At 40.8% G+C, this 57,671-nt stretch carries 50 protein-coding genes (2 of these 50 cut by a window edge); 28 read left to right on the top strand and 22 right to left on the bottom strand.

Translation table 11 applies throughout. The annotated features are described in order from the left end of the window. The 5 genes in view from A11Q_RS11880 to mltG are tightly spaced (at most 13 nt apart) and all read left to right on the top strand, a layout consistent with a single transcriptional unit that may run on beyond the window. A protein-coding gene (locus A11Q_RS11880) for an aminotransferase class III-fold pyridoxal phosphate-dependent enzyme (protein ID WP_015471067.1) crosses the window boundary here: on the top strand, positions 1-1,399 show its 3' portion. 23 nt of this gene lie to the left of the window's left edge; only the last 1,399 of its 1,422 coding nucleotides appear in the window; its start codon lies beyond the left edge, outside the window; the stop codon is at positions 1,397-1,399. Between the two features lies 1 nt (position 1,400). Beyond that, positions 1,401-2,750 (top strand): M20 family metallopeptidase, encoded by a 1,350-nt coding sequence (locus A11Q_RS11875; protein WP_015471066.1) that lies wholly within the window; start codon positions 1,401-1,403, stop codon positions 2,748-2,750. After that, entirely contained in the window at positions 2,747-3,790 is a 1,044-nt protein-coding gene (locus A11Q_RS11870) for an arginine N-succinyltransferase (RefSeq protein WP_015471065.1), read from the top strand. The genes A11Q_RS11875 and A11Q_RS11870 overlap by 4 nt, the downstream gene beginning before the upstream one ends. Beyond that, positions 3,787-5,292: a succinylglutamate-semialdehyde dehydrogenase gene (locus A11Q_RS11865; RefSeq protein WP_015471064.1), complete on the top strand. Its 1,506-nt coding sequence runs from the start codon at positions 3,787-3,789 to the stop codon at positions 5,290-5,292. Before A11Q_RS11870 ends, A11Q_RS11865 begins: the two co-directional genes overlap by 4 nt. Positions 5,293-5,305: 13 nt before the next feature. Next, a complete protein-coding gene (gene mltG, locus A11Q_RS11860) occupies positions 5,306-6,382 on the top strand; it encodes an endolytic transglycosylase MltG (RefSeq protein WP_015471063.1) in 1,077 nt (358 codons plus the stop codon). A gap of 19 nt (positions 6,383-6,401) precedes the next feature. On the opposite strand, the gene A11Q_RS11855 is transcribed toward mltG, so the two are convergent. Further along, positions 6,402-6,890, bottom strand: coding sequence for a hypothetical protein (locus A11Q_RS11855; RefSeq protein WP_015471062.1), 489 nt, complete (start codon positions 6,888-6,890; stop codon positions 6,402-6,404). 28 nt (positions 6,891-6,918) lie between these two features. Here A11Q_RS11855 and A11Q_RS11850 point away from each other — a divergent pair, with 28 nt between their 5' ends. After that, positions 6,919-7,527, top strand: coding sequence for a nitroreductase family protein (locus A11Q_RS11850; protein WP_015471061.1), 609 nt, complete (start codon positions 6,919-6,921; stop codon positions 7,525-7,527). A gap of 69 nt (positions 7,528-7,596) precedes the next feature. Here the strand turns inward: A11Q_RS11850 and A11Q_RS11845 are convergent, their stop codons facing one another. Beyond that, positions 7,597-8,529 (bottom strand): hypothetical protein, encoded by a 933-nt coding sequence (locus tag A11Q_RS11845; protein ID WP_148284998.1) that lies wholly within the window; start codon positions 8,527-8,529, stop codon positions 7,597-7,599. A 93-nt stretch (positions 8,530-8,622) separates the two neighbouring features. Between A11Q_RS11845 and A11Q_RS11840 the strand changes: the two genes are divergently transcribed. After that, positions 8,623-9,306: a hypothetical protein gene (locus tag A11Q_RS11840; RefSeq protein ID WP_041575273.1), complete on the top strand. Its 684-nt coding sequence runs from the start codon at positions 8,623-8,625 to the stop codon at positions 9,304-9,306. A gap of 4 nt (positions 9,307-9,310) precedes the next feature. Here the strand turns inward: A11Q_RS11840 and A11Q_RS11835 are convergent, their stop codons facing one another. After that, positions 9,311-10,087 (bottom strand): glycosyltransferase family 2 protein, encoded by a 777-nt coding sequence (locus A11Q_RS11835; RefSeq protein ID WP_015471058.1) that lies wholly within the window; start codon positions 10,085-10,087, stop codon positions 9,311-9,313. A gap of 125 nt (positions 10,088-10,212) precedes the next feature. On the opposite strand from A11Q_RS11835, the gene A11Q_RS13640 reads away from it, so the two are divergent. Then, positions 10,213-12,363, top strand: coding sequence for a twitch domain-containing radical SAM protein (locus tag A11Q_RS13640; RefSeq protein ID WP_015471057.1), 2,151 nt, complete (start codon positions 10,213-10,215; stop codon positions 12,361-12,363). 1 nt (position 12,364) lies between these two features. Further along, positions 12,365-13,561 (top strand): radical SAM protein, encoded by a 1,197-nt coding sequence (locus A11Q_RS13635; RefSeq protein ID WP_015471056.1) that lies wholly within the window; start codon positions 12,365-12,367, stop codon positions 13,559-13,561. 28 nt (positions 13,562-13,589) lie between these two features. Here A11Q_RS13635 and A11Q_RS11820 read toward each other — a convergent pair whose 3' ends face one another. From A11Q_RS11820 to A11Q_RS11810, 3 genes are all read right to left on the bottom strand, one after another. Next, positions 13,590-14,936: a twitch domain-containing radical SAM protein gene (locus A11Q_RS11820; protein WP_015471055.1), complete on the bottom strand. Its 1,347-nt coding sequence runs from the start codon at positions 14,934-14,936 to the stop codon at positions 13,590-13,592. Then, positions 14,933-16,396, bottom strand: coding sequence for a twitch domain-containing radical SAM protein (locus tag A11Q_RS11815; protein WP_015471054.1), 1,464 nt, complete (start codon positions 16,394-16,396; stop codon positions 14,933-14,935). Before A11Q_RS11815 ends, A11Q_RS11820 begins: the two co-directional genes overlap by 4 nt. Before the next feature lie 83 nt (positions 16,397-16,479). Beyond that, positions 16,480-17,709, bottom strand: a complete 1,230-nt coding sequence (locus A11Q_RS11810) for a twitch domain-containing radical SAM protein (RefSeq protein WP_015471053.1) — start codon at positions 17,707-17,709, stop codon at positions 16,480-16,482. A 96-nt stretch (positions 17,710-17,805) separates the two neighbouring features. Here A11Q_RS11810 and A11Q_RS11805 point away from each other — a divergent pair, with 96 nt between their 5' ends. After that, complete coding sequence (locus A11Q_RS11805) at positions 17,806-19,179, top strand: twitch domain-containing radical SAM protein (RefSeq protein ID WP_015471052.1); 1,374 nt, start codon at positions 17,806-17,808, stop codon at positions 19,177-19,179. 9 nt (positions 19,180-19,188) lie between these two features. Here the strand turns inward: A11Q_RS11805 and A11Q_RS11800 are convergent, their stop codons facing one another. After that, positions 19,189-20,355: a radical SAM/SPASM domain-containing protein gene (locus A11Q_RS11800; protein WP_015471051.1), complete on the bottom strand. Its 1,167-nt coding sequence runs from the start codon at positions 20,353-20,355 to the stop codon at positions 19,189-19,191. A 138-nt stretch (positions 20,356-20,493) separates the two neighbouring features. Here A11Q_RS11800 and A11Q_RS11795 point away from each other — a divergent pair, with 138 nt between their 5' ends. The 4 genes from A11Q_RS11795 to A11Q_RS11780 all read left to right on the top strand — a co-directional run bounded on the left by A11Q_RS11795 (position 20,494) and on the right by A11Q_RS11780 (position 25,519). After that, complete coding sequence (locus A11Q_RS11795; protein ID WP_015471050.1) at positions 20,494-21,597, top strand: SGNH/GDSL hydrolase family protein; 1,104 nt, start codon at positions 20,494-20,496, stop codon at positions 21,595-21,597. After that, complete coding sequence (locus A11Q_RS11790; protein WP_015471049.1) at positions 21,594-22,391, top strand: NTP transferase domain-containing protein; 798 nt, start codon at positions 21,594-21,596, stop codon at positions 22,389-22,391. The genes A11Q_RS11795 and A11Q_RS11790 overlap by 4 nt, the downstream gene beginning before the upstream one ends. 202 nt (positions 22,392-22,593) lie before the next feature. Next, positions 22,594-23,886 (top strand): hypothetical protein, encoded by a 1,293-nt coding sequence (locus A11Q_RS11785; protein WP_148284997.1) that lies wholly within the window; start codon positions 22,594-22,596, stop codon positions 23,884-23,886. Further along, positions 23,876-25,519, top strand: coding sequence for an SGNH/GDSL hydrolase family protein (locus A11Q_RS11780; protein ID WP_015471047.1), 1,644 nt, complete (start codon positions 23,876-23,878; stop codon positions 25,517-25,519). Before A11Q_RS11785 ends, A11Q_RS11780 begins: the two co-directional genes overlap by 11 nt. Before the next feature lie 6 nt (positions 25,520-25,525). Here A11Q_RS11780 and A11Q_RS11775 read toward each other — a convergent pair whose 3' ends face one another. Next, positions 25,526-26,698 carry an SGNH/GDSL hydrolase family protein gene (locus tag A11Q_RS11775; RefSeq protein ID WP_015471046.1) on the bottom strand — a complete coding sequence of 391 codons (1,173 nt, stop codon included), beginning with the start codon at positions 26,696-26,698 and terminating at the stop codon, positions 25,526-25,528. A 199-nt stretch (positions 26,699-26,897) separates the two neighbouring features. Between A11Q_RS11775 and A11Q_RS11770 the strand changes: the two genes are divergently transcribed. Continuing rightward, positions 26,898-28,337 carry an aminoglycoside phosphotransferase family protein gene (locus A11Q_RS11770; protein WP_015471045.1) on the top strand — a complete coding sequence of 480 codons (1,440 nt, stop codon included), beginning with the start codon at positions 26,898-26,900 and terminating at the stop codon, positions 28,335-28,337. 4 nt (positions 28,338-28,341) lie between these two features. After that, positions 28,342-29,571, top strand: a complete 1,230-nt coding sequence (locus A11Q_RS11765) for a radical SAM protein (protein ID WP_015471044.1) — start codon at positions 28,342-28,344, stop codon at positions 29,569-29,571. Here A11Q_RS11765 and A11Q_RS11760 read toward each other — a convergent pair. Next, positions 29,564-31,096, bottom strand: a complete 1,533-nt coding sequence (locus A11Q_RS11760; protein ID WP_015471043.1) for a twitch domain-containing radical SAM protein — start codon at positions 31,094-31,096, stop codon at positions 29,564-29,566. The two genes, A11Q_RS11765 and A11Q_RS11760, sit on opposite strands and share 8 nt — an antisense overlap. 101 nt (positions 31,097-31,197) lie before the next feature. On the opposite strand from A11Q_RS11760, the gene A11Q_RS11755 reads away from it, so the two are divergent. The 3 genes from A11Q_RS11755 (at position 31,198) to typA (ending at position 35,568) form a co-directional block, all read left to right on the top strand. Next, entirely contained in the window at positions 31,198-32,481 is a 1,284-nt protein-coding gene (locus A11Q_RS11755; RefSeq protein WP_015471042.1) for a radical SAM protein, read from the top strand. A 71-nt stretch (positions 32,482-32,552) separates the two neighbouring features. Then, positions 32,553-33,596: a tRNA dihydrouridine synthase DusB gene (gene dusB / locus A11Q_RS11750; protein ID WP_015471041.1), complete on the top strand. Its 1,044-nt coding sequence runs from the start codon at positions 32,553-32,555 to the stop codon at positions 33,594-33,596. A 154-nt stretch (positions 33,597-33,750) separates the two neighbouring features. Further along, entirely contained in the window at positions 33,751-35,568 is a 1,818-nt protein-coding gene (typA, locus tag A11Q_RS11745) for a translational GTPase TypA (RefSeq protein WP_015471040.1), read from the top strand. A gap of 390 nt (positions 35,569-35,958) precedes the next feature. On the opposite strand, the gene mtgA is transcribed toward typA, so the two are convergent. The 5 genes from mtgA to A11Q_RS11715 all read right to left on the bottom strand — a co-directional run bounded on the left by mtgA (position 35,959) and on the right by A11Q_RS11715 (position 42,246). Beyond that, positions 35,959-36,927, bottom strand: a complete 969-nt coding sequence (mtgA, locus tag A11Q_RS11735) for a monofunctional biosynthetic peptidoglycan transglycosylase (RefSeq protein WP_015471039.1) — start codon at positions 36,925-36,927, stop codon at positions 35,959-35,961. Then, entirely contained in the window at positions 36,924-37,907 is a 984-nt protein-coding gene (locus A11Q_RS11730; protein WP_015471038.1) for an NAD-dependent epimerase/dehydratase family protein, read from the bottom strand. Before A11Q_RS11730 ends, mtgA begins: the two co-directional genes overlap by 4 nt. Continuing rightward, positions 37,904-38,476, bottom strand: coding sequence for a phosphatase PAP2 family protein (locus tag A11Q_RS11725; RefSeq protein ID WP_015471037.1), 573 nt, complete (start codon positions 38,474-38,476; stop codon positions 37,904-37,906). Before A11Q_RS11725 ends, A11Q_RS11730 begins: the two co-directional genes overlap by 4 nt. A 39-nt stretch (positions 38,477-38,515) precedes the next feature. Next, a complete protein-coding gene (locus tag A11Q_RS11720) occupies positions 38,516-39,136 on the bottom strand; it encodes a hypothetical protein (RefSeq protein ID WP_015471036.1) in 621 nt (206 codons plus the stop codon). Positions 39,137-39,291: 155 nt separating this feature from the next. Further along, positions 39,292-42,246 (bottom strand): hypothetical protein, encoded by a 2,955-nt coding sequence (locus A11Q_RS11715; RefSeq protein ID WP_015471034.1) that lies wholly within the window; start codon positions 42,244-42,246, stop codon positions 39,292-39,294. Between the two features lie 188 nt (positions 42,247-42,434). On the opposite strand from A11Q_RS11715, the gene A11Q_RS11710 reads away from it, so the two are divergent. Then, complete coding sequence (locus A11Q_RS11710; protein WP_015471033.1) at positions 42,435-43,715, top strand: acetyl-CoA C-acetyltransferase; 1,281 nt, start codon at positions 42,435-42,437, stop codon at positions 43,713-43,715. A gap of 106 nt (positions 43,716-43,821) precedes the next feature. Here A11Q_RS11710 and A11Q_RS11705 read toward each other — a convergent pair whose 3' ends face one another. From A11Q_RS11705 to A11Q_RS11680, 6 genes are all read right to left on the bottom strand, one after another. Beyond that, a complete protein-coding gene (locus A11Q_RS11705) occupies positions 43,822-44,328 on the bottom strand; it encodes a peptidylprolyl isomerase (RefSeq protein ID WP_015471032.1) in 507 nt (168 codons plus the stop codon). A gap of 2 nt (positions 44,329-44,330) precedes the next feature. Beyond that, complete coding sequence (locus A11Q_RS11700; RefSeq protein ID WP_015471031.1) at positions 44,331-45,002, bottom strand: peptidylprolyl isomerase; 672 nt, start codon at positions 45,000-45,002, stop codon at positions 44,331-44,333. Between the two features lie 63 nt (positions 45,003-45,065). Next, positions 45,066-46,460 (bottom strand): PD40 domain-containing protein, encoded by a 1,395-nt coding sequence (locus A11Q_RS11695; RefSeq protein ID WP_015471030.1) that lies wholly within the window; start codon positions 46,458-46,460, stop codon positions 45,066-45,068. Positions 46,461-46,486: 26 nt separating this feature from the next. Continuing rightward, entirely contained in the window at positions 46,487-47,350 is an 864-nt protein-coding gene (locus tag A11Q_RS11690; protein ID WP_235044613.1) for a TonB family protein, read from the bottom strand. Between the two features lie 12 nt (positions 47,351-47,362). Then, positions 47,363-47,773, bottom strand: coding sequence for an ExbD/TolR family protein (locus A11Q_RS11685; protein WP_235044612.1), 411 nt, complete (start codon positions 47,771-47,773; stop codon positions 47,363-47,365). Between the two features lie 11 nt (positions 47,774-47,784). Next, positions 47,785-48,576, bottom strand: a complete 792-nt coding sequence (locus A11Q_RS11680; RefSeq protein ID WP_015471027.1) for a MotA/TolQ/ExbB proton channel family protein — start codon at positions 48,574-48,576, stop codon at positions 47,785-47,787. Here A11Q_RS11680 and A11Q_RS11675 point away from each other — a divergent pair. Both A11Q_RS11675 and A11Q_RS11670 read left to right on the top strand, forming a co-directional pair. Next, on the top strand, positions 48,566-49,702 hold the full coding sequence (locus A11Q_RS11675) for a lysozyme family protein (RefSeq protein ID WP_041575262.1): 1,137 nt from the start codon (positions 48,566-48,568) through the stop codon (positions 49,700-49,702). The two genes, A11Q_RS11680 and A11Q_RS11675, sit on opposite strands and share 11 nt — an antisense overlap. Before the next feature lie 23 nt (positions 49,703-49,725). Then, on the top strand, positions 49,726-50,481 hold the full coding sequence (locus A11Q_RS11670; protein ID WP_015471025.1) for a PI-PLC domain-containing protein: 756 nt from the start codon (positions 49,726-49,728) through the stop codon (positions 50,479-50,481). Here the strand turns inward: A11Q_RS11670 and A11Q_RS13630 are convergent. Then, entirely contained in the window at positions 50,468-51,181 is a 714-nt protein-coding gene (locus A11Q_RS13630) for a hypothetical protein (RefSeq protein WP_015471024.1), read from the bottom strand. The genes A11Q_RS11670 and A11Q_RS13630 overlap by 14 nt on opposite strands. Before the next feature lie 516 nt (positions 51,182-51,697). On the opposite strand from A11Q_RS13630, the gene A11Q_RS11660 reads away from it, so the two are divergent. The 6 genes from A11Q_RS11660 to A11Q_RS11635 are packed head-to-tail and all read left to right on the top strand — an operon-like array spanning position 51,698 to position 57,346. After that, positions 51,698-52,102: an RrF2 family transcriptional regulator gene (locus A11Q_RS11660; protein WP_015471023.1), complete on the top strand. Its 405-nt coding sequence runs from the start codon at positions 51,698-51,700 to the stop codon at positions 52,100-52,102. Then, positions 52,095-53,519 carry a Fe-S cluster assembly protein SufB gene (gene sufB, locus A11Q_RS11655; RefSeq protein WP_015471022.1) on the top strand — a complete coding sequence of 475 codons (1,425 nt, stop codon included), beginning with the start codon at positions 52,095-52,097 and terminating at the stop codon, positions 53,517-53,519. The genes A11Q_RS11660 and sufB overlap by 8 nt, the downstream gene beginning before the upstream one ends. A 13-nt stretch (positions 53,520-53,532) precedes the next feature. Continuing rightward, positions 53,533-54,285 carry a Fe-S cluster assembly ATPase SufC gene (gene sufC / locus A11Q_RS11650; RefSeq protein ID WP_015471021.1) on the top strand — a complete coding sequence of 251 codons (753 nt, stop codon included), beginning with the start codon at positions 53,533-53,535 and terminating at the stop codon, positions 54,283-54,285. Between the two features lies 1 nt (position 54,286). Further along, the gene (gene sufD / locus A11Q_RS11645; protein ID WP_015471020.1) at positions 54,287-55,561 is read left to right on the top strand and encodes a Fe-S cluster assembly protein SufD; all 1,275 of its coding nucleotides are present in this window, start codon (positions 54,287-54,289) and stop codon (positions 55,559-55,561) included. Beyond that, positions 55,554-56,786 carry an aminotransferase class V-fold PLP-dependent enzyme gene (locus A11Q_RS11640; protein ID WP_015471019.1) on the top strand — a complete coding sequence of 411 codons (1,233 nt, stop codon included), beginning with the start codon at positions 55,554-55,556 and terminating at the stop codon, positions 56,784-56,786. The genes sufD and A11Q_RS11640 overlap by 8 nt, the downstream gene beginning before the upstream one ends. Beyond that, complete coding sequence (locus A11Q_RS11635; RefSeq protein ID WP_015471018.1) at positions 56,783-57,346, top strand: NifU family protein; 564 nt, start codon at positions 56,783-56,785, stop codon at positions 57,344-57,346. The genes A11Q_RS11640 and A11Q_RS11635 overlap by 4 nt, the downstream gene beginning before the upstream one ends. 61 nt (positions 57,347-57,407) lie before the next feature. On the opposite strand, the gene A11Q_RS11630 is transcribed toward A11Q_RS11635, so the two are convergent. After that, a protein-coding gene (locus A11Q_RS11630; protein WP_015471017.1) for a hypothetical protein crosses the window boundary here: on the bottom strand, positions 57,408-57,671 show its final stretch. It continues 339 nt past the right edge of the window; only the last 264 of its 603 coding nucleotides appear in the window; its start codon lies beyond the right edge, outside the window — the gene reads right to left on this strand; the stop codon is at positions 57,408-57,410.

Raw genomic sequence — 57,671 nt, 5'->3', positions numbered from 1 at the left:
TCTTAATCATGTCGCAGCTTCGGATGAAACTTTAGTTGGAAGACGTATTGATCGTGATCCCGCAGTTGAAAGTCTTGTGCGTGATTTAGTGGATGAAGTGAGTGCACATAATAATTCCATTGATACGGTTCGTGGTCCTAATGAATCTTTAAAAGTACAAGCGCAAAAGAAAGCAGAAGAGATCGCTAAATTACGTGGTCGTCCTCTGTACCATAACTATATCGGCACAGGTGCAGGACGTGGTCCTTTTGTTGAACTTGAAGATGGCAGTATCAAGTTGGATTTGATCAATGGTATCGGAATTCACTTAATGGGGCACAGTCATCCACGAGTGATGCAGGCTTCTGTGCGTGGAGCTTTGTCTGATATTATTATGCAAGGAAACTTACAGCCAAATAATGAGTACTTACATTTAACAGAAAAATTAGTACGCATTGCTGGCCGCCGTAGTAACTTGAAGCACGCATGGTTTTCAACATGTGGAACAATGGCGAATGAAAATGCTTTGAAGATGGCTCGCCAAAAAAATTCTCCAGCGCGATTTGTATTTGCTATGAAAAATGCTTTTGCCGGACGTTCAACGATGATGGCCGAAGTGACAGACAATGCGGCTTACAAGCAGGGCTTGCCTGAGTACAATGAAGTTTTAAGAATTCCAAATTACGATAAGCGTGATCCACAAAGTATTGAAAAAGCTTTGCGCGCGATGAAAGAACAGTACGCTCAACATGAAAAAGATGTGTCGTGTTTTGTATTTGAACCGATGCTGGGCGAAGGTGGCTTTGTGCCAACTCCACGTGAGTTTTACATCCCGATGTTAGAGTTCTGTAAACAAAACAAGATCGCCGTGTGGGCAGACGAAGTGCAAACATTTGCTCGTACGGGTGAATTCTTTGCTTTTGAAACGATGGATTTAGGACAGTACATGGATATCGTCACTATTGCGAAGACAGTGCAGTTGGGAGCCACTCTTTACACGGAAGAGTACAACCCAAAACCAGGTTTAATCGCAGGGACATTCTCGGGCGGGACGTCATCAATGGCAGCCGGATTGGAAATTCTGAATATGTTAGAGGAAGGCTATTTGGGACCAAATGGTCGCATTCAACAAATTCACCAACGTTTTATCGACGGATTAAATAAGCTAAATGAAACCACATGCAAAGATTTAACACGAGATGCAGGTGGCATGGGATTGATGATTGCGTTCACTCCGTTCGATGGAAAAAAAGAACAGGTTGAAGCGCTAGTCAAAAAACTTTTTGCTAATGGCTTGATTGCATTCAGTTGCGGAAAAGACCCTGTGCGTATTCGCTTCTTAGTGCCAGCGATTATCCAAGATTCAGAAATTGATTTAGCATTACAAATTGTAGAAAAGACAATTTTAGAAGGGCTCTAGTTTGAGTCTTGTCGAAGTTTGTCGCAAGCTGATCTCCATCGACAGTTGTCCGACCAGTTCAACTGTCGAATTGGTAGATTACTTGGCGCAATTAGCAGAGCAAGCTGGCCTGCAAGCGGAAGTGATGCATGAAGTGCAAAACGGCATTACGCAGGCGAATATCATTGTGCGGACTCCCGATCACAAAGTGGGGGATCGAGAATTCCTGCTGCAAACGCATTTGGATACAGTCGATCCAGGAAATTTTGCTCTTTGGAAAAAAAATGATTTTAATCCCTATGATGCCGTCATTGAGGATGGAAAAATTTATGGGTTAGGTGCTGCTGAAGTAAAGCTGGATTTTATTTGTAAATTGAATGCTCTAGCAAAAATGAAAGACAAACCTTTCAATGCCTTAAAACCAGTTCTTGTCGGCACTTTCGGCGAAGAAACAGGAATGCAAGGGGCTTTAAAGTTAGTACGCAAAAATAAAATCAACGCCAAGTATGCTTTAATTGGTGAAACGAGCGATTTAAAAATTATTAATGCGGCTAAAGGCTTCGCCGTAGTGGAAGTGCGTATTCCCATTAGCGAAGAAGAAGTGGCCTACAAACAATCGCGTGAATTAGCAGAATCGACAACAACACAGACAAAAGTTTTTTCTGGAAGGTCAGCACATTCTTCAACTCCGCATCTAGGTGATAATGCTATTCAGAAGATGTTAGACTTCTTACAAAAGATGCCCGAGAACATGGTGCTCATCGAAGTCGATGGTGGCACACGTTTCAACATGATTCCAAGTCAGGCTATGGTGGAACTTGAAATGGTTTCCCATATTAAAAATCCGACGCTGCAAAAATTGAACAAAATTTATAAAGTTATTCAAGAGGTCGATGTCGATATGCGCCTTCTGGTGGATGAAGAGTTTGAGCCGTCCCATTCGACGTGGAGTGCCGGAATTATCAGAACACAGACGGATAGTATTCTTTTAGGGGGATCGTGCCGCATCTTGCCGAATGTCACACAAGAGCAATACGAACTGTGGATGAAGAAGATTCAACAGGTATGTGAAGAGTGCGGAGCCCAATTCCGTATAACCGATTATAAGCGTCCTTATCGCACGAATGATAGCTCAGTTCTTATTAAATCAGCGCAGAGTATTCTAGAGAAAATGGGTTTGGAACCCCGTTGTGTGAGCTTGGCTTCGACCAATGAGGCGAGTTTGTTTACTCGGCTTGATATCGAATGTATTTGCTTTGGTGCGGGGGTACGAGAAGGCAATGTGCATACTCCCGAAGAACATGTTAAGATAGAGGACCTCGAAAAGGCGACCGCCTTTTACGAGCAAATGATCGAAAGGTTTTGTTTATGAGTTTTTTAATCAGGTCTGTAAGAAGTGATGATCTTCAGCAACTGACCGATTTGGCGAAGCAATTTAATTTGCTGAACCTGCCGGGCAACCGCAAGATTTTAGCTGAAAAAATTGCCCGCAGTGAGGCTTCATTTGCTGGCGAATTGCCAAAAGATAAGTCGGAATATGTTTTTGTTGTGGAAGATACAGAAGAGAACTTAGTGGTGGGAAGCTCCTTGATTATCGCGAAACACGGTAATGAAGAAGTTCCGCATTGCTACTTTAAAATCCTCAAGCGCGACCATTTTTCTCAGGATTTAGGCTTGGGATTTATTCATCAGGTCTTACGTTTTCAAACGGATTCTGATGGGCCGACAGAAATTGGTGGACTCTTGGTAGATAAGACCTATCGTCGTCGCCCTGAGCGTTTAGGAAAACAAATTTCATTAAGTCGTTTTGTCTACATGGGATTAAACCCTGAGCGTTTTGAAGAGCGAGTGCTGTGTGAACTGACTCCGCCACTGACAGAAGAAGGGCGCAGTGAGTTTTGGGAAGCCTTAGGTCGTCGCTTCACAGGATTACCTTATCAAGAAGCGGATATGCTTTCGCAAACAAATAAAGAATTTATCGAAGCTCTTTTCCCAGAGGAAGATATTTATCTGAGCCTACTGGATTCTAAAGCGCGTTTGGTATTGGGACGTGTTGGTGAGGCGACCAAGCCAGCTCAACATTTACTTGAGAGTATCGGTTTTGAATATCTGGATGAAGTGGACCCTTTTGATGGAGGCCCTCATTACGGAGCTAAAACGTCTGAAATCTTACCTATTAAAACAGGAAAGAAAGTCACAGTAGGGGAATTGAAAGAGGCGACATTTAAGAGCCAAGGTTTAATTGGTGTCGGTTCTGACAGTTTCCGCTGTGTGATGAGCAGTTACGAGATTCGTGATGGCATTGTGGCTTTGCCAGCACGTGCACGTGAGCTGTTACAAGTGGAATCAGATCAACAAGTTTTTGTCAGCCCACTGGGAACTACTGGCGAAGGTGGAAGAAGGTCATCATGAGTTTAAAAAATATAACATTTGCCGGAGATTTCATTGCAGGCAAGTTTATTAAAAATGAAAAATCAGACGGACAGTTCAAAGATATTAGTCCCGCGGACTTAAAAGATCATGTTTTAACGATAGATTATCAGTTAGATCATGTGGATAGAGCGTGTAAAGCGGCAAAAGAGGCTTACATGCCATGGGCGAAATTGTCTTTAGACGAAAGAAAGAATTATCTTTTAAAACTGAAAGATGTCTTTATCGCGCGCGAAGCTGAAATGGCTGAATTGATCGCACGTGATACAGGTAAGTCACTTTGGGATGCGACAAGCGAAGCTAAAGCGCTGTCTGCTAAAATTGATATCACGGTGAAAGAGTCTGTGAAGCTGATCGCTGAAGAGCGTATCACCAATGCTTTACCACAAGTGGATGGGGTGATTCGCTATCGCTCACGTGGGGTGATGGCTGTTATTGGACCTTTTAACTTTCCGGCGCATTTGCCTAATGGCCATATCGTTCCCGCATTACTTGCGGGAAATACAGTTGTTTTTAAACCATCTGAACAGACTCCGGCTGTAGGACAATTGTATGCACAGATGATTGAAAAAGCAGAGTTCCCAGCAGGCGTATTTAATTTAATCCATGGTGAAGGCGAAACAGGACGTCGCCTTGTGGCCCATGAACTTGTGGATGGCGTATTGTTTACGGGTTCGTATGAGGTGGGATTAAAAATCAAACAGGAAACTTTGAATCACTACTGGAAAATCACCGCGCTGGAAATGGGCGGAAAAAATGCGACAGTGGTTTGGGAAGATGCGGATTTAGATAAAGCTGTTTATGAAACGCTTGTTGGTGCCTACATGTCGACAGGTCAAAGATGTTCAGGTACATCGCGAGTTATCTTACATGATAAAATTGCGGATGAGTTTACTGAGCGTTTTTATCAGGCTTCTAAGAAATTGACGATTGGTCACTGGTCAAAGAACCCATTTATGGGACCATTGATTAACGGAGCCGCTGTCGAAAAGTATATTCGTTTTCAAGAGATGGCGAATCGCGAAAATTGTGAAAGCTTAATGCGTGGTAAGGCTCTTGAGTTAGAACACAAAGGTCACTATGTGACTCCGAGTATTCATTTAGTTAAAAACTTCGATCCAAAATCTGTCTATCAAAAAACAGAAATTTTTGGCCCGAATGTCGCTATTTATCGTTCAAGCGATTTTGATAAGACAATGGAAATTGTCAACTCAACAGGATATGGCCTAGTCATGGCTCTGTTCAGTAAAAATAAAGAACTTTATGAATCGGCATTATTACAAGCGCGCGTGGGTTTACTTAATTGGAACCGCACAACGAATGGAGCCAGCTCAAGACTGCCATTTGGTGGAATGGGTAAATCAGGTAATGATCGCCCTTCGGCTCACTTTGCAATTCAGTATTGCACAGTTCCTGTGGCCAGCTTAGAAGATCCGACTTCATTGGATAAGACAAAGCTTTTACCTGGGGTTAGCCTTGACTAACAAGGTTCTAAAATTGAGTTTTATCAGCAGTGTATGCATCGCGGTCGCTCTTGTAGCGGCCGTTGGCTTTTTTGCTTATCAAACCGTGATGACTCCAGCGGGTAAGGGAACTGCTGAAGTTTTATTTGATATTGAGCCGGGTGATACACTTCCGCGCATTTCGGCAGCGTTGGAAGAGCAACAGCTTATTCGGAGTGCACGCCTTTTTCAGTACTATGTAAAATTCAAAGGTTTGGGGGGACAGCTTAAGGTGGGTGAGTACGCTTTAACTCAGTCTATGACTCCTGATCAAATTATTTCGGTTCTGATTTCTGGTCGCAGTGTGGCTCGTAAGATCACCTTCGCCGAAGGTTTAAATGTTTTTGATCTTGTTCAGATTTTTGAAAAAAATGAAATTGGGACTCGCGAAGAATTTTTTAAATTGGTCTATGATAAAGAGTTCATTAGATCTTTACTTGGCGAAGAGCTTCCTAGTTTGGAAGGCTATCTTTATCCAGAGACCTATCAGATCACTAAGTTTGAAAGTACACGTGCTTTGTTAACTCAGATGGTGCGTCGATTTCTACAGGTTTGGCAGTTAGAAATTGAACCTGTGGCTAAAAACTCAGGGTGGACACGAAACCAAATTGTGACTTTCGCCAGTATCGTAGAAAAAGAAACAGGTGCCGCTTTTGAACGACCACTTGTCTCTTCGGTGTTTCACAATCGCATTCACAAAAAAATGCGATTACAAACAGACCCTACCGTTCTGTATGGCATGGCCATGAAGCAAGGAAAGATGCCAAACAATATCACACGTAATGATTTGTTAACTCCAACGCCGTATAACAGTTACACCAATGCGGGCTTGCCTCCAACTCCTATTGCAAATCCGGGAAAAGATGCGCTTTTAGCAACATTAAGACCAGCGAAGACGAATTATATTTTCTTTGTTAGTAAGAATGATGGAACTCATGTGTTTTCTGAGACCTTGCAGCAGCACAATCAAGCCGTACGTGATTTTCAATTGAATCCAAAAGCTCGGGAAAACCGCTCATGGCGGGATTTAAATCAGCAGCCGCACCAATTGAATAATAAAATCAATAAGTAGTCGTGAGTGGTAACAGAAGTTAGTAAGAGTGATCTTCCGTCATCGGTTCGAAGATATGAAGATCACTGTTGTAACGGAAGGTATTCAGTCTTAGGTTCCCGTTACGATCAACAGAGGGCGCCAAGATATCCATGTGTCCATCTTGGTCTACATCTGACAAAGCCAGATTGGTCGCATTTTTATCAATGGTGATATGCACATCAGAGTCATGTAAAAGATCGAATTTTTGACGAAAAATCTGCTGTCCTGCTTCGGATTGCTCTTGGTAGATTTCAACAGAAATTCCGTGGGAATTCTTTACTTTCAAAATCAAAAATTGAGTTTGTTCAGGCCCATAAAAAGCTTCGATTTTGGCTAACAGTTGACGTTCGTCAGTTGCAAATAATGACTGCAGACGAGTTTGTACTGTAGGTAAAGATGACAGAATGGCAGCAGTCAAAGCGACTAAAAGTAAAATACCAATGATGATATTTTTTTTAGATGAAGAGGTATTATCTGCTGTATTCATGCTTCTCTATATTGTTATAATAGGGGGCATGGGTCAAATAAACAGAGATGATTTTTACAATTTAATAGCTTCTCGTAAGTCCATTCGTAAATTTAAAAAACAAGAGGTGCCCCATGAAGTTCTGGAAAGAATTTTAGCAGCGGCTATGCAAGCACCTTCTGGAAAGAATCGTCAAAATTGGAGGTTCTTTGTTGTTCAAGGGACTAAACGAGACGAATATTTGCAATATTCGCAAAAGTCATGGCTGGGTATTAAAGATGTTTTGCAAAAAAGATTAAAGCCATCTTTGTATGATTTCACAGAAAGATTTTTTTTCACATTAGGCGATGCGCCTGTTTTGATTTTTGCTTATTCCCATAACTCAACAGACGAACGCTATCACACGAGCATTGGCAGTGTTTATATGGCCGTGGAAAACTTGAATTTGGCGTGCCAGATTGAAGGCTTGGGTTGCTGCACGATGGGAGCTCCGCTCGAGATTAAAGATGAAGTGGATAAGTTCTTAGGTGTAGATCAGCTTGAAGAATACAAAAAAGGCGAGCTAGAACTTTTGTGTGGAGTCGTCTTGGGCTACCCTGATCACGAGCCCCCTAAAGCTCCGAGACAAACTGAAGGCCGTATCACATGGCTCAAGTGAGCCATTCGTCTGAGCCATTTTTCTCAGTGGTGCTCAGACGAAAATTATTAGGGTGAATAGGGCGAAGACTTAAAAATAGACTGTGAATTGAAAAGTTAAACCAGCACGTCCTCGGAATTCGTCATCCTGTCTGAAATCCAAGTGGGGAATTATCTGGTAATCTAAAATTTTATTATAAATGAGCTGATACCATGAAAGGGATAAGTTGTATCCGTTCAGGTGATAATTATCACGATTATCAGCATAGGTTAATAAGCTGTAGCTCATAGACGTGGTTTCGCTCAGTTGTTGCCCTAAGGTTAAACCTGTCGTGACCGAATATTTGTGGGCGTTGGCTTCGTAATCACCTTCGTTAATCCATGTTAGGGAATAGATATCACTTAAATAAAAATTGAAGTTCATCGAGTGAAATGTGCCAGGGCCTTTCGAGGCGCTAGCATAGAACTCGAGCTTGGGATTTGCTTTAAATGTTTGAAAGTCCCAGACGCTTTCAAAACCCAAAGAATGTGAAACTTGTAATGGGTCTTGTAGCTCAATACGCGGTTGAAAGGCCACACGAACAGCTCCTAAGCGACGGAAAAGTCCAACAGTCGCACCATAGTTTTGTTCGCGCGGGGTTTGACGAAGGAAACCACGACGCACACCACGTCCATCTTCTAATTCATCGTAAGTCGAAAACTTCAGATTCCAGTATTTTTCCAGATTATGAAAGCGAGGACTGACACTTAAAGCCGTTCTATTGATGTAGCCTTCACCCTCTTTAATGTAACTGCCATTGATCAAGCGAGCGTTGATCTTGCTCGGCTCATCTGTGATTTTTTTATTAACGAAGAAAAGGTCAATTCCCTCGGCGACGCTGTCAAACCAGTTTGAAATCACAACATTGCTATCTATGAAAAGTCGTTCAAAGGCCTGTGCCGCAGTTTCTTCAGGTTCCTCTTCAGTCTGTTCTAAGGGCCCAGTTTCATTTTGGGCAAAGCTCTGTGAAGTTAATAAACTCATAGCTAGAAACAGAATGGCGAAAAACTGACGCAAGCAAGTAAGGCCATAAAATTTTGATTGAATTTTATAAAGTCTCACCCGTATGCTTCCCTTGTGGCCCATATTAAAATGCTCAACATCAAAATGTTAATTTGTTTTTTTTTATTAGGCTATTCAAATTCCCTTTGGGCCTACACTCCGTCAGAGGGGAATATTTCTACGTATTTGGGGCCCTATTTTCACAAGAGCAATTTTGAAACCACAGCGTCTGGAACGACTTCTCCAATCCTAACGGGATGGGGGTTAGTGGTTCTAGGTGATGTGAATGAACGTGGAAGCTTAGAAGTGGGCATTCACTATCTGAATAAATACTATTACTCAGAACAAAATGGCATTGAGACTGTTGAAAAAAATGGTCTGTACCATGTGACGATGGGATATCGTTGGTGGTTTAAAGAGTACTTATCTGCTTCGTTGAGTTTCTTTTCCGCCTATTCATCCGGAGACCCTGTTGTGCTTTACACTAATGCTCCTGTGGGGTCTGAAGTCAAAACTTCGGCCCATGATACGGTTGAGTATGGGGTAGACTTGGCGGTGCAATTTGAACTGTGGAACCAAGGACTTTGGGGAGCAGTTTTAGATACACGCTATTCTTACTCGGTCACACCGAAGCCTGGTGAAAAAGCCGATCACTATGCCGTGATGTTAGGTCTGCGCTATACAGTACAAGAAAAGTTTCCAGAATCATCTTCGCAAGTAAGTGAAGACCAAATTAAGCCAGAACAAGCAAAGCCATAATAAATTAAGTCGTTAGCTCGCGAGTTTCTTTGTGAGAATTATTCCTATTGTTATAACCCACACGCCATTTGAAAAGTTTTACTAAAGTTTTAAATCCCACTTGCAGTGCTTTGGCATTAGAGATTTGATCTGTCGTGGACCAACGAATAGGTGAATACAAAAATGAAGTGTTGGTGCGTACAAGATGAAGCAGTAGGTCCATATTGAACGTAAAGCCATTGTCAAAATTCTGATAGGATCCATCTGCTAAATGACTATCAAAATCACTTAGGCGAAACAGATTAAGTCCCGAACCTAAATCTGAAATTTTTCTGAAAGTAAAAAGACTATAGAGCATATTTAAAGCGATGTTTCCGTATGTTCGTGTCAGGCTGTAGCCCGAAAGCAAAGATGTATCTGAAAAGCGTGACCCCAAGACCGTGATGCCATTATGTTTTTTAGATAGAGCAATCAGTTGAGGAATATCATAGGCCGTGGCTTGGTGGTCTCCGTGTAAGATCAGAAGATGGGTTGCTCCTGCGCTTTTAGCAAGAGTGAACGCCACTTTATGAGTCCCCCCAAGGCCGATGTTCGTGGAGTTTTGAAATACTTTAAAGCCCAAGAGTTCATTTTTTTTGATGAAGTCCAAAGCCACTTGCGGAGTGTTATCCTGACTGATGTTGTCGATGAGGAACACAGTTTCAATTTGAGCCTCTGTTTTGATAACCTCTTGCAGCTCTGAGATAACTCGTAAGATTTGAGGTTCACAGTTGTAACAAGGGATAGCCAGAGCAATTTTCATGAGTAAATCATAGGATAAGTTTGTGCGTAGCGCAATGAGATGGTGGTGACAAAAAAATAGATTCAAAAGTTAACTGTGTTAAGATGAGAATCTAAGAGTTCATTACATTCATACAGAGAAAGAATTTGAAACAGGCGATAATAGATATCCAAGAAAATTTATTATCTTTTTCTGAAATAGAGAAAAAGCTAGCGAGCGACTTCGAATCTCGGGATTCGCAAGAGTATCTTATAAACTTGCCATTAGGGGTGCTCTTAAACTCGGATTTAAAATCAGCCTCGCAACTGGTCAAGCTTTTAAGAAATAAGCCTCAAATACAAATTAAAACCAAGATCCCTCCTTCACAGGCGTATTTAGATTTTTTTGCTATTGGTGGGAATGAAGAAAGGTTTTGGCAGGTCCTTTCTGTCTTTCTAGAAGGACATGAGCAATTAACATGGAATTTGGATTACGAACTGGATTTAATTTCGATTTATAATTTTTCATTTAACTTAGAAAAAATTTTAGATTTGAATGGGCGTTTTAAACGCTCGGGCTTTAGTGACCATAATAGGGTGTTACCTATTTGCATTAACTTTGTTGAGAAAACGCAGGCTCCGTGGATGCTTCTAAAAGAAGGAACGGAAGAGGTTCTGGGACAACTGCAAATTTTAAAAGATTTTTTGTCACAAAGGCTTTCTTCAGAGCGCGCTCACTTAACTGGCTACCAGAGTTCAGATGTTGATCATGTGGAGGCCATTCATCACCAGTCTTTAAATGGCATCAGCTTGCCAGAAAAACGTAAACTCAATATTAATACTTGTCTGGCACTTTTAAAAAAAGAACAAGAAGACGGGAAAAGCTTTTTATATAGTTTTCCATTCTTGAAAGATTTTTGGGATTACTGTGCTCAATTTGACCCTCAGATAACTGAAAAAACTTTGGTGGCGACAAAAAATCAGTTGAACAAAGTTAGTCCGACCTTTTGCTTGGCTAAATGGACGACAACAACTCTTCATCTAGAAAGTGGAACTACCCATTCTTGTCACCATCCTCCAGTGCATAAGATACCGACACAAAAATTAGATGAGAACTTCTCTTCTTTGCACAATACAGATTATAAAATCAAGCAACGCAAAATGATGATACAGGGCAAGCGTCCTTCTGAGTGCGATTATTGTTGGAATATTGAGGACTTAAAAAGTAATGAAGTTAGCGATAGAATTATTAAGTCGGCGGCACCATATTCATTAAATCAGTTTGAAACTATCGTTAAGAATCCATATTCAGAAAAAATTAACCCTCGATATATTGAGATCAGTTTTAGTAATAAGTGCCAGTTCAAGTGCAGCTATTGTTCTGCTGATTATTCTTCGACATGGGCTGAAGAACTGAATAAGTTTGGAAACTATCAAACAATGTCAGGGGCCAGCACTAAGGAAATTATAAAAGAAGAAGATAATAAGTATGTTCAAACTTTTTGGAAATGGTGGCCACACTTAAAAGACGATATTCATACTTTGCGCATTACGGGTGGCGAGCCATTACTTTCGCCAAGTACATTCAAGGTTTTAGAAAGCTTAGTAGAAGAGCCTATCCCAAACATGAGTCTTTCTATTAATACAAATTTGGGTGCTCCTCCTGTACTAGTCGACAAGTTTATTGATTTATGTCGTGAGGTATATGAAAAAAAATCAGTAAAAACAGTCGAAGTCTTTACGAGTATTGATGCTTTTGGTCCACGTGCTGAATATATACGTCACGGATTAAAGAATGAATACTTTTGGCAGAATTTAGAAAAGCTTCTTCAAAGTGTGCCGCAGATGAAAGTTTATATTATGTGTACGTTCAACGCTTTGAGCATAACTTCATTTAAAGATCTTCTTAAAAAAGTTATGGAAGTTAACCTCAGACAACGTCATGCTCGTCGAATTTTTCCGTTAGATATTGATTTTGCGTATTTAAGACATCCTGAGTATCAAACAGTTAAAGTTTTACCATCTGAATATCAAGGCTACTTAGAAGATATAGTTCACTATATCGAGGAAAACCATTGGCTCAATTCAGGAAGTACAGAAATGGGCTTTTTGGATCACCATGTAATTAAAATGAAGCGTATACAAGAATGGATGCGCCAGCCGGTCTCAGATAGTTTTCTACATACTCAAAGATCGCGGTTCTATCAGTTTTTTTCAGAACACGATCGCCGTCGCCAGACCAATTTTGTTCAGACATTCCCAGAAATGAAAGAATTCTGGGAGTTATGTCAAAGACATCACGAAAGAGGGCTGATCTAGTATGGCGATATTAGATAACATTCCTTCTTATTCTGAGGCTGAACTTTTAGAAATTTGGAAACGCAAAGTTCAAAATATCAGATTATCTTGGTCTGAATATGAGCAAGGAAAGATTCAGCCAGAAAGTTTGCCATTCAAGGCCATAGTCGAACTGACCCAGAACTGTAACTTTAAATGTGTTATGTGCCCACAGTCATGGGAAAAGAAGTTCCAAAAGTACGATACTAACTTGAACATGCCTATCGAGACTTTTAAAAAGCTCGCAGATCAGCTATTTCCCTTGGCGACGTTTGTGGACTTACGCGGTTTTGGTGAAACTACGATTTTGTCTTATTGGGATGAAGCACTAGAGTATCTAGAAAAATTCCCATATGTCGATTGGCATTTAGTAACTAATCTGGGGGTGCCTAAGCCTCAGATGTGGGATCGTTTAATGAAGATGGGGTTTTCATTAGGGTTTTCCTGTGATGGTGGAACGGCCGAGACGTTTGAAAAGATCCGTGTACGCAGTAAGTTTTCTATTATTCAAAAGAACTTAGAGGCGATAAAAGAGGCGCGCCGGAAATATGGTAAAGGGTTTATTTATTTTATTTCGACGATCCAAAAAGACAATATTCATGAAATGAAGGCGATTGTAGAGCTGGCCCATCGCTACGAAGTGCCAGAAGTACAGTTTAAGATTGTACAAGGCTGGCATTTTCAAACCGATATTGAAGCTTATAATAAATCAGCTATTCAAAAATTTAGTTTAGAAGCTCTAGAAGCGGGTAAAGCTCTTGGTGTTAGCGTGATTTTTAATAATCATCTATTTACAGAAAAAATCAATCCAGAGCTTATTCGTGAAGTGAGCCGTTATGTGTATCCTCAGAATCCTAACTTCGGTGTTCTAGATGAAAAATACTGGAATGAAAATAACATGCAAGAAATCGACAGGGCGATTATTGATACACGTCGTGTTTCTGTACATCAAAAGTGTTTTAAACCGATGAGCTTTATCTATGTTGATTATGAGGCGAAAGTGGGCACCTGTAATCATATGATGTATCCTGACATGTTGGTTATGGGAAATTTAAAATCACAGGATTTAGGATCTATTTGGAATTCACCTAAATATTTGGACTTCAGAAAACAATTACTAACCCGATCTCCGCGGGACCCCCGTTGTCAGTGGTGTTTCAAACATCGCTTAGACGATTAAATTTTTTAAAAGCAGTAATCGCTTCTATTTATACGGACTGATACCAGTCGACGAATTCTTTTGGGAATGTCTGGGTAATATCTTTATTACGTCTTTTGTCATACTGTTGATAGAAAGATTTCATGTCTTTCCAAAGGCGTTCTTTCTCTTGAAAGTTTTCGTAAGGAGTTTTAACCACTTCTAAGTAGTCAATAAGACGCTGAATAGAGTCTCTTTCAATTTCAGCTAAAAACTGAGAGTCTTTGTTTTTTTCAAACCATCCTTTTATTTGTCTATGACGAGCATCGCGTAATTCATCTGGCAAGGCTAATGGACTCATAAAACCAGGGTGGCGTAAAATATTCAAAGTGACATAACCACAGGCGCTACCATATTGAGACTTCAGTCCCATCACGATTTCGATAAAATCGGTTATGGAGTATAAACATAAAGAGTTGATCGTCATCATAAAATGCAACGAGCGTATTTTTGCATTTTCTAATAGGTAGTGGACATTGGATAAGTAATGATTGAAATCCATTCCGTCACGGATATATTCGGCCTGTCCGAATGTGGACTCACAGCTCGTGTACACATCCATCTTATTTAAGAAATGACTCTTTTGAGCTAGTTTTTCTATCAGTGCTCTTGGGCTACCCAAATTTGAATTCATCGAAAAGAGCATATCTGAAGGGTTTTTTTCGAAGAAATCAAAAAATTTCCAGACATCAGCTGACATCAGAGGTTCCCCGCCTGTGATGCGAATTTCCTGTAAGCTTTGGGAGAGTTCTGGCCACCATTTCCAGAAAGCTTCAATATAGGGATTTTGCTCAGTGGATTTGAAAGGTGCGGCCCATGGGCTATCCGAAGTGTACTCAACGCCTTCTTTTGTTAAGAAGTTTTTATATGGTCCTTGTTGGCGAATATCTTGGACCCATTTTGTGCTGTAGGTTGGACTACAATAGGAACAGGCGAAGTTGCAGGTCCGATCAAAGGCGATTTCCAATGTTTTTAAATTTACATCTTGATCAGCAGGTAGAGTTGCGATTTTTTGCAGATCTTCCTCTGAGTAAATCATGGTCTTGAAGACTCGATCGCTAATATTGTCACGATGGATATCTTCAATTCTCCAGCAATACTCACATTCGCTAGGACGTTCACCTTTTTGCATTTGTGCACGGCACTTTTTTTTCACAGGAGTATTATGGATAGCACGTGGATTTTTTTTGATCTCGTCGATAGAGATCTGATGGGCTGGGGGGTGGTGACAGCTGACGGTACGCCCACTGCCTAACCAGATGGTTGCATTGTACCATTTTGCCGCACAGAAAGATGACGAAACCGGATCGATAACTCGCTGTTTGTATTGCAAGTAGGTTTCGTTATTCTTCTTCATTTAATAAGACCAGCTTTTTTGGCTTCTTTTTTTACCCAGTCTGGGTCGTGAAAACCTTCGGTAGCATCGCCATTGATCAGGGGTTGCTTTGTTTTTAAATTTTGATCTGGAATTTGATTAAACCATTCAGCTAGTTCAGGAAATGTCGTGACGAAATCTTTTTTACGTCTTTTATCATATTGTAAATAGAATGATTTGAAGTCTTTCCATAATCGAGCTTGATCATCCGTGGCTTTCTTATGGGGAGTTTTTACGACATCAAGATAGTCTACTAAACGCTTTAAGCCTTCAATTTCCATCTCGTGTAAGAGGGAATTTTGTTCATTGGCTACAATCCACTGTTGAATGGCGCGTTGTCTTTCCGCTTTGACTTCATCGGGTAGAGCCAATGGACTCATAAAGCTGGGAAAGCGCAAAATATTGACGCTAAAAACAGGGAAAAAATAGCCAAACTCTTTTTTTACCGAGAGCATCCAATCCAAGAAATCTGTAATGCCGAATAAACACAAAGAGTTGATGGTCATCATGATATTCAAAGACTTGATGTTTGCATTCTTACAGATTTTGATGACGTTACTTTTGTAGTATTCGTAATCTAATCCATCACGAATATATTCAGCTTGTAATCCAGTTGTTTCGCAGCTGGTGTAAAGTTGAAAGTTCTTAACGTAATGGCTACGTTCAATAAGTCGATCAATTAAATCAGCTTTAGCGCCCAGATTTGAATTGATAGAAAAGGTCATCTGCTCTGGGCTACCATGGGTCTTAAAGTAATCAAAGAGTTTCCAAACCTCATCTGACATCAAAGGTTCGCCACCCGTGATACGTAATTCCTGTAAGGTTTGTGATAGTTCTGGCCACCACTTCCAAAAGGCTTCGACATAGGGATTATATTCACCTTTTTTATAAGGCTCGGCCCAGCTGCCATCGTGATGATAGGCTCCGGCGCCATCTGTAAGTAAATTCTGATAGGGACCATTTTGCTTGATATCTTGTCCCCATCTTGAGCTGAAACCAGCATTACAGTATGAGCAAGCAAAGTTACAAGTGCGCTCAAAAGCAATTTCTAAAGTTCTAAGATTGATATCAGCCGAAGGGGGGGAGTTCTGGGCTTCTTTTAAAAGCTCATCATCATAAATAACCGTTTTAAATACACGATCACTAACATTACCACGTTTGATATCTTCGATTTTCCAACAGTATTCGCATTCGGGGGGGCGTTCCCCTTTCAACATCAAGGCACGCATGGTTTTTTTGTGAATGGTGTTATGAAGTGAACGTGGATTCTGATGAAGTTCATTCAGTGGAATTTTGTGAGCCGGAGGATGGTGGCAGCTAGTAGAAGCTCCATGTCCTAGCCAAATCGAAGCGTTATACCACTTAGCTCCACAGAAGCTATCAGAGATAGGATCAATAACTCGTTTTTTATAGTCTAAGTAAGACTCATTGGGCTTTTTCATTCGTAATTTGCTAAGTGTACCACAAAAATTAGTTTCAGTTAGATTATAAACTCATGTTTCAAAATGAAATTTTAAATTGAAAGTCATTGCGACGCATTAGACACTTCAAAGCACTCAGGCTGAGAAAATTCGGCAGCTAGCTCTGGGAAGACTTCTGTGAAGCGCTCTTTACGTAAGCGGTCTAATGAGCGCGTGTACTCAATAAACTTGTTGGTCAGCTCGGGATAATCTGTATTTGAAAATAGGCTATGTAGCTCATTCCATTTATCAGAGGCTATGTGGCCTTTCAATTGAGCTATTTTTTTCTGCCGTATAGGCAAAGGTAAGGCCTTGGGTCCTAGGTACTCTGGATCGTTTACGTAGTTGTAAGCTACAGGTAGGTTCAGGTGTTGAGCCCAGCTCCAGTACTCATCAAGATAGTAGAAGTTATAGGCGCTGACTGTTTGCATAAGTGAAAGCTCAAGAGGGAGCTTTTTCAAAGTTTGCAGATTTTTTTCGATGGCATTCCAGTCAGCTGGATATCGGATATATTTGTTTCGTTTATCCAAATCATCTACAGAAACTTTAACGACAACTTTTTTGAAATGAGGCCACAGATCAAGGGCTTTAGGGGAAAGAAGAGTGCAGTTAATGCTATAGATTAATTCGATTTTTTTAGCATCGCCTTTTTCAATAAGGCTTTGTAAAAAAGAAAAGTGTTTTTGGCTGAGCATTGGCTCGCCGCCATTAATGTAGATGGTTTTTAGACTCTTGGAAGATGCTGTAAGTAAGCCGTCCCAGACCTCTGATTTTTCAGGCCATGAAAAGCCTTCGTTTTTACAATTATATTGAGTTAGGTAATTCAACTCTGAACTAAGAGCCTCATAGTCTGTTGTCCATTTCGAGCTTGAAGCGGGATTACATGTACGACATTTTAAATTACAAAGATTGCCGAGTCTGAGTTCTAAGAATTCAAGATCTAAAGACACAGCACCAGATGTGTCTGTTCGGGATTTAACTTGTTTCAAAGTTTTAGGGTATTGAGCATTTTCATATTGTCTTTTGCTTTGTAAACCAGCGTCTTCATGGCGATAACAGACTTCACAGATTGGCGGGCGTTTGCCTTCCAGCATTTGTTTGCGCGTATTACAGAAAACTTCACTATTCAAAATTTCATCTAAAGAATTTTTTGTAAGATTTAACAACTGCGATTGACTGTTCTTAGCCATGCTGGCGGCATCACGATGGTCCGAGATACAACAAAGACTGACCTCTCCACCGGGATGAGTTGCAAGATGATTCCATGCCAGCACGCAAATTGTTTTTGAGTCCATTAAGATGACTCTCCCACAGCTAATGCGCCATTTCAAATAATTTAAGTTTCTTTTTGCAGCAGAACAGATGGTAGGATTTAGCTGCTAGGATTGGTAATGGCTAACGGACAAGACGACGATCAAAAAATCAAAAAACGAATTCCGTTTTCGAAGAACAACGCGTTTTGTATAGCGCCGTGGACTCACACCTATATTTCGCCTCAATCCGAAAGACGTATGTGCTGTGCTAGTCGAGAGCAACATTCGTTCATGCAGCAGTACATTGATCAGGCTGGTGAAGGAAAAACAGCGTCGTATCAGCCTCTTACATTAGAAGAACATTGGAATAGCGATCATATGCGTTCAATACGTCGAAAGATGCTTTCTGGTGAAGCCCCAGCAGAGTGTATGGTTTGTAACGAACAGGTATTGAATATCTATACCTACAAAAGTTACTTCAATAAGGTCCTTTTTCCACATCATATTCAGAAAGCCTATGATTTAACGGATGATACAGGTCGAACAAGCATGAGACCAGTTTCATACGATTACCGATTAGCCAATACATGTAATTTCAAGTGTCGCATGTGCGGCGAGCCACTCTCGTCTAGCTGGGAGCAAGAAAAACGTCAGTATTCAGAGTGGGATCCTAATCGTGATATCTGGATGCAGCCACATATAAATGCTGAAATTAAAAAGTTTCAGCGTGAAGTGGTGGAACAGGAATTTGCTCGGGCTATTACCAGCGGTACTATGGAAGAAATCTACTGGGTTGGTGGTGAGCCGTTGATGTGGGAACAGCACTGGCGGTACATGCAAGATTTGGTAGACCTTGGATTTTCTAAAAATGTACATGTTCGGTATAATACGAACCTCAGTAAAATAGTTCATAAAGGCGTTCATCTATTCGATGATATTTTACCTCACTTTAAATCTTACAATGTGTGCGCGAGTATTGATGCTGCGGGTAAGGTCGGAGAGTTTGTCCGAACTGGACTTAATTGGGAAAAGTGGCTAGAAAACTTCAAAAGCGGCCTGCCTTACATGAAAAAAAGAGGTGCAGACTCTCTTATCATGGATGTCACTTTGACGTTACCAGGTCTCTTCGGAATGAAAGAGCTTCACGATTTAGCTATAGAACTTGATGTGAAGATGTATGTGAAAATCGTTTTTGCTTTTGATCCAAGCATCGTACTTTCGCCTTTTGCGGCTCCAAAAAAAGTCTTACATTCTATTCTAGATGATTTGCTTCGTGAAATCGAACCCAAGGCCAATTCAAAAACAATGGTCTTGGTGGAAACACTAAAAGAAATGAAAAATCGTCCTACATTTGAAGAAGCTTATCCTGACACTTATCAAGAGGGCTTTTTACGAGGACGTGATCAACAACGTAGATTAGCTCGCTATAGAAAAGATGGGGAAGAATCCCGTTTAACTATAGAACAGATTTACGAAAGAAATCCAGCCTTGTCCCAGTGGTGGAACTCCTAGGGTGGTTATTTATATTTGAGCGAAAGCTTTCTTTCGATGTGCGCCGACATTCCCTAAAAATATACGAGGATCATCAAATACGGGGTCCTTCAACGCTGTTAAGAAATCTTGATGTTCTGGGTGATCTTCATACCAAACGGCTTTAGAAGCAAATTCTTGAGGTGATAAATGTCCCCAATCATAGATAAGTAGATACCATACACGATTGAGGTTTTTATAGGATAAAGCCCAGCGGGCAAAATCAGCCATTTCTTTATAGTTATCTTTTTGAACTACAAAATTCATATTCCACTTACCGATGTTGGTTAATTCACGATTTGAAATCATGGAATCTAAATTATTCAAATTTTTTACAAGTGCTTTGAAGTTGCCGCCACGTCGAATTTTTTCATAAGTCGATTCGCAGGCGGCATCAATAGAAACTTCAATATGATCGATTTTCTGAGCATACGGATGCATTAATCGTTCACGTGTCATCAGGGTACCATTGGTAGCGAAACGAATTTTAAAGTTATCATCTTGTTTGATATTTTGCAGAAAGCTCCAATAGAAAGGTGAAGCAAATCCATCACCAGAGCTGGTAATTTGCAAAGTTAGTTGGTAGCCACCTTCTAACAACTCTTGAATTTGTCGAGTGACAGCTTCGTGTATCTGCAAAAGTTTCGCAGGAGCATTATTTAAAGAGTGTAATATCCGCTCATTCCGGCAAGAGCCACAATATAAATTACAAGATTGATCGTAATCTAAAAAAAGAAGAAGTTTTTTCTGATTAATTTCTGGAAGTTTTTCTAGAGGCATTAATGGCTCGGTCACTTTTCCTGCATGGATATAGTCAATCATAACAGGACAGATATTCGAGTCGCACATTTTAAACGAACCATCCTGCACGGATTGCTTGGCCTCGCGCGAGACAGTGCCATCTATAATCTTCAGTAGACTTGTTTCTGTAATATTACCGATAAAAGTGGGCATCCAATAGAAACAGCAGTTAGCTATATTGCCATCTGGATTTATATGAAATGCTGTGAATGGAGTAGAGCAGGTAACTTTTTTCAAGACTTCGTAGTGTTTTGAATTATCAAAGTAAGTGACAGTTTTATTGGAGGGAGTGTATCGAGTGGCACGATAATCTGCAGTGGACTTACTCGGAATAGGACTTTTTTTTCTGAAGAACATTCTATTCAAATTCTATTTTCAAGAAGGGAAAATGTATAGATACAATGTAGATTGTAGTGATTTGAGACTGTCCCAATAACAGCAGCGCGTCACGAGATATTGGTCGAATTTCAGATAGAGAGGTTCTACGATAAACCTATGTCAAAATTTAAAGTTCTTTTGATAAATGTAGCGGTTCTTACAGCTATTTTGGTCCTTATGGAATTGCTCGCGTCATTGAGCTTCCTTTATATTAAAAAACCAGACCATATATATAACTATAGTTACATGACTTCGTATGATTACGATCCGTACTTGGGGTTTCGTGCTTATCCATATCCTATGTATGGCCAAATGGATCGATTAAATCCGAAGTCGATAGTGCTTCTTGGGGGCTCGACTGCGAATGGAGTGGGTGTTGTTGACAGGGAAAGAGCATTTTTCCGTTATTTAGAAGATGACCTAAAGGCAAAATGGGGGAGCGAAACAAATTTAATTAATCTGGGTGTGCCAGGCTATGTTTCTAATCAAGAGTCTGCGTCTTATAAGAATTATATTTTTAACAAAAAAATAATTCCTCAGGTGATTATTTCATTAACGGGTTTTAATGATGCCTATTTTTATTTGTTCAGAACTCTTCCTATTGGAAATCATGAATTTAACTATGCCTTTGAGTTAGTTTTTAAAAAAGGTTACCCAGATCCTGATAAGACATCGGAAAAGGTTAAAAACTTTGTTCGGAAAAGTAATATTTTTACACTTTATCATGTGATGACGTCTAAGACGAAACCAGCATCTCCTATTCAATTGTCATCTGATATACATGACCCTTTTCAAACGACTTTAGAAGGTCCGTCATCACAGTTGATTCAAGAAGTTGCTGACAACTTTCTAAATAATGTTTTAGCGACAGCGCTGTTGGCTAACAAAAAAGGTTCTAAATATGTGGTGGTGCTTCAGCCGAACTATTACTATGGTGGTGAGCTGACAGTTATAGAAAATGAATGGTATGGAAACATGGATGACTTGCACAGATGGATAGAAGATGTACGTCGTCGAGAAGAAGCCTTTGAACACTTCTATTCTTTGGTTCTAAAAGGGTTGATTGAATTTAAAAAACAAGGGTTATTGGACTATCTTGACTACAGAGGAATATTAGCTGATGCAGGACCAGTCTATAAAGATCCAGTTCACTTTAATGAGCATGCTTCAGAAATTCTAGGACGCGAGCTGGCTCGAGAATTGGCGAAAATAGTTAAATGAGTAACAAAATACAATTACCACAGGTTTGTATCCTAGCCGCAGGACAGGGGAAAAGAATGGGAAGTTTGGCAAAAACGCTAAATAAGTCACTTTTTCCGTTAGATAGAAAAGCAGTATTAAGCCATATAATCGCGAAGTTCCCACAAGGTACAGAATTTGTGATCGCCGTAGGGAACAAGGCAGAGCAAGTAAAACAATATCTGTCATTGGCTCATCCTGCGTTACTAGTGACCTATGTCACAGTCGAAAATTATAATGGAATAGGTAGTGGCCCCGGACATTCCGTTTTGTGTTGCAAGGAAGCTTTAACCAGAGCATTTTACCTTGTTACAGCGGATACACTATGGACTGATGATACTCAGAGCTTTCCAATTGATAAAAACTGGTTGGCTGTGTCATCCATTGATACGGATGAGACGAAAAATTACTGTAATGTCATTTTACAATCTGACCGCGTAACCGAGATACGAGATAAGGTCTTGGTAACAGATGTACAATCAAAAGCTTTTACAGGTCTAGCCTTTATAAAGTCCAAAGATTTATTTTGGAAAGGTCTTGTCGCAGAAAAAACTGAAGACTCTAAAGAAAAGCAATTAGCCGCAGGATTTAATGAAATAGTGAAATCAGATGTTTTAAATACGATTGATATCAACTGGACAGATGTTGGTACTGAGGAAAAGTATCTTGCTGTTGCACCGAATGATTTAAAGCGAGCTCTTAATAGCGAAAATGAAATCTGCTACTTTGTTGAAAATCGTAATCTTAAATTTCCATTAGAAAAAATCGAAAAATAGGATTATTAGAATGTTAAGTGGATTACATTACTTTTCAGCGTCACCATTTGTTAAGATATGTGAAATACTTGCGTACATAACAATAATCTTTTTAATTCCTCTGGGTGTATACTGTCTTTATAAGCAGTTTTTAAAAATTAAGAACACAAAGATTAAATTTTTTGCTCTAGCTTTGTGCTGTTCGTATGGATTGCTTTTCTATATGTTCATACCGGGTTTTACAAGTGTGGATGATGGGTTTGCCTTAACAGAGCTAACCAAAGGAAATGCATGGGGATGGCAATCTTTGACCTACTCCTTTTTCTTATCTGTAGGAATGATGATTACAGGTGGCTTAAGTTTTCCAACGATCATGAACATTCTATTATTTTTGTATTTGTCGTTCAAGGCATTGAGCTTTTTAGATAAGGCAAATTTATCAGAAAAAAAGAAGTTGCTCTTATGTGCTGGTTTTTTTCTTTTGGCTCTTCATCCCTTCAATCAAGGATTATTGTTGTTTCAAAATAGGGACACTTTGTTCTCTTTACTATTGATGCTATTAGGAATGTGCTTTATCTCAAAAATAACAGGTATCATTGATGTCATACTTTTTTCCGCTCTGGTTGTTGTCTTGGGAGATCTTCGCCAAGAAGCTAAAGTTTATTTAGTAGTCGTGCCAATTTTATTCTATTGGCTAAAACAGTGGAATTGGAGCCAATTAAGAGTTTATATTGTATCCGTATTGTTGCTAGGCTTTGGGTATTATAAATTACTGCCACAGTACCTAAATACGAACCCTTACTCGTATCACTATCAACTGACAACATACGTTTTGCCACTAAGCCAAATTTTTTATGAAAAGCCAATTTCTGAAATATCAGAAGAGCATATTTCGAACATAGATGCTGTTATTAGTACAGAATCTTTAAAGTCAAAATTTAATCCTGTGGATATCGATCCGTTTCACCACGGAAAAGTAAACTGGGACATTAGTTCTGAGCAAATGGAAAAATTCAAAAAAAGTGCGCATGTACTTTTGCTAGAAAACTGGAGGATTGTCTTAGATAATAGGATATATCTAACAAGAAGTATGTTGAATTTGGGTGAGCCATGGCCTCTTTTCTTCCAAGATACATTACGAGAAAGTCCCGAAGATTTTTCTGAATTTATGACTCGATTGTCTTTGAAAAGTGAGGATTATCCGATTTCTAACTTTGCTGTAAGGTATAAAAATCTTCTAAGTGCTAGTATTAACAACGAGATTCTTTTTGTAAAAGTTTTCGGCTCTTATCTTTTACCTCTTTGTTTTACTATTATGATGCTTTTACTTTTTAAAAGTTACTCTGTATTAGCTAGCATGGCCGTTCTAGTAGCTATACGATTGCCGATATTATTTATATTGGCCCCGGCTGGATATTTAAAATATATATACTCAATTTTCCTATTTTTTACTTTTGGCCTGTTAATCTACCTAGTTCAGCGCTTTGAAAAAAATGGAATTGATCATGAGGCGTGATCTTAAAGTTCATACAAGCTGGCTACAAAAAATATTTTTGGTGGTTTTAGGTCTGTTGTTAACAGAAGCCTTATTATACATGGTAGGTTGGGGTTACAATTATGTACAGCGGACATATAATCCAAAGACCATAGCTTCTTCCACCTCAGAAAAAAGCAATGAAAGTAAAGTAATACTTTGTATCGGAGAATCCACGACTGCTTGGGGGTTAGGGGACTCGTATCCCGCAGTTTTGCAAAGAAAGCTAGATGCTCTTTATGGATCGAATACCTATTATGTCATAAATGAAGGTGTTGCTGGCAGTGATACCCAGAAGATTGCACTTTCATTAGAAAGTCTTTTGATCTTATATAAACCAGACATAGTTATCACTATGGTAGGGATTAATGACAGTTGGCAGATTCGTGGAGAAACAGGTCTTCTAAAGTATTCTAAATTGTACAAACTTTATACGTTGATACGACACAATCTTGATTTGCTTAAAAACAATCAAACGCAAAAACCAGAGGAAGAACAAGCTCTCTCTGTAGAAAAACGTAACTTTCTGAAAACGGACTATGAAGCTATCAGGCTTTTAAGCGATAGCGAACGTGAGCTACTGGAACAGGCAGAACGGGAGTTTCGTTCGAAGAGATTTCTGGAAGCTGTTCAAGCATATAAAAGCGCGCTCAACTTTGAAGAGCTTCCTAATTATATAAGGTTCAACTTGGGGCAAGCTTTGCTAGAAATAGGTAATAAAAACGAGGCTGAAAAATTTTTTGAGGATTATGTCAAAGGTAATCCGAGTGATTTGGCTCAAGTAAGAGTTGCAAGTTTATATCATTTTGCTTTTGGTATATCAGATCGTTATGGACAAAGCCTAGCTCAGAAATATTCTAGAATGGCTTTGCAGAGCAACCCTGAAAATATTGAGGCATTAAAGATACTGGGTTGTAGTCTGGAAAGTCAGAAAGATACTCAAGTCGAAGCTAAAGGTTATCTTGAAAAGGCGATTCGCCTCGGAAGCGTTGATGGAAATGTCATCGTATCATTAGCTCGTATCTATAGAAACGAAGGAAGATTTAAAGATTCTGAAAAAATTTTAAAAATAGGATTGAATGACCCAACTGATATGGGCTTTTTTATTTGGAAAGATTTGATCGCTTTCTATCAAACACAGAAAGACTGGGTTAATGCGGAAAAATTTGTAGATGAGGCTTTGCGGAAGTATCCCAATAATCAGAACCTAATAGATGTTAAGTCCGAGATATATAAAGCTCAGGGGAAAAAATACGAATCTGAGGGTAAAGATATTCGTTATTGGAAGAAAAACTTCTTATTATTTCCGCCAACGCGTGAAAACTATGTCCAAATTGCGAAGATCATCGAGGGGAAAAAGATCCAACATGTAGCCATGCAGTATCCTATGAGGAGTATCGAGGAATTAAAAACTCTATTGGTAGACTTTAAAAGCATAGCTTTTGTTGATAATCAGAACAATTTCCAAACAGCAGTTGAACAAAAAGGATTTGATGCCATTTTTAATGATAACTTTGCTGAAGATTTTGGACATATGACGCCTCTAGGCAGTCAAATTCTAGTTGAGAAATTAATCACCGATTTGCAACGACAAAACATTCTGCCTGTGAAGTAATTCACTTCACTTGGGTTTTAATGTGTCAATAAGGTCCACTTTAATCACTTTGCTTAAGGCATGATAAAAATTCGCTGTAGGGTGATTGTCAAAAGGAAGGGTGTTATGTGGAATTGCATAGAAGGGTATGTTAGTTAAATCGACGACATCAATTTCTTTGTTGCGCAGACGTTGAAACAATTCGTCTTTATTTTTGAAATTAAAAGTAGAAATAAAATAAAATTTCTCTATCTGTTTTTGTTCAGAGAGGTTTTCTTTTAATTGGACAAAAGCATCGGCAAAGGTGTCTAACTCTTCCTCTGAGTAGTCGACAGGAAACATCTTATATAAGTATTGGAATAGATGCGATCGATTAAGATAACTTAAGAGTTTGTGCCAGAGGGTAAGGCGATCCGTAAAGCGTCCATGGTATATAAGTTTACCCTGTTCACTTGTGTAATAGGGTTTATGTAGGATGTAGCGTCCAAAGTCTTCATTGTAGCAGGAAAGCGGACAGAAAAACCTTTCTAGATGTGCAGGTATAAAGTACCAAACGACAATTCCAGAGGCTTCTTTCACTCCTGCAAGTGCATGGGGTTCTGTTTCAATTTTATAGAGCAGATCATTGATTCCGTATCCAGGGTGACCAAAATTGTAGACCATCCAGTTATTTGGTAAAATTTTTGCTAGCTGTGATGGATAGTCGAACCCAGTCGTAACGCCTTCACCAAAGGTATACGAATCTCCAAGAGCTAAAAAGAATTTCGTTGTGGTAGTCTTCTTGTCTTGATGCTCGGTCACACGGCGTTTATATGTGTCTAGTTTATATTCGACATCGTAAACAAAATAATTTTCATTTGGCGGCATAAATTTTTTTGTTATCTTGGCAGATGCTGGAAGAGTTGAAGACGTAAAAAGTTTCCCAATATCTGGTGAGTAAGAAAGATCAATTGTAGGATGAGTTAGACTTAAAATTTTTTCGTCAATTGCCTTCCTTTCTGGATCAATTTGAAAATTAACATCAATGCCATACTTTTCTAAAAGTTCGGATGGTGTAAGGATAGGCTGAAATGTTGCTGGATTATCCACATTCAGCGTAACGGGCTCCTTAGGGTTGTGGCGTAAAAAGATCTCCCCTGCGATTAAAATGCTAAGAATCCCAAGAGTATTAATTATAAGAATTTTTCTAAATGCAGCCACAATAATCCTTGTTTGTATAGGAGGTCGTTATGGTTCAGAAAGAGCGATAACGAGGCATCTATCGTGTAACAAAATAATGTCTTTTAAGTCGTTATGCTAGAGTATGAAGAAAGTGAGCACAATGTGCAATCAAGAAAATGTTTACGCTTGTTCGAGAGCTTTAACTTTAGTACATTGAAACGTGGTCGAAAGGTTTCGTATGAAAGTGTTGATTTTTGCTATAGAAAAGATATCCGAGCAAGAGCGAGCCTCGCAGGAATCTTTCGCGAAAGTCCTACGACCATATCAGCAAAAAGCATTGATCAGTCACGTTCTGGAGAAATGTTCAGATAAGGACACCTTTTTTGTTGTCACGGACAACATGTCTTCACAAATACAAGATTATCTTAGTGTCGCTCATCCAGATTGTCAGTTCAGCTACCTAAATAGCTCTACAAAAGAGATAAAGGACTGGTTAACTAGATTGCCAAAAGAAGAAAAGATTCTGCTGGTTTCTGCAGATTTTATCATCCATTCTGATGTGGCATCGTCGCCGTCAAATTGGATTGGTGTATGTGGGAATTCGTTAGCGTGTGCTCTTCAACTGGATGTCTTGCAGCTATTGTGGGTTTTAGATAATAGACCAAATATAACTTTAGATATTTCTTTAGAAGAAACTGCACAAGCAATAAAAGATCAGTTTAAAACAGAACAAATATTGATGGCAGCAACGAATGTTTCATCAGAGGAAAGCCTTCATAATATGAACTCATTGGAGGCTGCGTATGATTTCGGTAAGCCAGATGAGCAACTCTACATATTCAACAATAGGGTAGTTAAATTTTTTGAGGATAGCCGTGTGGCACAATGCCGAGTCGAAAAATCGCGCCTTGTTTCGAATATCTTTCCAGAAATAGAAAGGCATCAAAACTCATTTTTTTCATATAAATACCAACCGGGATTGACACTGTATCGCGATTCAAGTTTGGAAAGATTTAAACAGCTTATTCATTGGCTTGAAAATAATTTGTGGCGTGATATCAGCAATGGCCACGTTAATATACAAGATATATGCAAAAAATTTTATTATGATAAGACTCTACATAGAGTTCAGCAATTTAATAAAAAGTATTCCAATTTTAATATACAGATCGTCAATTCGAAACGTATCAGGCCTTTGCCCGAGCTATTCAAAATTTTTCCTTGGAAGGATGTGTTCGCGGGGCATCCTTCATTTATACATGGGGACCTGCAGCCGGATAATATAATTTTTGATAAAGAAAAAAATAAATTTTGTCTGATCGATTGGCGACAGGATTTTGGTGGAGAAATAAGTTATGGGGATATTTATTATGACTTTGCCAAACTCTGGGCTGGCATAAATGTCAATTATGACTCAATTAAACAGAGTAAATTCTCTTATCTTGAATCAGAAAATTCTTGTGAGATTTTTTATGAGGGACATGAACATAAAGAAGAAGTCATGCATTACCTTGAAAACTTTATCGCAGATCGTGGGTTTTCTGTGGCGAGAGTTCGTCTGCTAGCTGCTTTAATTTATATCAACATGTCGGCATTGCATAAGAACCCATTTGATAAAATGTTGTATGTATTAGGCCAACAGTTATTAGAAACTATTTTAAGTGAAGAGAAGTTATAAAAGTATGTTTTGGAGTTCTGAACAGATAAATCAAATACATATTGAACTGACTAATGTTTGCAATGCCGCTTGCCCCGTATGCTTAAGATTTTATCGTAATAGTCCGTTACTGCGACCAGATTTAACTCTTGGACAAATTACATTGGAAAAATTCCAGCAATATTTTCCATCTGAAATTCTAAAGCAATGTAGGTTGGCTTTATTCTGCGGTGTTCATGGTGATCCTTCTGTAGCCCGAGACACATTAGAGATATTTCAATACATAGCAAATTCGTCTGAAAATATTATTGTACGAATGAACACGAATGGCGGGGCACGTAAACCTGAATGGTGGTATGAGTTAGGAAAGCTCTTCGCCTCTAGAGCAGATAAAGAGTGGCATGTAACATTTAGTATAGATGGTTTACAGGATACAAACCATTTATACCGACGAAAAGTAGTATGGGAAGATCTTATGGCAAATGCCACTGCATTTATTAGTGCAGGAGGAAAAGCGTATTGGGATTTTTTAATTTTTAAACATAACGAACATCAAATTGATGAGGCGATGCAACTTAGCAAAAGTATGGGATTCCAAGAGTTTGTACCTAAAAAGGCTGTGGGCGTAGATGATGGGGTTAATCTTATTCCTATGCCTGCTGTGAATGCAGAGGGACAGGTCGATTATTGGATTGAAGCACCTGTTCGACCAGAGAATAGAAACTTAGAAAATCCTCAAGGTCAGCTTCCCCCTTATGAAAAAACATTTAAGCCGGATCAATACAAAGATTTGAAAGCAAGAAAAGCAAACGAATATAACTATAGTAAATTAGTATCAGACTTTTATAGAAATAGACGTAAAAAGGACAAGGCCGTGGGGGCTGACTCTTGTCAGATTAATTGTAAGTCGAAAATAGGGCCACAGGCGAAAGAAATTTTTGTCGATAATTTTGGTAGAGTGTTCCCCTGTTGCTATGTTGGATCTCAATTAAATGCGGTTTTTACGGATGATCCTGCTCTACAGTTACATCACCATATGGAAGAGTATGGATGGGAACATTTCGATTTGAATAAAAGCTCTCTTAAAGAAATCTTAGCGGCAGGCCATTTAGATCGCCTGTTCGCCGATTCATGGGCTAAACCGAGTATGTTAGAGGGGCGTTTAGAGTACTGTGTAAATATGTGTGGTAAGGTATCTGGTATTGATAAGATATTTACACATCACTTAAACAATAAAGAAAAGAAATCTAATTAGTATACGTCTTTAAAGATATGAGTTCTGGGAAAACATCAAAGAAACTTTCCTTACGTGATAAGTCCAACTTTTGATTATATTTAAAAAAAGCAGATATTTTTTGGGACTCATCTTTTTGATTCATAAACTCCAAAGCCGCTGCGAATCTTTTCTCTGAAATTGAATTCAATCCGAATTTTGGTCTAATGAAATCTTGAATAAGGGAATTGGTTTTTTCTGTTACTTGTAGTTTTATGTCAGGTGGTAGGACTTGTGCAGAAAGATAGTCCGGAACGGTAAGGATATTCACACAAAAGCCGCTCTCTTGAACATAATCCATTTCGACCCACTCTTTAAAAAAGTCAGGAATATGCCAAATGTTGTACATACTGGTAGCACAGGCAATAAAGAAATAAGCATGTGGGACTTCTTTTTGTAGGATCTTTCTGTTCTCAATAACTTGTTGCCAATTGACTCCCTTGCGCATGTACTCAATTCTTTTTTCTGTTCCGTCAAGACTTGCGCCAATAGAAAGGTTTTTAAATTTTTTCCACAGCTCGATAATATTTTTTTTGTCTATATAGAGGTTCGAAAAATTAGTGCTGTATCTGAGCTTAACGTCGGTTCTTCCTTTTGCAATAAGTCGCTCTAAGAAATCGTAGTGTTCAGGTGTCATGAGGGGCTCTCCACCCCAGATGTAAACTTCGTCTAGATAGTCAATAGAGTCTAACAAAAGTTGCCATTGCGATGGATGATCTTTTTTTATGCCATGAAGTTTGTAATCATGCTCGGCAGAGTTGAAAAGACTTTTGTGCTCATTAATCCAACTCGAGCTAAATGTTGGACCACAGATACGACATCTGAGGTTGCATAGGTTGGAAAATTGAACATCTAGATAAAATATGGGTAATTGATTTTGTAATCCCAGTAAAGGGACATACTTTTCATGAATGTTTCTAAGATGGGACTTTAGATTATCTCCTCCGACATCGTCTGTTGTGTAGCAGCTTTTGCAGCCGCCGACCTTTTTTCCTGAAGCCATCAATGATCTGATTTGATCGAATGTCGTACCAGAACGTATTTCCTCGATGGAGTTTTTAGAGATGTGTCCAAGTGGCATGCTCTGTTCATAAGCGCAACAAGGGAAGACTTTTCCTTCAGGATGTATATTGATGCCTAACCACGGAGCGGTACAGAAAGACTTATCCGAATAGAATAAATTTATATACTTTTCGGATTGTGGGTAAAGTCGGTTATAGACGAGGCGTCTTTCTTCAGCTGAGGTACTTTCCAGTGACGAGAATAAATTATTTAAAAACTGAATATGACCTGATAAGTCTTCTGTTAATGAAGTGCCAATGGTCGTAAATGTCTGGAGTTGTTCGGTCGTTAGATTATGAAAAAGTTGGCTGAACTGGTTCTCGAATACGGATCGAGGAGCATTGAGCTGCTTGAGTTCATGCAATAGCTTGATGCTCGCCTCGAGGAATACTGAGCTTGATTGTGATGGAGACTCAGCAATGGACGAGAAGATTCTTTTTAACATAAATTTATTTAATGATAATACAGTATAAGTAGCAAGTGTTCACAAGTAGCAAAACTGGTTTTTGTTGACTCGTTTTGAGATTTAAGTAATAGATAAGTCTTATGTTTTGGAGTTACGAGGACGTAGACCGATTGCATATCGAGCTGACCAATGTATGTAATGCTGCATGTCCTACCTGCGTGCGATTTTATAGAAATAGTCCATTGCTAAGACCGGATTTAACTCTTGGTCAAATTACACTAGAAAAATTTAAGAATTATTTCCCAGCAGAAATTATTAAAAAGTGTAAAATTATATTTTTTTGCGGAGTGCATGGCGACCCCGTATCAGCACGAGATCTTTATGAGATTTGCCAATATATTGCTGCGACTTCAGATTGTACAAGTATAGGGATTAACACTAATGGTGGGATTCGCAGCTCAGATTGGTGGAAAAAAATAGGACTCTTATTTGCGAGTCAGACATCATTGAACTGGTATATTACTTTTAGTGTTGATGGACTAGAAGATACCAATCACTTGTACAGACGAAATGTGGTGTGGAAGGATTTGATCAGAAATATCGAGTCTTTTATTGGTGCTGGAGGTGTTGCCAAATGGGACTACTTGATTTTTAAACATAATGAGCATCAGGTTCAAGAAGCTTTAGAGCTAAGTAAAAAAATGGGGTTTCGCGAATTTATTCCCAAGAAAGCGATGGGAGTAGATAATGGACACTCGTTAATTTCATTACCGGTGTTAAATGAGAAAGGTTCTGTAGATTATTGGATTGAAGCTCCCGTTCAGCCAGAAAATAGGAGTCTTGAAAATCCTTCGGCGGAAGAATACAGGCCTACGGCATCCTTTAATCCACAGCAATATCAGCGATTGAAGAAAAATAAAAAAATTGAAGATGCAAACTATTTTGAGCGATCAGCAAATTTCTATCGGGACAGATTTAAACATGTAGAGGAAGGGGAGCGCAAAAGTGAAGAAGCCTCTTGCCAAATAAGATGTAAATCTCAGGTAGGTTCATCTAAAGAAATTTTTATTGATAATTTTGGAAGGGTCTTCCCTTGTTGTTATGTGGGGTTACAATTGAATTCTATCTTTGATGAAGAGGCCACACTACAACTGCATCATCACATGGAAGAATATGGCTGGGATAAATTTGATTTGAACAAATACTCTCTTGAAACAATTTTAAAGGAAGGTCATCTGGATCGACTGTATGCCGACACATGGTCCTTGCCGAGCACATTGGACGGACGTTTAAAACACTGTGCAGATACATGTGGCAAGGCCTCGGGTATAGATAAGATTTTCACACACCAGCTCAGTACAAAAAGACCTCAAGAGGGAACAGATTCGTTGTCATCCCCTGAAGTACAGAATAAGACTGAATAAGACTGAACAAAAAATAATTCAGTACGGAAAGAGATTGGCTTTAATTCACTTTTTTGGCATAAAACCCCCTTATGTCAGCGCAATCGACCCCTATTCACATTCATCCTTTAGAAGCCTTAAAAAAGAACCCTTTTGTTCTGGCTCCGATGGCGGGAATCACCGATCATGCGTTTCGCAGTTTTATGCGTAAGTTAGATGCCAGTGTGGTTGTGACCGAGCTGGTTTCGGCGACTGGTATTGAATACAAATCAGAAAGAACATTGGCTCTGATGAGTTACGAGGAAAGCCAACGCCCAATAGGGATTCAGCTCTTCGGGGAAGATCCAGAAATCATTGCAAAAGCGGCAAAAGTGGCAGAAGAGCACGGCGCTGATTTTGTGGATCTGAACTTCGGCTGTCCTGTCCCGAAAGTTGTTAAAAAAGGTGCGGGTTCGGCGATGATGAAAGATCTGGATCTGATGCGCAAAGTGCTGGCGAGCACAGTGAAAGCGGTCAAAATTCCAGTGACGATCAAGATCCGCACGGGCTGGGAGCAAAACTCGCGCAACGCTTTGGACGTGTGCAATCTGGCTTATGATGAAGGAATTACATGGGTTGCCATCCATGGGCGTACTCGCGCCGCTGGCTATGCGGGACTTGCGGATTGGGACTTTATCACAGATGTAAAAGCTAAAACGAAGATTCCTGTCTTAGGCAATGGCGATATTCTGACTCCACAAAAAGCTGTTTCAAGATTGAAAGACTCCGGCTGTGATGGTGTTTTGATCGGCCGAGGAGCCCTTAAAAACCCTTTAATCTTCGCTGATGCCCTAAGCCTATGGAAAGGGCAGCCACTTCGTGATGACCTGAAACGCAACTATGCGGGTATTTTCAGGGATCTGAGTGAAGCGATAAAGGCCCAAAGCTCTGAACATATCACCCAAATTCAGCTTAAAAAATTTGCTTCTTGGTTCTCGACGGGCTATCCGGGGGCTTCGGCCTTCAGAAAATCCATTTTTCAGTTGAAGAATAATGACGAAGTGCTGTCTTGTGCGTTAGAGTTCTTCGACTCAATCGGAGATATTGATCAAGAAGACACCAGCCATGAGGAATTCCTTATGGGGGGCCACGGTTAATCCTGTTACATGCAGGTGACAAAACTTCAGAGGATTTGAAGTTTGGTAAAGCGGGAACCACAGCGGTAAAAGCAGTGAAGCCCGTCAGGGGTTCGCTGTGTTTAAATTTGGTTTTATTAGTTTTTAGAAGGCTTAGTTTAACGAAGGAAGTAAAATGCAAGATCCAAAGAAAATCAGAAATATCGCGATTATCGCGCACGTTGACCACGGTAAGACAACACTAGTTGACCATCTTATCAAGCAAGCGGGAACATTCCGCGAAAACCAAGCTGTAGAAGAGCGTATGATGGACTCTATGGATCTTGAGCGTGAGCGTGGAATCACGATCGCAGCGAAGAATGCGTCTTTCACTTACAAAGATATTAAAATCAACATCATCGATACTCCGGGCCATAGTGACTTCGGCGGTGAGGTTGAACGTGTATTGAACATGGTGGATGGTGCGATCTTACTTTGTGATGCTTCAGAAGGTCCATTGCCACAAACTCGTTTCGTATTGAAAAAAGCCTTAGAGCAAAACATCAAAGTTATCGTTTGTATCAATAAGATCGATCGTTCAGATGCTCGTATTCAAGAAGTACACAATGAAATTTTCGACCTTTTCATCGATCTAGATGCAACTGAAGAGCAATGTGATTTCCACACTGTATACGCAGTAGCTCGTGAAGGTATGGCGACGTTAGATCCAGAAGTAAAAACAAATTCATTGGAAGTTCTTTACGATGCTATCGTAAATTTAGTTCCTCCACCAAAAGTTGAAATGGAACAACCATTGCAATTGATGGTTTCTAACATTGGCTACAATGAATACGTAGGTCGTTTGGCGATTGGTCGTATCCGTTCAGGTAAAATCAAAGTGGGCGATGAGGTTTTGTGTATTCAAGCTAACGCTCAGAAAAAAGTTAAAGTGTCTGCTTTATTCCAATACCATGTGAACTCTCAGATACCAGCCGAAGAAATTGGTGCCGGTGATATGGCCGTTGTAGCGGGTTTAGAAGACTTCACTATCGGTGATACTATCACATCAGCAACTGAGCCTCGTCCGATGGAGCGTATCCGCGTGGAAGAGCCGACAGTCGGCATGGTGTTCTCGGTGAATAACGGCCCTTTTGCCGGTATGGAAGGTAAAAGCGTTACCTCTCGTAAAATTCTAGAACGCTTAGATCACGAGTTGTTGTACAACGTGGCCTTACGCGTAGAAAAAACAGACAGCACAGATGCTTTCAAAGTTATCGGTCGTGGCGAGATGCAATTAGGTGTTTTGATCGAGCAAATGCGCCGTGAAGGTTTCGAGTTATTAGTTTCTAAACCATCGGTTGAATTCAAAAATGAAGGTGGTCGCAAACTTGAGCCAATGGAAATCGCAGTTATCGATATTGAAGATGCTTTCGTTGGTGCCGTAACTGAAAAGTTGGGTATGCGTAAAGGTGTTATGACGAACATGGTACAAAAAGGTTCTGGTCGTACACGTTTAGAATTCCGTATTCCTTCACGTGGTTTGATCGGTTATCGTTCTGAGTTCTTAACTGACACTCGTGGTACTGGTTTGTTGAATACTCAATTTGATGGTTGGGATGACTACCGTGGCGAGATCACATCTCGTATTAATGGTGCGATGATTTCAGATCGTAAAGGTGTTGCAACATCTTACGCTATTTGGATGAAACAAGAGCGCGGTATTATGTTCGTGACTCACGGACAAGATGTTTACGAGGGTATGATCGTAGGCGAGCACGCAAAAGATAACGACTTGATCGTGAATATCACGGAAGAGAAAAAATTAACAAACGTACGTGCATCTGGAAGTGATGAGGCGATTCGCCTTGTTCCTGTTAAGCCGATGACACTTGAAAAAGCGATGGAGTGGATCAAAGACTCTGAGCTTATCGAAGTGACACCGAAAAACATCCGTCTACGTTGCCGTGAATTGGACCCACATAAACGTCCAAAACCACAAAAAGATAAAAAATAATTAGTGTCTCAAATGTAGAGAGATAAATAAAAAAGGGCCATAACAGGCCCTTTTTTATTATCTTAAACTCTTTGTACTCGGCAGAGTTCGCAATCTTGATGTAAAAACAGATATCACTTCAGCAAAATCAAATACGATCCGAGTTAATTGTGCAAAGGCACGACCATTCATTTTCGTAATGGATTAATAGTTTCTTTTATGATCTCTGTACAAGTAGTTATTATGTTGGGAAAACCTATCTTTTCTTTCCCGTTCGCAAAGCCTACTGGTTTTATAAATTTCAATATGAAAAGCGCATTCGTAAATTGATTCGCTGGCTTTTTAGATTCGAAAAGCATGAGGGTTTGCTGTAGCTCACTAGAAATATACAAAAAATAAAGACAAGTGGCTCTAAGGTTCTTCTTGGGAAGGCGAAACTACGTCCGGCTCTATAGGAGCGGTGTCGGTAGCATCATTTACTAGCGGCTCTGTAGTCTCTATAGAGCTCGCTGGAGAGCCTTCATGCAGGTCGCCCGCAGTGTCTGCACCTGTATCATGGTTTTTCTTTTCAAGGGACTGATCCTGTTCTGCAACAGTTTCCATTTCAGCTAAATCTTCTGCGGTCAGCTCGACTTCATCTTCCGGCGAGTGGGGGTTTTGCTGACCGCTTCTTAAAAAAAAATCTATTTGCGCCAGTGATTGTTGGTAGAGGCCATCGTTAAGCCGTCCATAGCGATGTAGGCTCGTCACAATGTGTTTGATGCGGCGACGGGCAAAGCGGGTAAGGTCTTTTCTAAAGAAAGATTGAGAGTACTTTTCCGGATTCGGCAAAACCATCGCCAAAAAAGCCGCTTCATTTGGATTTAACTGACTGGGGTGCTTTTTGAAATAGAACTGTGCGGCCGCTTTAACGCCAAAAATATTTTTTCCAAATTGAACCACATTGAGGTAGCGCTCTAAGATCTCGGATTTTTTCAAAGTCTTTTCTATCCGCATAGCAATCAAGGCTTCGACGCCTTTACGTGCAAAGTTTTTATCTTTTGTCAGAAACATGTTTTTAGCTAATTGCTGTGTGATCGTAGATCCACCACACGAAATGCGCCATTCTTGCTTCATTTTTTCCCAGCAGTGCTGAATGCCCTCTTGGTCAAAACCATTGTGCTGATAAAAAGCGGAGTCTTCAGTTAAAATCACTGCATTTTGTAAGTGGCGGGAAATTTGCGAAAGTGGGACATAGTTTTTTGACTTCGGGCAAAGTTCAACATCGTACATAGAGGTGGTCATACAGCCTTTAATTTTTTCGGCTGATGGAAACCAGATCCAAAATCCGAAAAGACAAAGTACACAAAGAAGTAACCAAACCTTCAATAGAGTTTTCATTTGATGAAACCATTATCTTTCATCCAGCGCACACTATTGGCGATAGCCTCATCTGCAGGGCGAGGTTTGAACCCGAGTTCCTGTTGAGCTTTGCTAGAATCAAACCAGTGAAACATGGTGGCGGTGTAGGCATTTTCGCGACTAACATCGGCTTTGAGGCCCATGGATGTCATCGCATCCCCGATAAAGCCGATAACATGCAATAACCAGTTGGGCAGATATACCTGCGGAGGCTTAACGCCAGCGCAGGTTGCAATTTTTTGGAAGAGTTCTTTAATGGTGATATTTTCACCGGATAGAATATAGCGTTCGCCATTGCGTCCGTGCTTCAAGGCTAAAAGGATACCATCAATGACATCTTCGACAGCGACAATACTGACTCCACCGCTGGTGTAGAATGGAAAGCTTTCATTGGCCACTTTCACCTGGGTTTTACGGCTTCCCTTTTTGGCATCACCGAAACCATAAATGGTGCTGGGGTTCACACAGACGGCGCGAATTTTATTTTGCGCCACAGCCTGCAGTACAATTTCTTCTGCCAAGCGCTTGGTTTCAAAATAGCCGAGGTCTAAAGATTTGATGTTGTAGCTTGAGCTTTCATTAAGGGCCTGCGGTTTAAAAGAAGCCCCGATGGCGACTACAGACGAAACATGCAGAAGTTGAGGAACGCCGACTTCATAGCAAGCGTCCACGACATTCTGAGTCCCTTGAACATTCACTTTTTCCATCAGTGGGCGGTCAGCCTTTTTGTAAGCGACCACTCCCGCAAGGTGAAAAACGATATCTTTGTCTTTGAAAGCTTCACGTAAAGAGGATTTGTCTGTCACGTCCCCGTAAATGTAGTTCGGAGTGCAACCTTCAAGTTCGCTCAAGTCACTATTCTTACGTACAAGGGCATAGGTTTCATGACCTTCTGCGATCAGACGCTTAGTGAGCCATGCTCCTAAAAATCCGTTAGCTCCTGTGACGATGACTTTCATGTAGTCTTCTTTCTGTTTTGTAGGGCTTGCAGAATTCTTTGGCTCAAGCGAGCAAATAAATTTCCCCACAACCAACCAAAGATTGAACCACAAATCACATCGGATGGAAAGTGGACTCCGTTATAAACGCGACTATAGCCAACACTAGCGGCAATAAGATAAAGAGGAACTTTCGCCTGTGGAATAAAGTAAGAGGTATAGGCTGCAAAAGTAAACATATTGGAAGAGTGATTGGACGGGAAGCTATAGCCTCCAGCGCGTGATCTCTGTATGGCCTCTACGCCCGAGGTGGAAAAGGGGCGCTCGCGCTCGACGACATGTTTAACTCGACCGCCAATAAAATCGTTAAGTCCAAGGGCAAGAATTAAAACAAAAAACAGCAAAAGGCCTTTGAGTTTGAACTTGCGGATAAATAGAAAAACAACAAATGGAACAATTAGGATTTTGAAATAAATAGTTTTATGAAGATCTGTGACCCAAAAGAAAAAGGCATCCGCCCAAGGGTGGGTGAATGCCGAATTGATTGTCGTAAATAAGTTGTGGTCGGTGTTGATCAGAAACTCAAACATGCACTTGAGTCTATCCTGTAATGGTTTAACTAGAAAGCTTTATGTGCACTCGCGAAGGTCACGCTCAGTGAATTTGCCATTCGAAGCAATACGAATAGCTTCATCAACTGTTTTACCTTCGATTAATGCGCGTTCATATTTGCTGACGAAATCACGCGAGGCTGTACCGAAGCTTAAAGTGGAAATCTTATTTGAAAGCTCAATAATTTTCGTAACTAAAAGTTCCTGTGCACGGGCCTGTGCTGAATTCACAGCCAATGAGTTCACGTTGTGTGCGGATTTGATCATCAGATCCAGAGCTTTTCTTGCACTTTCACGTGTTGCCGCTGGTGTGCTGGTGTCTTTCACAACAGAAGTCAGATGTAAAACCTGAGTTAATACATCAGTAGGGCTAACATTGATAAGTTTGACTAGTTTTCCACGTCCATCGGCAGAAAGAGGGATCACATCACGCATGTTCAATTCGATCATGCGGTTCACTTTCTCCATAAGTCTGGCATCGCGCGTGATTTCGCGTCCTGAGTTACGCACAGCCATGATCTCTTGGTACGTGGTCGAGCGCTCGACGCGAGTGCGGGCTTCAGCTGGGGTTATTCTTCGAACCTGTGAAAACACAGTTTGGGATGCTAACAGAACTACTACTAATAATAAGCTTCTCATTTCAAACCTCTTTATAAAGGGACAGAATCTGACTATCAAATTTTGTACCCAGTTTTTTAGTTTCTAAACCAATATAGTGATTCTTAGGAACGCTAGCCTCTGGTTTTAGTAGGCTTTTTCGCAAAATGGTCGTTCCTGTCAAATCACTCGACAATCTAATTGCCTCCGTAGGCATGGCCATGACCGACTCGTCTAGGAGCCACCGTGTTGTTGTAATCATTCATAAATTCAGCCGTTTCAAAATCTAATGTCTGAGCCAAAGCGACCCGCATGCGGATAAAGCGGCGGATTTCTGCCTCTACAGAGCGAACACCTTGAACGGCTGCAATCGCCACTTGCTGTTTGAAGTTCGGCTGAGAAATCTGCACGTCTTCATAGACTTTCTGAGAGTTCTCGGTGCCTGTCGCTGCCGGAGCTGACTGATCTAAGATCAAATCATCTTCAAATTGTTCTCCAGCCACACGCTTTAAGCCTGCTAGTACCAGTACATCATTAATCGCGATGTCTAGTTTTTTCGAGTGAGCAATGTAATTGTTAAAGTTCAAGTTAGGATTACGGAAGAAATCAAAGTATCCATTCAGCAGTTGATGCAGACGGCGAATTTCTGCCGGAGAATTGCGATACATTGAATTATAGTTATCTTTCTCTGAATCTTTACGCACGTATTGCATATAATTAAAAGGACTTATTGTTGCTGTATTCCAGATACGTGAAAGCATGCTTTCTTCGCGAGGAGTCGCCACTTGTCCATTCATCACGGAACGATTCAAAAGTTGTAAGTAAAGATTCGATTCAAACTTCAAGCTGGATTCCATACTTTTTGGTAAATAACGGCTTTGATTTAAATTATCCACTAACCATTTGTAGAATGAGCGATGGTCAAAGAAGTTGTTGTAAGCCACATCAACAACACGTTTATATTTTTGATCGAATTCTTTAAATTGACCTTGTAGCGGAGCTTTGGCTTTTGCTAACCACCAACGCTCAAACACAGTCATCTTTTCACTGTCCATAGTGCGGAAATCACCGACAGCACCATAATTTAAATTAGCTAAGACATAGTCACGTAAAGACTTACCAGCGATTTGTGTTGAGTAAAGATCGCCCGTATTGCGCCAGCTATTACAGAAAGAGTCGCGGTTGCGATCCTGTTTAAGTAAAGTCGGTGGTTCAAATTGTGGCGTCGTGAAATTCACACCAGCCAATTGGATTTTATGTAGACGGCCTTTTTCATTTCCGCAGATCAATTGGTACATCATCAAATCCGCTTCCTTATTGAAGCGATATTTTTGCGAGATCGACCATTTACCAAAACCAGCAGCTTTAGCTGTTACTTGGTTAGCCTCGTAAGCCGAGAACGCCTGCACATAACCAGCAAAAGGATAGATTACAGGTTGTGGGTTTCCTAAATCACGCTTTAAACCATACAAAAGAGTGACATAAGCCGTTGAGTGAGACGAGTAACCAGCTTTATTGCTCGTGACTTGTCTTTGATATTCCGCGATCACGCGGTTCAGGTCATTAAGACCAGAAGCCATGGTGTTGTCATTGCCACTTTTAAGTTTCGTGACGATACGATTAAAGTAATCTTTTTCAGTTTGTTTTAAATCGTTGGCGCGGCCTGTATATTGGCGGCCCATCGACAGCACGTGTTCTTTTTGACGTTGAGCCAACTCGTTTGGATCAATCAGATAAAAATCTTCTAGGCGCGCACCGATGGCTTGATAAGCACCCGGTTTTACTCCATAGAAAGGCAGAGTTCTTAACGGATAGCGTGTGATAACTGTGGCTGCCGTGTGATTCAATTGATTTGTATGGATCTGATGCCCGATTTGTAAAGTCTCGAACATACTATTCGAAAAACCTTTATAGAACTTATAGGCATAGTCGATTTGATTCAGGATCTCTTTTGTCTGCTCCATCCATCCCGCAAGATCGGCTTCAGCATCTTGGTTCAGATGGGCGCGCCACTGTTGTAATTGTTTGTCGAAATTTTTAATTTTCTTAACAAATTTTTCTGCATCTTGAGGATTCGTTGAATTCCAGTTGGCGCGATCCGCCTGCGACCAACTGTTATTAAGCGACATCACATCAAAGTCGAACAGCATAGGCTTTAGCAAGTTGTTGATCGGACGATAAGTGTAGTTCGATAACAATTGATCGATTCCCACGAACATACTAAAGCGTGTAACTTTACCCACCACTTTGATGCTTTTCAAGAACCAGCCACCACCAGCAAAAGTCATCACGGTATCGGCACCTACGATTTTATAGGCCGAGTTCACTAGAAATTCACGGCGTAAGATCTTTTGCATAAATGCCGACGCACTCACGCGGCTGAAAGCTGCGCTTCCACGGGCTTCAACGAATTCCGTTGCTGCCTGCGCCGCCCACATTGTTAAAATCTGTGGGAAATACTGAGAAAACTTATTGCGCACAGTCCACTGTGACCACGCTTCATTACAAGCCATCAAAGAGTACTCGTCTTTTTTGCCTTTTAACCACGTATCCACACACTGTTTAGCACTGTGGCCTAAGTCAGCCACGATGCTCGAAGCTAAAGAACCCACGGCCATACCTTGATAGCTCAAACGGCGCATCATCTGACGGCGCGTATTTTCATCCATCGCGTTCAATCCCTTTTGGCGACTTCTGAAGTCCATATAGAAACCTTGTGTTTGCATGAAAGCATAGAATGACAAGTGAGCGATAGGATCTTTGATTGACTCTAAGTGACGAGTCATCTGAGTTGGATCACCATGGGACTTGATCCACATCGAGTTAAAGGTAACAGCGCCGATGGCGATAAAGAAAGATACAGATTCAGCGGGAAATCTTTTAGTTGTGCTTTTGAAAACGCCATCTTTTTCATTTTGAGCTTGGTGTTCAGCCGCTTGGCGGTTCAATTCATTTCTTAAAATAGTAAGAGCATCAGCTCTTTGCGGAGTTGTTTCAAACGTAACGGCACCAGCTTTCACATGGTTATCACTGTCAGGAAGAACTAACATCACGACGGGTTTTCCATCTGTGGTTGTACCATCCATTTGTGGTGCTCCGGCAAAAGCCGCACTTCCGAAGATCAAAATCCAACTCATCAAAAAGTGTTTCATAGTGATACAGTCCCTTTTGCTTTGTTTGAAAAACCAAAACTCCATATACAGTCCCTTGCAAAGTTCATACGAAAGACCAGCTGTCAGAGGGGCTTAAATTTGATCTCAGTGTTTCAGGTCGAGACTAGAAGTGACATGCGCCACTTTTGTCATAGGATATGTTGAAGTGTTAACAAGTGAGGTCTTCCATGAAATCAAATACAGATGCATTTATTCTTTCGAGTGCCCGTGTCCCTTTCGCAAAAAGCCAAACGCTTTACTCTGATGTCGGTCGTAAAGAGCTGATGGTGGCATCACTGAATGCCTTGATCAAAAAGGCAAATTTACAGGGAAAAGTTTTAGATGATGTGGCCCTAGGAATGGTGATGAACAGCTCGACAGATTGGAATCTGGCGCGTGAATGTGTACTAGATACAGAACTACATCCCGAGACGCCCGCTTACAATGTGCAAAGAGCCTGTGGTACAAGTTTAGAAACGATTTGGCACACAGCTTTGAAAATCGGGGCGGGCCAAATCAATCTTGCGATCGCAGGTGGCTTAGATACTAACAGTGATTTGCCAATTGAAGTTTCACAACAGATGAAAAGTTTCTTGTTAGATATGAATAAGGCGCGCACTTTCGGCGAAAAATTGTCGGCGATGAAACATCTGTCATTTAAAGCTCTTATTCCAACTCCGCCAGCGGTCGTTGAAAAACGCACGTTGATGTCGATGGGTGAGCACACAGAACTCATGGTCAAAGAGTGGGGTATTTCCCGCGAAGACCAAGATCAGTTGGCCTACCTCAGTCATAAAAACGGAGCGGCAGCTTACGAACGCGGATTCTACGATGACTTAGTCACTGAATTTAAAGGTGTGAAACGCGATCAAACTTTGCGCGGTGACACGACAGTCGAAAAATTAGCAAAATTAAAACCGGCTTTTGATAAAACCAGCGGGCAGGGGACCTTAACCGCGGGGAATAGTTCTCCGTTAACAGATGGCTCGGCCTGCGTGTTGATGGGCAATGCGGACACAGCTTCAAAGCTGGGTTTGAAGCCGTTGGCGAAAGTTGTTGATGTGCAGGTCGCAGCTGTGGACTTTGTTCATGGAGCTGGGCTATTGATGGCACCCACAAAGGCTGTATCGAAAATGTTAGAGCGCAATCGCCTGACATTCCAAGATTTTGACTTTTTTGAAATCCATGAAGCTTTCGCGGGACAAGTTCTGTGTAATATGAAAGCGTGGGAGTCTGCTGAGTACTGTCGTGATGTTCTAGGACGTTCAGCTCCGTTGGGTTCTATTGATCGCAGTAAATTGAACACTGTGGGCAGCAGCTTAGCCTTAGGTCATCCATTCGGAGCCACAGGCGCGCGTATCGCAGGAACTCTAGCTAAGCTTTTAAGTGAAAGTGGCAAGAAGCGCGGATTAATTTCCATTTGTACAGCAGGCGGAATGGGAATTTCGGCTATTTTAGAATCGGTTTAACACATTATACCAACACCTAACTTTCGGCAGAAGACAGATTCACAAAATAAAAAAGGCGCCCATCTGGCACCTTTTTTATTTTCAAAAATTGTCTTGTCGAAAAAAACTAGCGTTGGATCGTCACCTTGTTGATCACGATTGGTTCTAGTGGGCGATCACCCGGAGCTGTTTTGGTATTACCGATAGTGTCGACAACGTCGTAACCTTCAACCACTTCACCGAAAATAGTGTGGCCGCGGTCTAACCAAGGAGTCGCAACTGTTGTGATAAAGAATTGGCTGCCATTTGTGTTAGGGCCAGCATTCGCCATCGATAACATACCCGGTTTATCGTGTTTGTTTTGTCCAGCTACGATTTCATCAGCGAATTTATAACCTGGTCCGCCAGTTCCATTTTTCAACGGGCAGCCACCTTGAATCATAAAGTCTTTGATCACGCGGTGAAAAATCAAACCATCATAGAAAGGTCTTTTTGTTTTTTCGCCAGTATTAGGATCGATAAATTCTTTTGTCCCTTCAGCTAAACCCACGAAGTTTTCAACTGTGTTGGGAACGCGGTCATGGAATAATTTTACTTTGAATTCGCCTCTGTTAGTTTCGAATAATGCGAACATGATTACTTTCCTTTTGCTGGTGCTTTTACTAAGCGGATAGATTTGATGGTTACAGGTTTAACAGGAACATCATCGTGCCCTGCTTTAGACTCAGTTTTAGAGTCGCGAATTTTATCTACAACATCCATACCCGAAATAACTTTTCCGAAAACAGCGTAGCCGTAGCGAGAGTTATTCACGTGATCTAAGCGTTGATTGTCGACAACGTTGATGAAGAACTGTGATGTCGCGGAATCAATTTCATTTGTGCGGGCCATAGCGATAGTTCCGCGCATGTTAGAAAGACCATTCTTCGCTTCATTTTTGATAGGATCAAATTTTGAATCGCGTTCTTTCATATCTGGAGTAAATCCGCCACCTTGAACCATGAAGTCTTTGATTACGCGATGAAAGATCAAACCATCATAGTGTTTCTTTTCAACGTATTTCAAAAAGTTCTCAGTTGAAATAGGAGCATGCTCCGCATTCAATCGAACAGTGATTTTTCCCAAGTTGGTGTCGATGACCACTTCAGGACTGACCACTTCTACTTTTTTGGTTTCAGTTGCCGCTGTCGCAGGAGCTTCTTCAGCGCGGGCCTGTGACCAGCTTAGAAGTGCGAAGGCTAAAACGTAGATGAACAAAACTAAGGCATTTTGACTTTTGGCAGTCTGCTTACGGATATTTGTTTTCATATAGACTTAGGTCTATAAAAACCCGATTATCCGGTCAATAGGCAGACTACCAGTGCTTAAAAGTTACTCTAAGTTGATCGACCATTTGGGCCTATAATAGTTCCTATTGTCATTGGTGACGCGGCGCTCTTCGCCGCCATCCACAGTGGAAATATAAATCTGATTAGAGCCCGTGCGGTTGCTTGTGTAGACGATATAACGACTGTCCGGTGAAAAGCTCGGATCTTCGTTATTCGCAGGACGACCATTGGCCTTTGTCGCTGAGGTCAGACGCTTTAAACCTGACCCATCTGCATTCATCACGAAGATGTCGAAGTTAGCTCCATCTTGTCCTGCAAAGGCGATTTTTTTTCCATCCGGAGACCATGAAGGTGAAGCATTGTACTTTCCTTGGAAGGTTAAACGCTTCACATTGCTGCCGTCAGTGTTCATCACATAGATCATGGGGCGACCACCGCGCTCAGATGAAAAAGCGACCTTTGTTCCATCGGGGCTTAATGTCGGTTCAACATTAATGGCACCTGCAGGGCCATTTGTTAAACGTGTTTCGATTTCACCTTTTAGATTAATTTTATAAATATCGGCAGAGCCACTTCCCATCGACATTCCTAAAAACAGGAACTTTCCATCACGTGAAAAAACAGCTCCTGAATTCAATCCTGGTCTGTAAGAAGTCAGAACACGTTTGTTGGTGGCTAAATCTAGAACATAAAGGGAAACATTCGAAAGACTTTTGCCAGAGCTCTGTCTGAGTTTTGAAAAAACAGAGTACGTGATTTTTTTTCCATCCGGAGACCATGACGGGGACAGAGCAATGGATTTATGACTGGTTGCTTGTTGGAAGCCAGAGCCATCCCAATTCATAATCGCAATTTCTTTTGAGCCCGTGCTGTCGACTTCGTAAGCGGTAACGATCTTCGCCATAAACGGAGCTCGAGTTCCTGTTAGAGCCTCAATGACATCGTTGGATAGAGTGTGCCCGATTTGTTTGGCTTGTGCTAAAGGAGCGCGGTAGCGCTTACCCAAAATCAAACGCCCTTCGCCGACATGGTAAAGATACATTTCCACATTGATATCCTGTCCACTGACAGAATACCCCGAGCGAATGAGGAATTCGGCACCAATAGTTTTCAAGGGTTCAAATTTAAAACCTTTGCTATCTGCCGGAGCCGGCTTCAAAGATGTCTTAGCAGGATCTTCCAAATAAGCTTGATTCGACATAATCACAAAGTAAGACGACAACTCGAAATTACTTTTTGATGTGTTGTAAATATCAGCTGCAGCAGCAGTAGCCACACCACTGTCATTGCTGCCTAGGTTGTTAAAAAGTGGGTAAGCCAAATTACTTCTTTTCGCTTGGGCTTCTCCGGCCTTGATGTAGGCCTGTTGCGCATACGAATAAGAGTTAAAAGTAAATGCTAAAGCAAAAATAAAAAAAGTTTGAATAAATGCTTTCATATTCTGAGCTTCCTTTATGGTTAGATTTATTCTGGGAACCCGATCACAATTCCATCTACGCGAAATTTTTCACTTAACTTGTCGGGCACTTGAGGAAAAGGCGCTGCCTTTTCTACGGCCTCAAGACAGTATTGGTCATAGCTGCTGTTTCCGCTAGAGGAAATAATATCTGTAGAAAGAATTTGGCCTTGGGTACTAATCTTCACGAGGACTTGAGTCTTATATGGTTTATTCATCAGCCACTGTGGCAGTGTCCACACTTGTTTGATATTGCGATCCACAGCACTTAAATAGTCATTGGCTTGCAACTGATCTAAGCCACTCAGCGCACTTCCTGCTGCAATCACACGTGTCGGCATTGGAGCCGCATTACTATTGCGAACACGCGTTGCAGATTCATTTTTGACGTCTTGGCGAATTTTTTCCAATGCGGATTGAGTTTTCAGACGATTTAAAGCTTCACGTTGGCGTGCACGGCTTTTCTCTAAGTTGACTTCATCGTCTTTCGCTATATTTTTCGGAGGCATTTTAGTTTTGTCTGGCTCTGCCTTAACTGTTTCTTTAGGAGCTGCTGGTGGAGCTGGCTCCGGTTTAGCTACAGGCTTAGGAGCAGGCTCTGGCTCCGGTTCAGCCACTGGCTCTGGTTTCGCTGGTGCGGGTTCTTCTTTGGCTACAGCCTGCGCGGGTTGTGCTTTCGGCGGTAAGCGATTGTTGTCGGGAAGTTCGCCCACACTGACAGTAATCGCCTGTGATAAGTCGATAAGAGGTTCAGAAAAAAATAAAGAGCGAATAGCAAATAGAGAAATAAGAATGCCATGAAGAAGTATGGAGATCCCAATACTTCTTTTCAAATCATCTGGTTGTGATTTGTTAGGCATGTTCTTTGGCACTCTTGTCCTCTATTAGTCTTTCGGAATCGTGATCAGGCTGATATTCAGAATACCAGCTGTACGAATTTCACCCATGACGTAGGCCACTGTTCCGTAGTCCACATCTTTATCCGCTTGAATGTACACTTGTTTGTTTTTACGTGTTTCAAAAATTGCTTTGATCTTGGCGCCAAGGTCGGCTTGTTTCATTTCCGATTTCCCGGCTTTAATGCGTCCTTTGGCGTCGATGACTAAAACAAAAGGATCTTCATTTAATGAAACTCCAGTGGATGCGGTTTTAGGTAAATTAACATCCAACCCTTGCTGCATCATAGGCGTTGCGACCATGAAGATAACAAGTAACACCAACATGACGTCCACGAAAGGGGTCACATTGATTTCACTCATTGCCATGCGCGAAGATCCGCCTTTAGAAGTCTGCATTCCCATGTCGTTTAACCTTTAAAAAAATTACGTTTAACGATGTTTAAAAAATCAGTGCTGAAGTTATTCAGTGAAACTTCTTCTTTACGAATCACAGAAATACAGTTGTTGTAAATCATAACGGCAGGGATAGCGGCAGCAAGACCGATAGCCGTTGCAATCAAGGCTTCAGAAATACCCGGAGCCACTGCGGCCAAGCTGGCAGAACCTGTCACACCGATTTGATGGAAAGAGCCCATAATTCCCCAAACAGTACCGAAAAGGCCGATGAAGGGACCAGTAGAACCTGTAGAGGCAAGAATAGTCAGGCGTCCTTCCATATTGGCGATTTCATTTTCAGAGGCTTTGCGTAAAGAGCGCTCTAAATTATCTAAGCCTGTTAACTGCGGATTGTCGCCATGGGATTTATTCATCAACGGAGACTCAGCAATTTTTTTCATTTCTAAATAAGCCGCTTTGAAAACGCGCGCATGCGGACTTTCTGAAAAGTTATCTACCTTTTCAAAAAGAGAATCAAAAGAGCTTGTCGCCCAGAACAAATTGTCGAATTCAGCATTGGCGGCTTTGATTTTTTTAAACTGTTGGTATTTCGACCAGCCAATAGCCCAGCTTAGGATAGATAAACTGATCAGAATCAGAATTGTCAATTGCACGACAAAGCTAGCTTGTAACAAACTGTTCAAAGCATTCATCTCGGTACCGACGTTAGTAGAGGTCGGGGGAGACGCTGCAAAGCCTTTTTGTGCTAGAATTAAGAGTGAAAGGAAAACGATCGAGGTGTTGTTGTTCAAGATGTTTTTCATTGAAAAAATCGTAAATCGAAAAAAAATTTTGAGCAAGGTGAAAACCCCTTACCTCTTAATAACTGTACTAGCTCTGCTATTGGTTCAGTGTACGCAAAAATCGGTCCGTGAACCTTCGTCTGTAAAAAGAAATCCCACTGCAGAACGTGTGACTTTTGAACAATGCTCCAATGAAAAAAGACTGTATCTTGAGCCAGCTTTAGCTTTGATGTCGCCAGAGTATTTGACATCGAATGAACATCAACAAGATAAACGTATTCCTATTAAGTGTGTGCAGTTCGCACAAAGAAATTTTTCTGGTCACTATGCTCAATGTGCTAGTGAAGAAGCGCGTCCGACGATTTCCAGCAATCGTCCGTGTATGAGTGAACCCTATGTGATGTTGTCTTACAATGCCTACCACGATGTGATGGACTGTTTTAATTTAGATCCGCGTGAGTTCTATTTGCAGATTATGATTGAAAGCGGTTTTCATATAAACGCGATCAATAAAACCGGATTCGATTCGGGGATTTCTCAGTTTACCGCGAATGGCATTAAGCGTGTGACAGCGAACAACTTAGTTGAAAGAACCCGCCGTGTATTATTAGAAAGCTCTCGTCCCTCATGTCAGCGCATTTCCAGTGTGGTAGGACATTTTAATGTCGATGCTTTTTCTGTGCAAAAGCGCTGCTCGATGATTTCTCTTCCTAAAAACCCATATCGCGCCATGCTCTTTAATTATCTTCATACGATGCTGGATCAGATCACCTTAGATCGCGCTTTGTCTGATTTGCCTGAAGTCTATGATGTTTTAACTCCACGATTGAAGCGTCAGTTGACGTATTTGGCTTATAATCGCGGGATGACGGGAACGAAGCGTCTATTAAGTGGTTATGCACAAAATCGTAAACAGGTTTCACATCAAATCACAGAACAAGATTTAGATTTGAATCAGAACTTGTCGCAGGTCAAAAAAATCTTAAGATTAGAACCCTCAAAGCGTGAAGCATTGAAAAAAGCAAAAATACGAAACATGTCATTTGCTGAATATGCTGTCATTCATGGAGCCACTTATGTGTCGGATATGGCAGCAGCCGGAGATTATGTACAGCGCCATATGGGTAATTCCTGTGGTGAGATGTAAGCAATATTGCTAGTCTTGACGACATGAGAATTATTGTCGTTACCATCCTTACGTTGTTGATGTCTTTTGTTTGCTTTCTGACTGTGAAGTACTGGGGGCGCTCTTTAAGTTATACTGAGTACAATCACCCGATGTTACAGCAATCCGCAGAGCCGATTATTTTTTCTAAACCCTCGTTTGAGCATTTAGATCAGGCTTTGGCTGGTAAAGAGAATCTGTTTTTAGATATCTCGGTCACCTTTGATCAGAAGCTAGTGATCCCTCGTCGCCAATGGCAAAGTACAGAAAGACCGATTCGTCTGTTTAACTATGACGAAGTTAAAAATGATGTGATTCTTTTGTCTGATGTAACGGAGCAACTCAAAAACAAAAAATTAGTCCTTAATATCATTGAAAATGCACATGCTGTTCACCAAGTATTTATACATAATCTAGAGCAAATGGGTTTGGCTAAAGGTGACAATTTTATTGTGACCAGTCCGTATGAAGCTCCGATGAAGGCCTTAAAAGAAATTGCGCCGGCTTTAGTATTTGCAACGACACAACCTGAAATTTTAAAAATCGTTGCGATGCAGTCGATGCATTTGATAGAAGCGGTTTCGTTTCGTGCGGATGTGATTTTACAGCCTTTGAAAATTCGTCAACATGATTTTTTTAATGAAGAGCTTTTGGCTGAGATGAAAAGAAGGAAGAAGAAAATACTTGTAGGGCCTATTGAACCTGATCAGATTCAGTCAGCCCTACAGTTGGAACCTTTAGGAATAATTATCTACGAGTAGTTTGGCGAATATTTCCGTTAGCATCTAAAGTTAGAGTGTCGCTTTGACGTCTGTCAGACAACACGCTGCGAACTTGCCAGCTAACATTCAAGATCATACCAGCAACTGGGCTGCGGCTTGTACCCATATTGTATACAGAGTCTACTGAAGCTGTAGCGTCTAATTGCCACATTGGTAATACGTTAACATCAACTGGTTCAACTGATGCGTAACCAATGTAACGACCTACACCTTCAACGCTTCCACCGTATAACAAAGTCACGCGGTAAACTAAACGAGCGACTTCTACACCCATTAAGTTTTTGTAGCTAGCACTGTAAACGCGAGTTACGGGTTGTTGCCAACCTTCAAGTTGTGACCAAGCTAATGCACCCTGTGGTAAAGCAGTTGCACGTGAGCTGTTGTAGTTTGAAACGGGACGAGCTTTTTCTACCACATTCCAAACTTTTGTTCCGATGTTGATCACTTGGTCTACGATGGCTTCTGCAGCAGTCAATTTAGCGCTGATACCATTTAACTGACCTAAAAGTTCTGATTCATAAAGTTCGCGATCAGTTACTGCGTGTTGAGGATATTGATCAGTAACATCAGTTGTTTCAACAGATCCTAAAGTCAGGGCTCTGCGATCGCTGTTACTTCCTGCTTGAGCAGAAAAAGACGTTAACAAAGTGGCTACTAATACAAGCGTCAAACTTTTCATCAAAACCCCCCTAAGGTTTGTGTGTTTTTGTTGTTGAAACAGGGTTTAGCACCACAGGCCCAAATAAAGGAATCTATTTTTATTTTCGACAGTAATTTTGTAGACGTTCATAAATTATTTACAGGATTTGGGGTTCAAAAGTGTCGTGTATTGTCTCTGAAGCCTGTTTTGCATATTAAACAATCAATTTTTAGACAGCTCAAATCTGCGCTTTATACATAATATATTGTGTGAAGTGAATAATAAGGTCCGTAAAAAACCACAGAGGTATCCTATTTCTCTTTATAAAAACCGGCCAATCCATGGACAGTAAAACCAATTCTATTAAGTAAGATCTATAGGGTCATAAGCTCTATTGAATAGGCCCCTGTTTGCTTTAAGGTTTTCATTTGCTTTTCATTTAAATCTCATATAATTTTCCTTTCGTTAAATACGATAAAAATGTGCGTATTTTAAAGAGGCTAAAATTAGCTGGTTGTGATATTATCTTAACTAGCTGATATTAAAGAGATTTTTATGAACAAAATGAATAAAAAAATGGAATATGCCCTGATGTCCTTGCGGATCATCACGCAGAAATCTGCCGGAGAGTTAACCACCGCAAAAGAGGTGGCCGAGCAGATGCACATTTCGTTCGAAACCACTGCGCGTGTGTTGCAAGCGCTTTCGTCTCGCGGATTATTAAAAGCGGAATATGGTGTGGGTGGTGGATATATTCTGGCGCGCTCTTTATCTGAAGTATCACTGCATGATCTTTCCGAAATGCTAGAGGGACATACGACGTTGACGAAATGCTTAAGCTCAGATGAAGCCTGCGAGATTCAATCGACGTGCAATATTATGTCTCCGATCAACAACTTAAATAAGAAAATTCAAGAGTTCTATAAATCTGTTAGTTTAGATGAGGTCCTACATGTCTGAGTCGTACGAGTACAAATATGGTTTTAGTACGGACATTGAAACTGAGGCTTTTCCGAAAGGCCTTAGTGAAGAGATCATTCGCCTGATCTCGCAAAAGAAAAATGAGCCCGAGTGGTTATTAGAATACCGTCTTAAATCTTACCGCCATTGGCTGACATTGACTGAGCCCACATGGGCTGCGGTGAAGTATCCGCCGATTGATTTCCAAGCTTTGACTTATTATGCGGCTCCGAAAGCTAAAAGCGAAGAAGCTCCAAAGTCTATGGATGAACTTGATCCAGAATTAATTAAGACATTCGAGCGCTTAGGAATTCCGTTATCAGAGCAGAAGCGAATCTCGGGCGTGGCTGTGGATGTGGTATTTGATTCTGTCAGCATTGCAACAACTCGCTATGAAGAGCTGGATCAACTAGGTGTGATCTTCTGCTCTATTTCTGAAGCGGTAAAAAATCATCCAGAACTAGTAAAAAAATACTTAGGCTCGGTTGTGCCCTCAACGGACAATTACTATGCGGCTTTAAACGGAGCTGTTTTTTCTGACGGATCTTTTGTGTACATTCCAAAAGGGGTTCGTTGTCCGATCGACTTATCCACTTATTTCCGTATTAACGCGAAAGAGACAGGCCAGTTTGAAAGAACACTGATCGTGGCAGAAGAAAGCAGCTATGTGAACTATCTTGAAGGTTGTACAGCACCTCAGCGTGATGAAAACCAACTGCATGCAGCGGTCGTCGAGTTAGTGGCTTTAGATAATGCCGAAATTAAATACTCGACAGTTCAGAACTGGTACACGGGTGATAAAGAAGGTAAAGGCGGAATCTACAATTTTGTGACAAAGCGTGGAATCTGCAAAGGCAAGAAATCTAAAATTTCATGGACGCAGGTTGAATCAGGATCGGCGATCACATGGAAATACCCATCAGTGATTTTACAAGGTGAAAGTTCTGAAGGGGCTTTTTACTCGGTTGCATTAACTCACGATTATATGCAGGCAGATACGGGCACGAAGATGATCCATATCGGGAAAAACACGAAAAGCACAATTATCTCGAAAGGGATTTCGACAGGACATTCTTCAAATGCCTATCGTGGCCAAGTGAAGATCATGGCGTCTGCTGAAAATGCACGTAATTACTCGCAATGTGACTCGATGTTAGTGGGGAACAGATCAAGTGCTCACACGTTCCCCTACATCGAAGTGAAAAACAAAACGGCAACACTCGAGCACGAAGCGACCACATCGCGTATCTCGGAAGATCAGATTTTTTATTTAAAATCGCGCGGGTTGGATAATGAAAAGGCGATTTCGATGTTAGTGAATGGATTCTGTAAGGAAGTATTTAAAGAACTTCCACTAGAGTTCTCGGTCGAAGCCGTTAAGTTGATTGAAATGAAATTAGAAAATTCAGTGGGATAGAACAGGACTGCACATGTTAGAAATATCGAATTTACACGCAAGAGTAGAAGAAAAAGAAATCCTAAAAGGTTTGTCTTTAAAAATTAATGCAGGCGAAGTGCATGCGATCATGGGGCCCAATGGTTCAGGAAAAAGCACACTTTCTAAGGTATTAGCAGGCCATCCCTCTTATGAAGTCACTTCTGGAGAAGTAAAATACGAAGTGAATTTTCAAATGCAAAACTTATTAGAGCTAGAACCAGATGTGCGCGCTAAAGAGGGTATCTTCTTGGCCTTTCAATATCCGGTAGAAGTTCCGGGTGTATCTAATTTTAACTTTTTACATACAGCTTTTAATTCAGTTCTACAGCATCAAGGATCTGAACCGATGAGTGAAGGTGAGTTCCGCGAGTTCTTGTACCAAAAAATGAAAGTGGTGCAGATGAAACCAGAATATCTTGAGCGACCTGTAAACGTAGGATTCTCGGGCGGAGAGAAAAAACGTAACGAGATTCTGCAAATGGCAGTGTTGTCGCCACGATTAGCTTTGTTAGATGAAACAGATTCTGGTCTAGATATTGATGCTTTACGAGTTGTAGCTGAAGGCGTGAATAAATTGCGTTCTAAACAGAATGCAATCTTACTGGTGACTCACTATCAAAGACTTTTAGATTACATCAAGCCTGACTTTGTACACGTTTTAGCTGGTGGAAAGATTATCCAGTCCGGGGACGCTTCGTTGGCCTTAGAACTCGAGAAAAAAGGTTACGACTGGTTGGTGAACTAAAATGAGCTGGGAAACAAGTTACTTAAACTTTAAAAATCGCGCCGCTTTAGATAGCGTTAAGGCGAATGAAGAGCGCCAGAAGTCTTTCGAGCGTTTTGTCGCCGAGGGCCTTCCTACGCGTCGTGACGAGGCGTGGAAGTTTACTTCGTTAACGGGATTCAAAGAAATAGACTGGAAGTCCCATGAAGACGACGAGATGCATTTGACTCACGAGCAGATGCAAGAGGTCTCGAAAAACCTTCCTTCAGATTTTATTAATTTTGTTTTTGTAAATGGTATTTTGAATAACACACTGTCGGATGATGCTGACGGCTTAATTGAAATCACTGAACTAGAAGAGTCAGATTTTTCAACAGCAACTGAAAATGTAGAAGAGCGCCTTTTAAATTTAGCACAGGCTTTTTTGCAGAAAAAAATCAATTTAAAGGTTTTAAAGCATCGTCAAATCGACAAACCGGTACAAGTGGTTTTTGTACAATCGTCTAAGAACTCAGTTTATCTTAGCGAAAAGTTGAACGTTCACTTAGAAGAAAACTCAGAGCTCAAACTCCTAGTCCACTCGATGAGCTTCATTAATTCCACTGCTGACGCTATAAACTTAAATGTGAATGTGCAGGTCGACAAATCGGCAAGACTCACATTCGTTCAGTTGCAAGATGAAGATGCGGGTTCGTATCACTTTTCTCAGGTACAGATTTCATTGCAGGCTTCAGCTTGGGTACAATCTTTAGCATTATCTTTAGGAAATCGTCTGGTGCGCAATTACCTTCATTTAAGATTTAATGAAGAAAATGCGGAAGCTGAAGTGTATGGCTTAGGTGTCTTAGATGAGCAGCAACATCTAGATAATTATACATTTATCGAACACGCCGTTGGCCACAATCAGTCAGTTCAGCACTATAAATCTATTCTGTCTGGCGCGGCTCACTCTGTCTTCCGTGGACGTGTGCGTATTGCACAAGATGCTCAAAAGGCGAACTCAGAACAGCTGAATAATAATCTGTTATTAACTCGTCAGGCGCAAGCCGACAGTATTCCTCAATTAGAAATTTATGCGGATGATGTTAAGGCGGGGCACGGATCGACAGTGGGGCAGTTAAATAAAGAAGAAATTTTTTATTTTCTGAGCCGTGGGATCAATCAATTCCAAGCGGTGAAGATGCTCTCTTTTGGTTTTGCGAAAGAGTTGGTCTATAAAGTTAAAAATGAAACTTTACAGAACTATCTTTTAAACTCACTGAATAAAAAACTAGAGCGTATGGTGCAAAATGGATAGCCACCAAACGGACAGCCAAACTCTAGAGATCAGACAACAGTTCCCAGCGCTCCGACAAAAAGTACGGGGTCGTGATCTGGTTTATCTAGACAGTGCGGCGACGACACTCAAGCCTCAAAGTGTGATTGATCGTATTTCTAAGTTCTACAGTCTTGAAACAGCTAATGTTCATCGTGGTGCTCACTATCTGAGTGATGCGGCTACAGACGAATTTGAAAAATCACGTGAGGCGATCCGTATTTTCTTAAATGCCTCTTCCATTGAAGAAGTGATTTTTACTCGTGGAACAACAGAGAGTATTAATCTGGTTGCAGAGAGCTATGGCAGCTTCTTAAATGCAGGTGACGAAATTGTTCTGACGGAAATGGAACACCATTCAAATATGGTGGCATGGCAAGTTCTAGCTCAGAAAAAAAACTGTACAGTGAAGTACATCGCTGTTTTGCCTAATGGTGAAATCGACGAGGCTTCTATCGAGAGTACTATTACATCTAAAACTAAACTGGTCGCTTTTTCGGGATGTTCCAATATCTTAGGGACATTAACTCCGATTAAAAAGATCGTTTCTAAAGCGCGCTCTGTAGGTGCTGTGACGTTATTGGATGCCGCTCAGTATGTTTCACAAAAAAAAGTAGACGTTCAAGCTCTAGGCGTGGATTTCTTAGCTTTTTCTTCGCATAAACTGTTTGGTCCATTCGGTTTTGGTGTTCTGTATGGCCGTAAAGAGTTATTAGATAAGATGCCTCCGTACCAAAGTGGTGGCAGCATGATTCACGCCGTGGATTTTGAGGGGACAACCTTCAATCACTTGCCATTTAAGTTTGAAGCCGGAACTCCCCATGTCGAAGGGGCTATCGGTACGTTAGAGTCACTGCGCTTTTTACAACAGTACAACATCAGTGCTCTTTTTGAACACGAACAGCGCTTGATGAAAATCGCTGTAGATGAGTTAAAACAAATTCCTGAAGTTCGTCTGATCGGTGAGGCCCGTGAAAAAGCAGCCATCGTGAGTTTTGTGATGGAGGGAGTCCATCACGCGGACTTAGGGCAGATTTTAGATCAGCAGGGTGTAGCCATTCGTGTGGGACATCACTGCACACAGCCTTTATTGAAAAAGTTAGGGATAACAGGCACAGCACGTGCTTCGATTTCGATTTATAATAATGAAAATGATATTTCTCAGTTTATTGATGGTGTTAAAAAAGCCAAGAGGATGTTGTTATGAGTACTAGCCAAGAAGTTCTAATTCGAGTTCAAGCTACACCGAATCCTGCGGCATGGAAGTTTGTATTAAATCTTCCCGTGCTGAATGAAGGAAAAGCGACCTATTCAGATAAACAGGAAGCTGAACACAATAATTTAGCGAGTTCACTATTCCAAATAGATGGAGTTCGTCAGGTCCACTTCTTTCAGAATGTGATCACAGTAACGCATCAGTTTGACTATGACAGCGATGAAGTGAGTAAGCAGGTCTGTGCTGTGATTCAAACTCGCATGCCAGTACATAACCCGAACCAAACAGTTTTGGACGAAAAGAAAATTGCACGCCAAAATCTTTCACCTGATCTACAAAGAATCGAAGAGATCTTAGATCGCACCATCCGTCCTGGTTTACAGGGTGATGGTGGCGATATTGAAGTCGTGAAGTTTGAAGATAATAAAGTGTACGTCATCTATCAAGGTGCCTGTGGAACGTGCCCAAGTGCCACAACAGGAACATTGATGGCTATTGACGGGATACTGAAAGACGAATTTGACCCATCAGTGGAAGTGATTCCTCTTTAGGTGCCAGGCCCTGTTTACGGACACAGAGCGTAAACTCGTTATCTCAGTTCATATGAGTCTATTAGCGAATCACATTTTCAGGAGAGAACTTACCACGCGAAGGTGATTCCTCTTGTGTGTTTTGTTGAGCATTGCCTTGTTGGTTAAGCTCATTTTGATAGATAGCATATTCCAAAGAGTCTTCAATACGTGAAGAGATTAAAACTTCACGTTGTACGGGAATACTGCTCACATCACCTTTGATTTCAAAACTCAAATACTTTCGATTTTCTTTAGAAAAGCCACGCAGTTTTAAAACCAACTCACGCGACTCACCAACATTTAA

Origin of the sequence: Pseudobdellovibrio exovorus JSS (assembly GCF_000348725.1) — a bacterium.
Classification (GTDB): Bacteria; Bdellovibrionota; Bdellovibrionia; order Bdellovibrionales; family Bdellovibrionaceae; genus Pseudobdellovibrio; species Pseudobdellovibrio exovorus.
This window is presented reverse-complemented; position numbering and strand designations above follow the sequence as displayed.

Bases quoted from the DNA above. Each gene is read 5' to 3' on its own strand.
- A11Q_RS11835 (WP_015471058.1), bottom strand. From the start codon at position 10,087: ATGAAAATTGCTCTGGCTATCCCTTGTTACAACTGTGAACCTCAAATC.
- A11Q_RS11845 (WP_148284998.1), bottom strand. From the start codon at position 8,529: ATGAGTTTATTAACTTCACAGAGCTTTGCCCAAAATGAAACTGGGCCC.
- A11Q_RS11820 (WP_015471055.1), bottom strand. From the start codon at position 14,936: ATGAAGAAGAATAACGAAACCTACTTGCAATACAAACAGCGAGTTATC.
- sufD (WP_015471020.1), top strand. From the start codon at position 54,287: ATGAGCTGGGAAACAAGTTACTTAAACTTTAAAAATCGCGCCGCTTTA.
- A11Q_RS11795 (WP_015471050.1), top strand. From the start codon at position 20,494: ATGTCAAAATTTAAAGTTCTTTTGATAAATGTAGCGGTTCTTACAGCT.
- A11Q_RS11730 (WP_015471038.1), bottom strand. From the start codon at position 37,907: ATGAAAGTCATCGTCACAGGAGCTAACGGATTTTTAGGAGCATGGCTC.
- A11Q_RS11785 (WP_148284997.1), top strand. From the start codon at position 22,594: ATGTTCATACCGGGTTTTACAAGTGTGGATGATGGGTTTGCCTTAACA.
- A11Q_RS11805 (WP_015471052.1), top strand. From the start codon at position 17,806: ATGGCTAACGGACAAGACGACGATCAAAAAATCAAAAAACGAATTCCG.
- A11Q_RS11790 (WP_015471049.1), top strand. From the start codon at position 21,594: ATGAGTAACAAAATACAATTACCACAGGTTTGTATCCTAGCCGCAGGA.
- A11Q_RS11855 (WP_015471062.1), bottom strand. From the start codon at position 6,890: ATGAATACAGCAGATAATACCTCTTCATCTAAAAAAAATATCATCATT.
- A11Q_RS11700 (WP_015471031.1), bottom strand. From the start codon at position 45,002: ATGAAAACAAATATCCGTAAGCAGACTGCCAAAAGTCAAAATGCCTTA.
- mtgA (WP_015471039.1), bottom strand. From the start codon at position 36,927: ATGAAAACTCTATTGAAGGTTTGGTTACTTCTTTGTGTACTTTGTCTT.
- A11Q_RS11705 (WP_015471032.1), bottom strand. From the start codon at position 44,328: ATGTTCGCATTATTCGAAACTAACAGAGGCGAATTCAAAGTAAAATTA.
- A11Q_RS11675 (WP_041575262.1), top strand. From the start codon at position 48,566: ATGTTTTTCATTGAAAAAATCGTAAATCGAAAAAAAATTTTGAGCAAG.
- A11Q_RS11755 (WP_015471042.1), top strand. From the start codon at position 31,198: ATGTTTTGGAGTTACGAGGACGTAGACCGATTGCATATCGAGCTGACC.
- A11Q_RS11715 (WP_015471034.1), bottom strand. From the start codon at position 42,246: ATGAAACACTTTTTGATGAGTTGGATTTTGATCTTCGGAAGTGCGGCT.
- A11Q_RS13635 (WP_015471056.1), top strand. From the start codon at position 12,365: ATGGCGATATTAGATAACATTCCTTCTTATTCTGAGGCTGAACTTTTA.
- sufC (WP_015471021.1), top strand. From the start codon at position 53,533: ATGTTAGAAATATCGAATTTACACGCAAGAGTAGAAGAAAAAGAAATC.
- A11Q_RS11640 (WP_015471019.1), top strand. From the start codon at position 55,554: ATGGATAGCCACCAAACGGACAGCCAAACTCTAGAGATCAGACAACAG.
- A11Q_RS11710 (WP_015471033.1), top strand. From the start codon at position 42,435: ATGAAATCAAATACAGATGCATTTATTCTTTCGAGTGCCCGTGTCCCT.
- A11Q_RS11720 (WP_015471036.1), bottom strand. From the start codon at position 39,136: ATGAGAAGCTTATTATTAGTAGTAGTTCTGTTAGCATCCCAAACTGTG.
- A11Q_RS11765 (WP_015471044.1), top strand. From the start codon at position 28,342: ATGTTTTGGAGTTCTGAACAGATAAATCAAATACATATTGAACTGACT.
- A11Q_RS11870 (WP_015471065.1), top strand. From the start codon at position 2,747: ATGAGTTTTTTAATCAGGTCTGTAAGAAGTGATGATCTTCAGCAACTG.
- A11Q_RS11670 (WP_015471025.1), top strand. From the start codon at position 49,726: ATGAGAATTATTGTCGTTACCATCCTTACGTTGTTGATGTCTTTTGTT.
- A11Q_RS11810 (WP_015471053.1), bottom strand. From the start codon at position 17,709: ATGGACTCAAAAACAATTTGCGTGCTGGCATGGAATCATCTTGCAACT.
- dusB (WP_015471041.1), top strand. From the start codon at position 32,553: ATGTCAGCGCAATCGACCCCTATTCACATTCATCCTTTAGAAGCCTTA.
- sufB (WP_015471022.1), top strand. From the start codon at position 52,095: ATGTCTGAGTCGTACGAGTACAAATATGGTTTTAGTACGGACATTGAA.
- A11Q_RS11850 (WP_015471061.1), top strand. From the start codon at position 6,919: ATGGGTCAAATAAACAGAGATGATTTTTACAATTTAATAGCTTCTCGT.
- A11Q_RS11695 (WP_015471030.1), bottom strand. From the start codon at position 46,460: ATGAAAGCATTTATTCAAACTTTTTTTATTTTTGCTTTAGCATTTACT.
- A11Q_RS11725 (WP_015471037.1), bottom strand. From the start codon at position 38,476: ATGTTTGAGTTTCTGATCAACACCGACCACAACTTATTTACGACAATC.
- A11Q_RS11680 (WP_015471027.1), bottom strand. From the start codon at position 48,576: ATGAAAAACATCTTGAACAACAACACCTCGATCGTTTTCCTTTCACTC.
- A11Q_RS13630 (WP_015471024.1), bottom strand. From the start codon at position 51,181: ATGAAAAGTTTGACGCTTGTATTAGTAGCCACTTTGTTAACGTCTTTT.
- A11Q_RS11635 (WP_015471018.1), top strand. From the start codon at position 56,783: ATGAGTACTAGCCAAGAAGTTCTAATTCGAGTTCAAGCTACACCGAAT.
- A11Q_RS11780 (WP_015471047.1), top strand. From the start codon at position 23,876: ATGAGGCGTGATCTTAAAGTTCATACAAGCTGGCTACAAAAAATATTT.
- A11Q_RS11660 (WP_015471023.1), top strand. From the start codon at position 51,698: ATGAACAAAATGAATAAAAAAATGGAATATGCCCTGATGTCCTTGCGG.
- typA (WP_015471040.1), top strand. From the start codon at position 33,751: ATGCAAGATCCAAAGAAAATCAGAAATATCGCGATTATCGCGCACGTT.
- A11Q_RS11800 (WP_015471051.1), bottom strand. From the start codon at position 20,355: ATGTTCTTCAGAAAAAAAAGTCCTATTCCGAGTAAGTCCACTGCAGAT.
- A11Q_RS11770 (WP_015471045.1), top strand. From the start codon at position 26,898: ATGAAAGTGTTGATTTTTGCTATAGAAAAGATATCCGAGCAAGAGCGA.
- A11Q_RS11685 (WP_235044612.1), bottom strand. From the start codon at position 47,773: ATGCAGACTTCTAAAGGCGGATCTTCGCGCATGGCAATGAGTGAAATC.
- A11Q_RS11815 (WP_015471054.1), bottom strand. From the start codon at position 16,396: ATGAAAAAGCCCAATGAGTCTTACTTAGACTATAAAAAACGAGTTATT.
- A11Q_RS11760 (WP_015471043.1), bottom strand. From the start codon at position 31,096: ATGTTAAAAAGAATCTTCTCGTCCATTGCTGAGTCTCCATCACAATCA.
- A11Q_RS11865 (WP_015471064.1), top strand. From the start codon at position 3,787: ATGAGTTTAAAAAATATAACATTTGCCGGAGATTTCATTGCAGGCAAG.